Annotated in this window: 50 protein-coding genes and 3 pseudogenes (1 of these 53 running past the window's edge); 33 read left to right on the top strand and 20 right to left on the bottom strand. The window is 62.0% G+C overall.

Features of this window, described 5'->3' with window-relative positions:
- From QD208_RS05385 to QD208_RS05360, 6 genes are all read left to right on the top strand, one after another.
- Nucleotides 1-4, top strand: the end of a protein-coding gene (locus tag QD208_RS05385) for a riboflavin synthase (RefSeq protein WP_054557313.1). It extends 608 nt beyond the left edge of the window; only the last 4 of its 612 coding nucleotides appear in the window; the start codon falls outside the window, past its left edge; it ends in the stop codon at nucleotides 2-4.
- Between the two features lie 300 nt (nucleotides 5-304).
- Nucleotides 305-1606, top strand: a complete 1302-nt coding sequence (locus QD208_RS05380; RefSeq protein ID WP_279836051.1) for an NCS2 family permease — start codon at nucleotides 305-307, stop codon at nucleotides 1604-1606.
- Nucleotides 1606-2151: an adenine phosphoribosyltransferase gene (locus tag QD208_RS05375; protein ID WP_043335609.1), complete on the top strand. Its 546-nt coding sequence runs from the start codon at nucleotides 1606-1608 to the stop codon at nucleotides 2149-2151. The genes QD208_RS05380 and QD208_RS05375 overlap by 1 nt, the downstream gene beginning before the upstream one ends.
- Before the next feature lie 171 nt (nucleotides 2152-2322).
- Entirely contained in the window at nucleotides 2323-2820 is a 498-nt protein-coding gene (gene gpt, locus QD208_RS05370; protein WP_043335607.1) for a xanthine phosphoribosyltransferase, read from the top strand.
- Between the two features lies 1 nt (nucleotide 2821).
- Nucleotides 2822-3532, top strand: a complete 711-nt coding sequence (ung, locus tag QD208_RS05365) for a uracil-DNA glycosylase (RefSeq protein ID WP_279836049.1) — start codon at nucleotides 2822-2824, stop codon at nucleotides 3530-3532.
- A gap of 38 nt (nucleotides 3533-3570) precedes the next feature.
- Entirely contained in the window at nucleotides 3571-4242 is a 672-nt protein-coding gene (locus tag QD208_RS05360; protein WP_279836047.1) for a glycosyltransferase family 25 protein, read from the top strand.
- A gap of 86 nt (nucleotides 4243-4328) precedes the next feature.
- On the opposite strand, the gene QD208_RS05355 is transcribed toward QD208_RS05360, so the two are convergent.
- Together QD208_RS05355 and QD208_RS05350 are read right to left on the bottom strand one after the other, a co-directional pair.
- On the bottom strand, nucleotides 4329-5126 hold the full coding sequence (locus tag QD208_RS05355) for a sulfotransferase (RefSeq protein WP_279836204.1): 798 nt from the start codon (nucleotides 5124-5126) through the stop codon (nucleotides 4329-4331).
- 289 nt (nucleotides 5127-5415) lie between these two features.
- Nucleotides 5416-6348, bottom strand: a complete 933-nt coding sequence (locus QD208_RS05350) for a glycosyltransferase family 8 protein (protein WP_279836046.1) — start codon at nucleotides 6346-6348, stop codon at nucleotides 5416-5418.
- Between the two features lie 332 nt (nucleotides 6349-6680).
- Here QD208_RS05350 and upp point away from each other — a divergent pair, with 332 nt between their 5' ends.
- The 3 genes from upp (at nucleotide 6681) to QD208_RS05335 (ending at nucleotide 10132) form a co-directional block, all read left to right on the top strand.
- Nucleotides 6681-7310 (top strand): uracil phosphoribosyltransferase, encoded by a 630-nt coding sequence (gene upp / locus QD208_RS05345; protein ID WP_043335602.1) that lies wholly within the window; start codon nucleotides 6681-6683, stop codon nucleotides 7308-7310.
- A 121-nt stretch (nucleotides 7311-7431) separates the two neighbouring features.
- Nucleotides 7432-8718 carry a uracil-xanthine permease family protein gene (locus tag QD208_RS05340; protein WP_279836045.1) on the top strand — a complete coding sequence of 429 codons (1287 nt, stop codon included), beginning with the start codon at nucleotides 7432-7434 and terminating at the stop codon, nucleotides 8716-8718.
- A 190-nt stretch (nucleotides 8719-8908) separates the two neighbouring features.
- Nucleotides 8909-10132, top strand: coding sequence for a glycosyltransferase (locus tag QD208_RS05335; protein WP_279836043.1), 1224 nt, complete (start codon nucleotides 8909-8911; stop codon nucleotides 10130-10132).
- Nucleotides 10133-10673: 541 nt separating this feature from the next.
- On the opposite strand, the pseudogene QD208_RS17660 reads toward QD208_RS05335, so the two are convergent.
- The 3 genes and pseudogenes from QD208_RS17660 to QD208_RS05320 all read right to left on the bottom strand — a co-directional run.
- Nucleotides 10674-10880 (bottom strand): annotated as a pseudogene (locus QD208_RS17660) (helix-turn-helix domain-containing protein); the annotation flags it as partial.
- A 198-nt stretch (nucleotides 10881-11078) separates the two neighbouring features.
- Nucleotides 11079-13355: a cache domain-containing protein gene (locus QD208_RS05325; RefSeq protein ID WP_279836040.1), complete on the bottom strand. Its 2277-nt coding sequence runs from the start codon at nucleotides 13353-13355 to the stop codon at nucleotides 11079-11081.
- Complete coding sequence (locus tag QD208_RS05320; RefSeq protein ID WP_279836039.1) at nucleotides 13352-14953, bottom strand: sigma-54 dependent transcriptional regulator; 1602 nt, start codon at nucleotides 14951-14953, stop codon at nucleotides 13352-13354. Before QD208_RS05320 ends, QD208_RS05325 begins: the two co-directional genes overlap by 4 nt.
- Before the next feature lie 638 nt (nucleotides 14954-15591).
- Between QD208_RS05320 and QD208_RS05315 the strand changes: the two genes are divergently transcribed.
- From QD208_RS05315 to QD208_RS05270, 10 genes and pseudogenes are all read left to right on the top strand, one after another.
- Entirely contained in the window at nucleotides 15592-16515 is a 924-nt protein-coding gene (locus QD208_RS05315; RefSeq protein ID WP_279836036.1) for a substrate-binding domain-containing protein, read from the top strand.
- 26 nt (nucleotides 16516-16541) lie between these two features.
- On the top strand, nucleotides 16542-17216 hold the full coding sequence (locus QD208_RS05310; protein WP_199852303.1) for an ABC transporter permease: 675 nt from the start codon (nucleotides 16542-16544) through the stop codon (nucleotides 17214-17216).
- A 118-nt stretch (nucleotides 17217-17334) separates the two neighbouring features.
- Entirely contained in the window at nucleotides 17335-18147 is an 813-nt protein-coding gene (locus QD208_RS05305; RefSeq protein WP_279836034.1) for an ATP-binding cassette domain-containing protein, read from the top strand.
- A gap of 153 nt (nucleotides 18148-18300) precedes the next feature.
- Nucleotides 18301-19017 (top strand): molybdenum cofactor guanylyltransferase, encoded by a 717-nt coding sequence (gene mobA, locus QD208_RS05300; protein ID WP_279836032.1) that lies wholly within the window; start codon nucleotides 18301-18303, stop codon nucleotides 19015-19017.
- A gap of 516 nt (nucleotides 19018-19533) precedes the next feature.
- On the top strand, nucleotides 19534-20133 hold the full coding sequence (gene mobB / locus QD208_RS05295) for a molybdopterin-guanine dinucleotide biosynthesis protein B (protein ID WP_054556297.1): 600 nt from the start codon (nucleotides 19534-19536) through the stop codon (nucleotides 20131-20133).
- Complete coding sequence (gene glp, locus QD208_RS05290; protein WP_279836028.1) at nucleotides 20130-21569, top strand: gephyrin-like molybdotransferase Glp; 1440 nt, start codon at nucleotides 20130-20132, stop codon at nucleotides 21567-21569. Before mobB ends, glp begins: the two co-directional genes overlap by 4 nt.
- Before the next feature lie 163 nt (nucleotides 21570-21732).
- Nucleotides 21733-22581, top strand: coding sequence for a cyclic pyranopterin monophosphate synthase MoaC (gene moaC / locus QD208_RS05285; RefSeq protein ID WP_279836026.1), 849 nt, complete (start codon nucleotides 21733-21735; stop codon nucleotides 22579-22581).
- Nucleotide 22582: 1 nt separating this feature from the next.
- Nucleotides 22583-23044: pseudogene (locus QD208_RS05280) on the top strand (molybdenum cofactor biosynthesis protein MoaE); the annotation flags it as partial.
- Between the two features lie 155 nt (nucleotides 23045-23199).
- A complete protein-coding gene (gene moaA / locus QD208_RS05275; RefSeq protein WP_054556294.1) occupies nucleotides 23200-24189 on the top strand; it encodes a GTP 3',8-cyclase MoaA in 990 nt (329 codons plus the stop codon).
- A gap of 240 nt (nucleotides 24190-24429) precedes the next feature.
- Nucleotides 24430-24714 (top strand): hypothetical protein, encoded by a 285-nt coding sequence (locus tag QD208_RS05270; RefSeq protein WP_043336782.1) that lies wholly within the window; start codon nucleotides 24430-24432, stop codon nucleotides 24712-24714.
- 209 nt (nucleotides 24715-24923) lie between these two features.
- Here QD208_RS05270 and QD208_RS05265 read toward each other — a convergent pair whose 3' ends face one another.
- Nucleotides 24924-26504, bottom strand: a complete 1581-nt coding sequence (locus tag QD208_RS05265) for a ribonuclease J (protein WP_043336797.1) — start codon at nucleotides 26502-26504, stop codon at nucleotides 24924-24926.
- 414 nt (nucleotides 26505-26918) lie between these two features.
- Here QD208_RS05265 and purU point away from each other — a divergent pair, with 414 nt between their 5' ends.
- A complete protein-coding gene (purU, locus tag QD208_RS05260) occupies nucleotides 26919-27773 on the top strand; it encodes a formyltetrahydrofolate deformylase (protein WP_054556293.1) in 855 nt (284 codons plus the stop codon).
- A 118-nt stretch (nucleotides 27774-27891) separates the two neighbouring features.
- On the opposite strand, the gene dinB is transcribed toward purU, so the two are convergent.
- Together dinB and QD208_RS05250 are read right to left on the bottom strand one after the other, a co-directional pair.
- The gene (dinB, locus tag QD208_RS05255; RefSeq protein WP_279836023.1) at nucleotides 27892-28950 is read right to left on the bottom strand and encodes a DNA polymerase IV; all 1059 of its coding nucleotides are present in this window, start codon (nucleotides 28948-28950) and stop codon (nucleotides 27892-27894) included.
- Between the two features lie 164 nt (nucleotides 28951-29114).
- A complete protein-coding gene (locus QD208_RS05250; protein ID WP_279836022.1) occupies nucleotides 29115-30461 on the bottom strand; it encodes a Na+/H+ antiporter family protein in 1347 nt (448 codons plus the stop codon).
- Nucleotides 30462-30791: 330 nt separating this feature from the next.
- Here QD208_RS05250 and QD208_RS05245 point away from each other — a divergent pair, with 330 nt between their 5' ends.
- Entirely contained in the window at nucleotides 30792-31409 is a 618-nt protein-coding gene (locus QD208_RS05245; RefSeq protein ID WP_213114861.1) for a YrbL family protein, read from the top strand.
- A 145-nt stretch (nucleotides 31410-31554) separates the two neighbouring features.
- Here QD208_RS05245 and bioA read toward each other — a convergent pair whose 3' ends face one another.
- The gene (gene bioA, locus QD208_RS05240; protein WP_279836018.1) at nucleotides 31555-32865 is read right to left on the bottom strand and encodes an adenosylmethionine--8-amino-7-oxononanoate transaminase; all 1311 of its coding nucleotides are present in this window, start codon (nucleotides 32863-32865) and stop codon (nucleotides 31555-31557) included.
- A 75-nt stretch (nucleotides 32866-32940) separates the two neighbouring features.
- Entirely contained in the window at nucleotides 32941-33138 is a 198-nt protein-coding gene (locus QD208_RS05235; protein WP_279836017.1) for a hypothetical protein, read from the bottom strand.
- Nucleotides 33139-33582: 444 nt separating this feature from the next.
- On the opposite strand from QD208_RS05235, the gene QD208_RS05230 reads away from it, so the two are divergent.
- Nucleotides 33583-33966 carry a histone-like nucleoid-structuring protein, MvaT/MvaU family gene (locus QD208_RS05230; protein WP_043336770.1) on the top strand — a complete coding sequence of 128 codons (384 nt, stop codon included), beginning with the start codon at nucleotides 33583-33585 and terminating at the stop codon, nucleotides 33964-33966.
- A 252-nt stretch (nucleotides 33967-34218) separates the two neighbouring features.
- Here QD208_RS05230 and QD208_RS05225 read toward each other — a convergent pair whose 3' ends face one another.
- Complete coding sequence (locus QD208_RS05225; RefSeq protein WP_279836015.1) at nucleotides 34219-35043, bottom strand: anti-sigma factor; 825 nt, start codon at nucleotides 35041-35043, stop codon at nucleotides 34219-34221.
- The gene (locus tag QD208_RS05220; RefSeq protein ID WP_043334088.1) at nucleotides 35040-35618 is read right to left on the bottom strand and encodes a sigma-70 family RNA polymerase sigma factor; all 579 of its coding nucleotides are present in this window, start codon (nucleotides 35616-35618) and stop codon (nucleotides 35040-35042) included. The genes QD208_RS05225 and QD208_RS05220 overlap by 4 nt, the downstream gene beginning before the upstream one ends.
- 323 nt (nucleotides 35619-35941) lie before the next feature.
- Here QD208_RS05220 and QD208_RS05215 point away from each other — a divergent pair, with 323 nt between their 5' ends.
- From QD208_RS05215 to QD208_RS05195, 5 genes are all read left to right on the top strand, one after another.
- Nucleotides 35942-36826, top strand: coding sequence for an NAD(+) kinase (locus QD208_RS05215; protein ID WP_043334090.1), 885 nt, complete (start codon nucleotides 35942-35944; stop codon nucleotides 36824-36826).
- A gap of 16 nt (nucleotides 36827-36842) precedes the next feature.
- Nucleotides 36843-37919, top strand: a complete 1077-nt coding sequence (locus QD208_RS05210) for a metallophosphoesterase (protein WP_052384625.1) — start codon at nucleotides 36843-36845, stop codon at nucleotides 37917-37919.
- 340 nt (nucleotides 37920-38259) lie between these two features.
- Entirely contained in the window at nucleotides 38260-39165 is a 906-nt protein-coding gene (locus QD208_RS05205) for a rhomboid family intramembrane serine protease (RefSeq protein WP_279836013.1), read from the top strand.
- 138 nt (nucleotides 39166-39303) lie between these two features.
- Nucleotides 39304-39579, top strand: a complete 276-nt coding sequence (locus tag QD208_RS05200) for a DUF1315 family protein (protein ID WP_131432440.1) — start codon at nucleotides 39304-39306, stop codon at nucleotides 39577-39579.
- Nucleotides 39580-39743: 164 nt separating this feature from the next.
- A complete protein-coding gene (locus tag QD208_RS05195; RefSeq protein ID WP_279836198.1) occupies nucleotides 39744-40538 on the top strand; it encodes a DUF2797 domain-containing protein in 795 nt (264 codons plus the stop codon).
- A gap of 139 nt (nucleotides 40539-40677) precedes the next feature.
- Here QD208_RS05195 and QD208_RS05190 read toward each other — a convergent pair whose 3' ends face one another.
- On the bottom strand, nucleotides 40678-42273 hold the full coding sequence (locus QD208_RS05190; RefSeq protein ID WP_347881991.1) for a RimK family protein: 1596 nt from the start codon (nucleotides 42271-42273) through the stop codon (nucleotides 40678-40680).
- Between the two features lie 168 nt (nucleotides 42274-42441).
- Here QD208_RS05190 and QD208_RS05185 point away from each other — a divergent pair, with 168 nt between their 5' ends.
- The 6 genes from QD208_RS05185 (at nucleotide 42442) to pepN (ending at nucleotide 49565) form a co-directional block, all read left to right on the top strand.
- Nucleotides 42442-43083 (top strand): N-acetyltransferase, encoded by a 642-nt coding sequence (locus tag QD208_RS05185; protein WP_279836009.1) that lies wholly within the window; start codon nucleotides 42442-42444, stop codon nucleotides 43081-43083.
- A 78-nt stretch (nucleotides 43084-43161) separates the two neighbouring features.
- A complete protein-coding gene (locus QD208_RS05180) occupies nucleotides 43162-43650 on the top strand; it encodes a YajQ family cyclic di-GMP-binding protein (protein WP_279836007.1) in 489 nt (162 codons plus the stop codon).
- A gap of 301 nt (nucleotides 43651-43951) precedes the next feature.
- A complete protein-coding gene (locus QD208_RS05175; RefSeq protein WP_175089419.1) occupies nucleotides 43952-44794 on the top strand; it encodes a S1-like domain-containing RNA-binding protein in 843 nt (280 codons plus the stop codon).
- Nucleotides 44795-44961: 167 nt separating this feature from the next.
- Nucleotides 44962-46173 carry a glycerate kinase gene (locus QD208_RS05170; RefSeq protein ID WP_279836005.1) on the top strand — a complete coding sequence of 404 codons (1212 nt, stop codon included), beginning with the start codon at nucleotides 44962-44964 and terminating at the stop codon, nucleotides 46171-46173.
- Nucleotides 46174-46388: 215 nt separating this feature from the next.
- A complete protein-coding gene (locus QD208_RS05165; protein ID WP_225996323.1) occupies nucleotides 46389-46814 on the top strand; it encodes a YbaN family protein in 426 nt (141 codons plus the stop codon).
- A 99-nt stretch (nucleotides 46815-46913) separates the two neighbouring features.
- Nucleotides 46914-49565, top strand: a complete 2652-nt coding sequence (gene pepN, locus QD208_RS05160) for an aminopeptidase N (protein ID WP_279836003.1) — start codon at nucleotides 46914-46916, stop codon at nucleotides 49563-49565.
- A gap of 155 nt (nucleotides 49566-49720) precedes the next feature.
- On the opposite strand, the gene QD208_RS05155 is transcribed toward pepN, so the two are convergent.
- The 7 genes and pseudogenes from QD208_RS05155 to QD208_RS05125 form a co-directional block, all read right to left on the bottom strand.
- On the bottom strand, nucleotides 49721-50008 hold the full coding sequence (locus tag QD208_RS05155) for a hypothetical protein (RefSeq protein ID WP_279836001.1): 288 nt from the start codon (nucleotides 50006-50008) through the stop codon (nucleotides 49721-49723).
- 61 nt (nucleotides 50009-50069) lie between these two features.
- Nucleotides 50070-52277: an EAL domain-containing protein gene (locus QD208_RS05150; protein WP_279835999.1), complete on the bottom strand. Its 2208-nt coding sequence runs from the start codon at nucleotides 52275-52277 to the stop codon at nucleotides 50070-50072.
- 255 nt (nucleotides 52278-52532) lie between these two features.
- Complete coding sequence (gene nth, locus QD208_RS05145; protein ID WP_043334098.1) at nucleotides 52533-53168, bottom strand: endonuclease III; 636 nt, start codon at nucleotides 53166-53168, stop codon at nucleotides 52533-52535.
- Between the two features lie 90 nt (nucleotides 53169-53258).
- Nucleotides 53259-53969: an electron transport complex subunit E gene (locus QD208_RS05140; protein ID WP_175089428.1), complete on the bottom strand. Its 711-nt coding sequence runs from the start codon at nucleotides 53967-53969 to the stop codon at nucleotides 53259-53261.
- Nucleotides 53962-54741, bottom strand: coding sequence for an electron transport complex subunit RsxG (rsxG, locus tag QD208_RS05135; RefSeq protein WP_192837644.1), 780 nt, complete (start codon nucleotides 54739-54741; stop codon nucleotides 53962-53964). Before rsxG ends, QD208_RS05140 begins: the two co-directional genes overlap by 8 nt.
- On the bottom strand, nucleotides 54738-55778 hold the full coding sequence (gene rsxD, locus QD208_RS05130; RefSeq protein WP_279835997.1) for an electron transport complex subunit RsxD: 1041 nt from the start codon (nucleotides 55776-55778) through the stop codon (nucleotides 54738-54740). The genes rsxG and rsxD overlap by 4 nt, the downstream gene beginning before the upstream one ends.
- 91 nt (nucleotides 55779-55869) lie before the next feature.
- Nucleotides 55870-56882, bottom strand: a pseudogene (locus QD208_RS05125) (hypothetical protein); the annotation flags it as partial.

Raw genomic sequence — 56882 nt, 5'->3', positions numbered from 1 at the left:
ATGAGGCTTGCAGGTCTGCAGCGGATCAACTCACTGGCAGGACGCCAGAACTCGTCTGACTGGTCAGGAAATATGCCGGGAATGCTCGATTCGCTGCAGACCTTTGGGTACCATGTTGCGCCTTTCGATGCCCTGCCGCTGGCGGGGCATCGTGGTTCAGGCAGGCTGAACAGGGGAAAAGCTTCATCCGACGCCCTGTGCGGCACACCTGTCCGAGCGAGTTCGTCTTGATCTGCTGATTCTGACAATCACCGACCACTGCGCCTTGCCGGACAGGCACTGCTCAAGGATAGGGGCTACCTCAATGCTGGAACGTCTTTTCAAGCTCTCCGAGCACGGTACCAATGTGCGTACCGAAGTCATCGCAGGATTTACCTCCTTCCTCGCGATGGCCTATATCATCTTCGTGGCTCCCTCGATGCTGGCCTCCACCGGCATGGATCACGGCGCCGTGTTCGTCGCGACCTGTCTGGCGGCCGCCATCGGCTGTCTGATCATGGGCCTTTACGCCAACTACCCGATCGCGCTGGCACCGGGCATGGGACTGACGGCCTTCTTCACCTATACGGTCGCCGGTCAGATGGGCGTGCCCTGGCAGGTCGCGCTGGGCGCGGTCTTCCTGTCCGGGGTGAGCTTCTTCCTGCTCTCCGCCTTCAAGATTCGCGAGTGGATCATCAATGCCATTCCCACCTCGCTGAAGACCGGCATCGCCGCGGGCATCGGCCTGTTCATGGCGATCATCGCCCTGCAGGGCAGCGGCATCGTCGTCGACGCCCCCGGCACGCTGGTCACGCTGGGCGATCTATCCTCGCCGGCGGCCATGTATGCACTGCTCTCGTTCTTTTTGATCGTCGCGCTGTCGTATCGGAAGGTGATCGGTGCGGTGATGATCGGCATACTGCTCGTCACGCTGCTGGCGACCCTGACCGGCAACAACGACTTCCACGGCTTTGCCTCGATGCCGCCGAGCATGCTGCCGACATTGGCGGAGCTCGATATCGCCGGCGCCTTCAATCTGGGCATGGTGTCGATCATCTTCGCCTTCCTGTTCGTCGATCTGTTCGACACCTCGGGCACGCTGATCGCCGTCTCCCAGCAGGCTGGCCTGACCAATGAACGTGGCCATCTGCCGCGCCTGGGACGGGCCTTGATGGCAGACTCCAGTGCCACCATGGTCGGCTCTGTCATGGGCACCTCGAACGTGACCAGCTACATCGAATCCGCCACCGGCGTGGCCGCCGGCGGACGTACCGGCCTGACGGCCGTCGTCGTTGCCGGCCTGTTCCTCGTCAGCCTGTTCCTGTCGCCGCTGGCGACCTCGATTCCGGCCTTCGCCACTGCCGGTGCGCTGTTGTATGTCGCCTGCCTGATGACGGGCGGCCTGGCACGCATCGACTGGAACGACATTACTGAAGCGGCACCGGTGGTGATCGCCACCCTGGTGATGCCGCTGACCTACTCGATTGCCAACGGGATCGCGCTGGGCTTCATCAGCTACGCCGTGATCAAGCTGTTCTCCGGCCGTTATCGTGATCTGAGCCCGGGGCTGGTGATTCTCGCCATCCTGTTCGCCTGCAAATACCTGTTCCTCGACGGAGCCCTCTAATGAGCATCTACAGCGACTACATCAAGTCTGTCATCCGCACCGTGCCGGACTGGCCCCAGGAAGGCGTCAACTTCCGTGACATCACGCCGGTGCTGCAGAACTCCGCCGCGTTCCGCAAGCTGATCGACTCCTTCGTGCACCGCTATCAGGAGATGGAAATCGACGCCATCGCCGCCATCGATGCGCGTGGCTTCATCATCGGTGCTCCGCTGGCCTACGAGCTGGGCTGCAGCTTCGTGCCGGTGCGCAAGAAGGGCAAGCTGCCGTTCAAGACCATCAGCGAGACTTACTCGCTGGAATACGGTGAGTCCACCGTCGAGCTGCACTCCGATGCCTTCCGTGAAGGCGATCGCATCTTGGTGATGGATGACCTGATCGCCACTGGCGGCACCATGCTGGCGGCCTGCAAGCTGATCGAGCGCACCGGTGGTGTGGTCGTCGAGACGGCAGCCATCATCGATCTGCCGGAAATCGGCGGCTCCGCGCGCATTCGTGAAGAAGGCCACAGTGTCTTCGCGGCGTGCAGCTTCACCGAATCCGAGTAATGCCGGCTTGACGCGATGGCCCTGTCTTCTGGCAGGGCCATCGTCGTTGCTGCGGGCAGCGAATCTGAGGCCCTTGTCCGCGCTCTAGCGTGGCTGAGTGGATCTTCCCCTTGTGCGGTGGCGCGCCAGCCACCATGCTTTCCTTCTGTTTCGTCATTGCGAGTGACCCACATGTCTTCCGAACGCTACCACGACCACTTCATCGTCTCCTGGGACCAGCTGCACCGTGATGTGCGCGCGCTATGCCACGACCTCAGCGGTCGCGATTTCAAGGGCATCATCGCCATCACCCGCGGTGGCCTGATTCCGGCTGGCCTGATCGCCCGCGAGCTGGGTATCCGCCACATCGATACCGTGTGCATCAAGAGCTATCACGACCACATGGAGCAGGGTGGTCTGGAAGTGGTCAAGGGCGTCGACCACGACGGTGACGGCTGGCTGCTGGTCGATGATCTGGTCGACACCGGCAACACCGCACGTGCGGTGCGTGACATGCTGCCCAAGGCGCACTTCGTGACCGTCTATGCAAAGCCGGAAGGGCGTCCGCTGGTCGATGGTTTCATCACCGAAGTGCCGCAGAACTGCTGGATCCAGTTCCCGTGGGACATGGGTATCGCCTACGTCGAGCCGATCGCCGAGCAGCTCAAGAAGCAAGAGAGCGATAGCTGACATGCCGTTGGAGACTGCCGCGACTGGCCGCTCCGAGGTGTTGCCTGCCGATTGGCAGGCGCATCTTGGCCAAGAGTTTCAGGCTGACTACATGCAGCATCTGCGCGACTTTCTGCGCGCCGAGAAAGATGCCGGCAAGGTCATCTATCCGCACTCCGATGACTGGTTCCGTGCCTTCTGGCTGACGCCGCTCTCCAACGTCAAGGTCGTGATCCTCGGGCAGGACCCGTATCACGGCCCGGGCCAGGCGCATGGACTGTGCTTCTCGGTACGCCCCGGCGTACGCCCGCCGCCTTCGCTGAAGAACATCTACAAGGAACTGGCCACCGATGTCGGCGTCGAACCCGTCGATCACGGCTTCCTTGAAAGCTGGGCGAAGCAGGGCGTCTTGCTACTCAACAGCGTGCTGACCGTCGAGCAGGGCAAGGCCGCCTCGCATCAGAAGCAGGGGTGGGAGCAATTCACCGACCGCGCCATCGACGTGATCAATCAGCACTGTCAGGGTGTCGTCTTCCTGCTCTGGGGCAGTCATGCCCAGAAGAAGGCCCGCGCTGTGGACACCCGGAAGCACCTGGTGCTCCATGCGCCGCACCCGTCTCCCCTCGCAGCGCACCGCGGTTTCTTCGGCTCTCGCCACTTCTCTCAAGCTAACGCCTGGCTGGAAGCGCGTGGGAAAAAGCCGATCGACTGGCAGTTGCCTTCCAGTGAGTAAATAACATCCCTAGAACGTCATCACGGACGGAGCAGACCATGTCTACATTGGAAGTCGATGGAGTTTTCTGCATCAGTCTTGTCGAGCGAAAAGATCGACGTCAAATGCTGCTTGAAGAGTTTGCGCCATTAGGCCTTGATATAGAGTTCTACCTTGCTGAACGCGACTCTGAAGATCCTGAGCGAGGTTGCTATGAGTCACACCAAGCTTGTGCGGCCATGGCTATCGAGCGAGGTTATGAAAGAGTCTTGATTTTGGAAGATGATGCGACGTTACTAAACTTTAAACATGAAGTGATACGACGAGCTAATACTTTTTTAAAACTCAAGAAGCCTGAGATTTTATATCTCGGAGGCATGCTGGGGCGTATGTGGTTGATCCCCTTTCCTAATATTGTACGTGCGCGACTAACAGGCACTCACGCATATGTACTTTCACGACAAGGGTGCAAGAATTTGGTAAGACAAAAGTTTGCTGGCACTCCGATTGATACGCATTATTGTAATGTAGTGAAGTCTTATTCGGTTTATCCAATGCTTTCGGCTCAACAGCCAGAAGATGAGATGAAAAGCGATATCGTTGAGAATCGTGTCAAGAGGAAAGGAGGGGCTAGTGTTAAAGATAAGCGTTATTGGGATAATAATTTCTCGAAACAGCCTAGTGCAATAAAAAGAGACATCTGGCGTACCCTGTGTATGCGATGGCTGTAAATGTACGGTGATCTTTCTGTTTTATTATCCCGGATATAAGTCTATAGACTCTGATAATCCGGGGTAAATATATCGATTAATTGAGGTTATGCTGAGTATCCTAGTTTGCTTGAAACTTCTCTCACTCTTGACATGATGTAGGTAGATTGCTCTTTGTTGAATATTTTCTTCCATCCATCTTTATTTGGTTTGATCGATTGGCTTACTTGCTCTTCGCGCACTTTCATGTTTCTTTTTTGAGAGGTTTTACTGTATATAGTGTCTTTGGGTTCTAGAATGCTATTATCATAAATATAGCCCAAAAAGTTTAGCGCAGCCTTGAGTACTTTTTCTGGTTCCTCTGTGAGCTCCTCATATTTTACGAATAGCACATTTTTTTTATTTTGTAGCTCCAGAGCTTTGGAGTTATCATAATTCCATCTGTCGATGCAGTATTCTATATCTCCAAAGCGTTTATACAGAGAAGCTATCGTATCCAGAGGGTTTCGTGTCATGACAATGAATTTATTGTTTGTTAATACCTTTTGTACACGCTCATAAGAATATATGTGCTTTGGTGTTTTTTCCAAAACGCAGCTTTGGCCATATGATTCAGCAAAATAATTCCATTCACGTAGAATAGCCTTGATTGATGAAAGTGAATGACGTCCTTGAGATAATACGCCAGTTTCTCTACCAATCCCGAGGATATCTGTATGGTTGCTCAGCTTTGCGGCCATTAGCGTTGTTCCGCTATGGCCGCATCCGACAATGAAGGTGAATAATGTATCGGTTTCTAAGGGTTTCGAGAAATATGATGGCAATGCATTATAGCCTCTCTTTATATAATGCTCTACGTACTTGCTTCGTGTGACTTTATGTTTTACCAAGCTTTTTATGATCATCTTTTTCGACCGCGCATTCATATTAAGTGTTTGGTGCTGTGCTTTGGGCATCAGCATTTTAGTTGAGAATATACGACTTTGCCTGCAAAGTGATGAAATTACAATGCTCTATAAGTGGTTTCATGGTTTTTGCATAGAGTAGTTTTTAGTTGTGAGTATAGTGGGGTGGAAGTATGAGGTATAAGTGACGCCCCCAAATATACGTATTGTATATATTTTTATGATTGCGTATTGGTATATGTGTTAGGTTATAACCATGGTTGGCGCGTTAGTTTTGCGCCAACCAAGGTCAGGCGTTTTTGTGTATGTCGATCAATTGTTTGCTCATTCTTTTCCTCTTTTCGTAGAGAAAAATTTTCTGTACTGATGCATAGAATCTTATTCTTCTATGTAATGCAGTTTTCTGGGTTTTAACTGGCCATGGGGTTTTGCGACGATAAATAGTATATAATGCTTTTAATGGATGCAAGCTATGAGCATCCCATGGTTTACTGTTTTTTCCCATATAGTGAACCATGATCGGTTCCTGAATTGACTTCAAGAATTCATTTTTATCCCTATGCTGTTCGTTCATACGCTTTTCTAAAATTTTATAGGCAGGTCGTTGAGCATTCCATGTTAATGGAAGGCGATACCATTCCCCTTGGGCGACTTTGTTAATTGCGCATTGTTCATTATGTGCACACAATTCAGGGTGAGCTAATAAAAACTCCAGCCCTCTCTTTCCTATTTTTTCTTCTTTCCACTGCTTCATATTGATAAGCATTAATCCACAGTTGAAGTAATCACCTTTTTTCAAACCAAGGCGACTATATGGAGATCTACCGATATTTTCCACAGCAGCAATTGTGAAACTTTCCCCACTGGTTTCCCCATATATATCTAATAAATCGCCGACGACAACAGTGTCACAATCCAAACATAGAACTAGTTCTTCATCATCAAGCAATTCATCAAGGTAGAATCTGAAGTAAATTGACTTGCCGTAGCGCTTTATTTTTAGGCCACTAAATTTACTGTCGTCTAGATAAACAAATGCCACATGAGATCCATATTTTTCTATCATGGATGTCAATGTTGATCTTGTGTCTGCTTTGAGCCCAGCGTCACCAATGATAAATTTGAGCTTTTCAGGCTCTTTACAATTGATGATTGCCGATATGATAGTGGTAGCAAGATGTGCGGAGTAATTTTCATCGCATGATATAAATATAGGTAGCATTAATTTCTCTCGTGTAAAATACTTTTGATATTTACATATGATAATGTTTGTGTGCTTTCTAAGCAATGCTGTAAGGTTATCTCCATGAATAGTTACTGTTCGGTTACGAAAACAACTCTGGATACCTGCTCAGGGCGAGGATTGTGTTGCTGGCACGGAGGCTTAGCCCTTGTGGCTAAAGGTAAGGGGGGACAGGGTGGTGGTACTTAACTTGTAAGCCTGCTTCCGCTAGAATGCGCTCAATTTACCAGCCTCCCCGCTGCTATCGTCCGAGCCGGCGGGGGTAGTGCTGCGTATCGTTTGCACCATCTTCTGTCCCAAGAGGTATTTCCATGAGCGTCCATGCCATCAATCATCCACTGGTCCAGCACAAGCTTGGCCTGATGCGTGCAGCAGGCATCAGCACCAAGAGCTTCCGTGAGCTGGCCAGTGAGGTCGCCAAGCTGTTGACCTATGAGGCAACCCAGGACCTGGAGCTGGAAACTACCACCATTGATGCCTGGAGCGGCAACGAGCTGGATGTCCAGACCATCAAGGGCAAGAAAGTGACCATCGTCCCGATCCTGCGCGCCGGCCTGGGCATGCTGGATGGCGTGACGGACCTGATTCCCCCGGCACGCATCAGCGTCGTGGGTCTGTACCGTGATGAAGAGACGCTGGAGCCGGTACCGTATTTCGAGAAGTTCGTGTCAGATCTCGACGAGCGTCTGGCCATCGTGATCGACCCGATGCTGGCGACCGGCGGCTCCATGATCGCCACACTGGACATGCTCAAGGCCAAGGGCTGCCAGCAGATCAAGGTCATCGTGCTGGTCGCGGCGCCTGAGGGGATCGCCAAGGTGCAGGAATCCTACCCGGACATCGAGATCTACACCGCCTCCGTCGATGACCGCCTCGACGAGAACGGTTACATCGTGCCGGGTCTCGGCGATGCCGGCGACAAGATCTTCGGCACGCGCTAAGCGCCCGCCAGAGATGACAACGCCCTGCGCATCTGCGCGGGGCGTTTTTGTATCTGTCTGACCTGTCTGAGCAGTCAGGATCAGGCGGTTGACTCCTCCGCCCGTGAAAAGAAGTGCTGCCATGTCGTCTTCATCACCGTCCTCTGATACCTCCTCTCCCCATGCGTCGTCTGCCCATGTGCCCTTGCCGGAACAGGAAGGGTTCTCGCTGACGACTCTCGTCACCGGCGCGCAGATGCTGTTCGTCGCCTTTGGTGCGCTGGTGCTGGTCCCGCTGCTGACCGGGCTTGATCCCAACATCGCCCTGTTCACGGCCGGTGTCGGCACCCTGGTCTTCCAGTGCGTGACCAAGGCCAGCGTGCCGGTCTTCCTCGCCTCATCGTTTGCCTTCATTGCGCCCATCCAGAGCTCGGTCGCGAACTTCGGCATTCCTGCCACCATGGGCGGCTTGTTCGTCGCGGGCCTGGTCTATGTATTGCTGGCGCAATGCATTCGCCTCAAGGGTGTCGGCATCGTGCATCGCCTGCTGCCGGCCGTCGTGGTCGGTCCGGTGATCATGGTCATCGGTCTGGCGCTGGCACCGACGGCAGTGCAGATGGCCACCGGCGAATTCAGCGACAACATCTCGCATGCACAGGCGCTGACGTTGTCATTGGCCAGTCTTGGCGTAACGCTGGTGCTATCGATATTCGGGCGTGGCATGTTGCGCCTGGTGCCGATCCTCGGCGGTATCCTGACGGGGTATGGGCTGGGGCTGGTGATGGGGGTGATCGACCTCTCGCCGGTGCATGCCGCTGAGTGGCTGGCGCTGCCAAGCTTCACTGCGCCGACCTTCGAATTTTCCGCCATTCTGTTCATGATTCCCGTCGCCATCGCGCCTGCCGTCGAGCACATCGGCGACATGGTGGCGATCGGCTCGGTGACACGGCGCGACTACCTGAAGAAGCCGGGGCTGCATCGCACGCTGCTCGGTGACGGCCTGGCGACGTCGGCAGCGTCACTGTTCGGTGGTCCGCCCAATACCACCTATTCCGAAGTGACCGGTGCGGTGATGCTGACCCGCAATTTCAATCCGCGCGTAATGACGGTCGCGGCCTGTGTCGCGATCTCGCTGGCCTTCATCGGCAAGGTCGGCGCCGTGCTGCAGACGATCCCCACGCCGGTGATGGGCGGCATCATGTGCTTGCTGTTCGGTTCGATCGCGGTGGTCGGCATGAACACGCTGGTGCGCGCGGGGGATTCACTGACCGCACCGCGCAATCTGGTGATCGCCTCCTTGATCCTGGTGTTCGGGATCGGTGGCATGCAGGTCGGTGGTGGTCAATTCACGCTGCAGGGCGTGAGCCTGGCCGCCATTCTGGGCATCGTGCTCAACCTGATTCTGCCGCCGGCGAAAGAGGGAGAATGATTACCATTTGATGAGTGGTCGCAGGGAACATTTCCGCGAATGACGGTTCAGATAAATGCAACTCTCCTGTGCTGAGTGACTGGCACATGTGAGTTGCATTTTTCGTTTTCCCACCAGACGCCAGCTATCGTTTTCGCATGTCTTTCACGCGACACAAAGCGGTACTGGCGGACATTCGAAGGAGTGATGCTTGCGTACCCTGGTCGTAGTGAGAAGCCTGAAAATGGGCGGCATGGAGCGAGTGGCGGTCAATCTTGCCGACAGTCTGGCCGCGAATGACCACGAGACGCATATGGTCATCTGGCGCGGTCGTGATCAGGTGCTTGAACCGCAGGATGCCAGCGTCCAGCAGCACATCGTGCCGATTCAGCAGCGCGTCCAGCGTTCCGTCGGCGGCGCCCTGACGACACTGGCGTCACGTCTGGTGCTCAATCCCGTCATCCGCCGCTCCAATTTCGTGTGGGTCGGCAAGGCCGGTGGCGAGGAATTCGCCGTTTGGCTCAAGGAATTCGAGCAGAAATACGGCAAGGTTGACCGCATCATCTTCCGTGGCCTGGGAACCTTCGAGCAGGTGTGGGGCTTCAAGGATTCCCGTGCACGTTACGTGCTGGAAAATCGCGTCAACTTTACCGGCCCGCAGTGGAAGCAGCGCATGTTTGCCCGCTGTCTGCTGGAGGACAAGCATCTGGTGGCGGTGTCCGAGGATGTGGCGCAAGGGGCACGTGACATTGCTCGCCAGCATGGGGTGACGCCGGCGCATATCGAGACGATCGTCAATGCCTGTCCGATCACCCGGATCCGCGAGCAGGCCGCCATGGATGAGCCGGATATCCCCGCTGAGCCCTTCATTCTCAATGTGGCGCGTCTGGTGCCGCAGAAGGACCACGCCCTGTTGCTCGAGGCTTATGCCCTGGCCAATCCGAAGGAGCCGCTGGTGATCGTGGGGGCAGGCAATTGCCGTGAAGCCCTGGAAGCCCAGGCTGAAAGGCTTGGCATCGCCGAGCGGGTGATCTTCGCCGGTCAGCGCGACAACCCCTATGCCTGGATGCGTGCCGCCAGGCTGTTCGTGCTCAGCTCGCGTGTCGAGGGCATGGGTATCGTGCTGATGGAGGCGCTGGCCTGCGGCACACCGGTAGTCTCGGTGGATTGCCGTGGTGGAATACGCGAGATCCTCAAGGGCGAGCTGGAACACGCCATCGCGCCGCATTCCGCCGAAGGCCTCGCGCGACGCATGAACGAGTTGTTGGCAGAGGAGGGCTATCCGATTCGCGAGGAATGGTTGGCAGATTTCTGCCCGCACACCATGGTGGAGCGTTTCCTGGCCGAGCCGGCCACCAATGACCCCTGGGATGAGGCGCGCGAGCAGTCGCCTGATGCTGCGGGCCAGCCTCACTCCCGCGCTGCAAGAGGCTAGCGACGCGCTTTACGCCAACTTGACCGAGCTGGCCAGGGTTGAGCTGGCAGGGCCGAGCAGCTCTCGAGCGAATGCCTGACTAGCGACTCTGTGCGATGCATAGCCACTGGCAGTCTGGGGCCTCGGCAGCGCCGGAGGCCCCGTGGTGGGTGACTTCACTGTTTGCGAGTTCATGGCTTGCGGCTTCAGAGGGCACGAGCTCTCCGCTGGCGGCTTGTGACGCCTCAGGCTTGCGCCAGTGCAGTTGATAGCGCTCCCCGGCATGTAGGCGCGCAGCATCACCGCATTCGAGAAGTGCCTCCTGGCAGGCCGCCGTCGCGGGGAACTCGATACACAGTGCGCCGTGCGTCACCAGCACCAGGCTGTCATGCGCGGCCTGCAGATAGGCGCTGCACTCCGGTGCGAGGCTGCCCAGTTCGATCTGGGGCAGTGGCGATGTCTGCCGGGATTGGTCAATGCGCCGCAGCGTGAGACCCGGCCCACAGCCCGCAATCGGCTCATGCTCGCTGGCACGCAGGATGCGCGGCGGTGCGGTGGGCGCCTCGTCGCTGAAGAAATCGCTCAGCGAGATCGGGAATACCTCGAGAATCTTGTTGAGTGAGCTGACGGAGGGACTGACCGCGTCCTGCTCGACCTGCGAGATGGTCGAATTGGTCACCTGGGCGCGCTTGGCCAGCTCGCGCTGCGAGAGGCCATGACGCGTGCGCAGTTCGCGCAGCCGCTTGCCCAGCGTGCGAGACGCTGCCATTTCCTCGTCTGCCATTTCCTGGCCGTCAGTGGTCTGCGCTGCCTTGCCGGCAGTGAGAGGTTCGGGGGCAGTACGGGAGCTATCGTGCGACATCAGTGGTGCCTGATTGAGTGAGCATGCGCGCAGGCTAGCACGCGGGTGGGAGTGCGTGGCAGTGCGCCTCGCCGCGCCCAGATGAGCTCATTTGTTGCGTGTGGCTCAAGGCGAGCGACTGCTGCCCCCGGCGCTGAGCGTCTCGAGCAGATGGCGCCCTTGATCATCCTCGTGATGCCGGCGTGCGATGCACGGCAGCCACAGGCAGAAGGTGGCGCCGCCACCGGGGGTATCTTCCAGCCATAGCCTGCCCCCCAGCTGGGTGATCAACCCGGATGAGACCGACAGCCCGATGCCCGAGCCATTGGCGCGCGTGGTGAAGAAGGGCGTGAAGATGCGCGACTTGAGGTGCTCGGGCACGCCAGCGCCGTGATCGATGACGCGTATCTCGACTCCCGCCACGGGGGCGAGCTCCGTTGCCGACGTTGGCACTGAGGCTGGCGCTGGCATTGAGGCTGACGTATCCGGACGGCTGTTTGGCTTGCCGTTCATTACGGCCAGCGCCGCATCACGATCACGGCTGGTGATGCACAGCGTATCCGGCGCAGGCGCCATCTCGATGGCGTTGATCAGCAGATTGACCAGCACCTGGGTCAGTTGCGCGCGATCGGCCTCGATCAAGCGGGTCGCCGCCAGCTCATGCTGCAATTGATGGCCGTGATGATCCAGCGCGTGCCTGACCAGCACCTCGACACTGTGGATCGCCTCGTCGGGATGAATCTGGCTGAGGTGAGGCGCGCCGAGTGACGGCGTCAGTGAGTTGCCGTCGCCAATGTCGTTGGAGGCGAGCGGGTCGCGCGCGTACTGACGCAGGTTGTCGACCAGCGCGCGAATGCGCTCGACCTGATGGATGATGGTGGCGATTTCCTCGCGCACCGGCTCGGCCTGTTCACCGAGTATCACCTCGATCAACTCGACATGACCGAGAATCACCGCGGCGGGGTTGTTGATCTCGTGGCCGATACCCGCCGTCAGCTCGCCCAGCGCCGCCAGTTTCTCGCGGGTCAGCAGGCGCGCACGCGCTTCGCGCAGCAGGCGGACGTGCTCCTCCAGCGCCTGACTGCGTTCGCGCAGCGTGGCGGTCTGGGCGCTCAGATCGCGGGTGCGATCCTCCACCTGGGCTTCCAGCGTCTGGGCCGCGAGCTGTATCTCGTGGCGGTGCGCTTCCAGTCGCGCCAGCATGGCGTCGAATTCCTCGGCCAGTTCATCCAGCTCATCACCGTGCCGCTGCGCCGGCCCCAGAGAGGACAGCGGGCCTATGCGCAAGCCCTCCTGGGACGGGGTATCACGTACCGCATGCACCACACGGCGAATCTGTCGGATTGGCTGCATCAGACGCTCGATGCTGCTCCACACCAGCAGCACCCCCAACAGACTGACCGCGATCAGCACCAGGCTGATATGCGTCAGCGTCTCGCGATAGAGTCGCGCGTAGGGTGCCTGCGGGTAGCCTGCGTAGATCATGCCGATCCGCTGGCCATCCAGAGAATCCAGCGGGGCATAGGCGGCCACGAACCAGTCACGAACCACGAAGGCACGATTGATATAGCGCTCGCCATTGCCGATCACCTGACGCTTCACCTCCAGCGAGGCGCGCGTGCCCAGCGCGCGCTCGCCGCTGGCGTCGGTGACATTGGTGGCGATGCGGACATCATCGAGAAACAGGGTGATGGTGCCGGTGCCATCTTCCGGCAGGGTGCCGGGGCCGTAGAGCAGATCGCGGATCTCATCGACCAGACGCGGATCACGGTTGAGCAGGCGGCCCGCATCCAGCGCGCCCAGCAGCTTGCCCTCGCCATCGAGGATGGGCACCAGCGCCCGCAGCAGCATGCCGCGGTTTTCCTCGCGGCGGGCACTGGGTTGTGCGTACGGCGTCTGGCGCAGCGCAAGGCGCGCGCGTTCGGCAAGGGCTGGATCCAGCGTCGCCAGTGAGTCGCTGGACAGCATGTCGAGGCCATCCAGGCTTTCGCCGCGCGCCAGTTGCGGAATCAGCGCGGCGACGCCGGGCGTCTGGCGCAACTGCTCGGTGGGCAGCCAGCGCAGCCAGTCGGCATTGAGGGTGTCCCGCATGGTATCCAGGCGCGGCACCAGGCGTGGCAACAGCTGCGCGGTCTGCTCATCGGGCGCCACCAGCTGGCGCAGGTTACGACGCATCGCCTCCAGGCCATCACGCAGGCGCTGATGCTGGCTCTGCAGCGTGCGGCTGGCGACATCGAGGTCGCTGCGCACGTTCATGTACAGCTGGCGGTCGGTATAGGCCGTGGTCCAGTAGGCGGTCAGGCCGACCAGCGCCAGCATCAGCGCCAGCAGCGGCGCCAGTGTCAGCAGCAGCAGCCTGCGCCGCAGCGAACCGGCGAAGTAATGGCGCAGGCGCTTGATCATGCGCTGCCGTCGGCTCCGTAGGGAGCGGCAGACGCAGTGGAAGAGGCGGGTTGATCGCTCTCGGCGCCGCTCTCAGTACCAATCTCAGTACCAATCTCAGTGCCACTCTCAGTGGCATTCTCAGCGCCACAGTCCTCACTGATTTGCTGCTCGGCGCGCCAGGTGGTCAGTTTGCGATCCAGTGTCTTGCGCGAGATGCCCAGCTGGCGGGCGGCGGCGGACTTGTTGTTGGCATGTCGCTCCAGTACCGCGCACAGATGGGCCTTTTCCACCGCATCCAATGACCACTCGAGCGGATAGCCGCTGCTGGCGGCCTCTTCCTCGATGGAGGTGGTCGCGTCTCCGCTGTCATCCCATGCCGGGTGGCTTGATGCCTGTTCGGCCTGACTGTCGACCGGCAGGGTATCGCCGGGCAGGCGGCCGAGCAGCAAGGCGCGCTCGATGACGTTCTTGAGTTCCCGCACATTGCCGGGCCAGGAATAGTGGCACAGGCGAGTGAGATCAGAATGCTGCCAGGGCACGGCGGGGAGGTTGAGCTCACGCGACAGCTGCCGCGAGAAATGCTGCGCGAGCGCCGGGATGTCCTCCGGGCGCTCGCGCAGAGCCGGCAGTGTCAGGCTCAGCACGTTGAGGCGATAGTAGAGGTCTTCGCGGAAGCGGCCCGCGGCCACCTCCGTCTCCAGCGTGCGATGGGTGGCGGCCACGATACGCACGTCCACCGCCTGTTCCTGCTCACCGCCGACGGGGCGCACGCGGCGCGTTTCCAGCACTCGCAACAGCTTGGCCTGCATCGCCAGGGGCATCTCGCCGATTTCATCCAGGAACAGCGTGCCGCCATCGGCGAAGCTGAACAGGCCATCACGGCCACGGTGCGCGCCGGTGAAGGCCCCCTTGAGGTGGCCGAACAGCTCGCTCTCCAACAGCTCCGGGCTGATTGCACCGCAGTTGACCGGGACGAAGGCGCCGCGCCGACCGGACAGGCGATGCAGATCACGCGCCGCCAGCTCCTTGCCGGTGCCGGATTCCCCAAGAATCAGCACCGGCGAGGGCGCGGGAGCAACGCGCGCGATGATATGCGCCAGCTCCTGCATGGCAGGGCTCTCGCCCTTGAGGCTGGCTTCTTCCTGCTGATGGCGGGCATTGTCGCGACGGAGCAGGAAGTTTTCCCGCGTCAGCTGGCGGCGCTCAAGGCAGCGGTCCAGCGCGGCCTGCAACTGTTCGAGACGAAACGGCTTGATGATGAAATCACAGGCCCCGGCCCGCAGCGCGCGCACAGCGGTCTCGAGATCGGCGTAGGCGGTCATGAAGATGACATCGCTGACCGAAGAGGGCGCAAGCGCCTCATCCCAATCCAGGCCATCACGCCCCGGCAGGCGAATATCGAGCAGGATGAGGTCGAAATGCAGGCGCGAGCGCAGGGCTTCGGCCTGCTCGACACTGTCGGCGCATTCGATCAGCGCGAAGCGCGAGGACAGTGCCTTCTCCAGATAGCGGCGCATGCCGGGCTCGTCATCGACGATCAGTACCGAGGCGGTGGGGAGGGGGTCGCTGCCGCTACGCCGGGTCTCACGGGGTGTGGAGGGGGCGTGGGCAGTCATGGCGTTCCTCGGGTCAACAGGGCAGTAATGGTCGCAGGGGAGATCATCTCTATCATGCGGGCATTGTGGCGTGCTGCTCACTGGTAATCTAGCGCTGGATGCCACATTGCTGCCTCTTTCTGCTTACGCTTGCCACAGGCAGGGCCTTGCAGCCTTGTCAGCACGCGGCGCTGGCGCGCAGGGTTGGCAGGCTGCCCCGTTGCGCTACGCAAGGCCCGGCGATGAATCGTCAATCGGGTCGTCATGGGTCAGTGGTGGTCATGCCTGGAGTTATTGTCAGTATTTTCTCGGCCATTCCGGCAGTGCCATTTCAGCAGCGTCATTCGCCCCACTAGGATAGCGACGTCAGCAGGGCGAGAGGGCGAGAGGGGCGTCAGGGATGAGAGGGGCGTCAGGGACGATAGGGACGACAGGAGGCGGGAGCCGGCAAGTCTGCCCGCTGGAGAAGATTCCGGTATCATCGCCGGCTATCTTGCGTGCCAGTCCATGTATCAGCCCCGTCTGGCAAAGCCTTGAAAGCCTTTATTGGATCGTCCGTTTCGTTACCACAGCGCTTTCGGCATGTCGTTTGCAGAGTCAGCATTCACGTTGATGTCATCAAGACCGTCACGCCAGAAAAAATATTCAGGGAGCACCCCATGCCGCAACGCCATACCTTGTCTTCTCGTCGCCTGCTGGCCACCCTCGCAGGCCTGTCATTCGGTGCGCTGAGCATTCTGCCGGCCCAGGCAGCCGACGACATCATCCGTCTGGCCACCACGACCAGCACCTACAACTCAGGCCTGCTCGATCACCTGCTGCCGGAGTATGAACAGGCTCACGATGTCACCATTCAGGTCATCGCGGTCGGTACCGGCAAGGCATTGCGCATGGGCCAGGATGGCGATGTGGATCTGGTGATGACCCACGCCCCGGGCGCCGAGCGCAAGTTCGTCGATGCCGGCTACGGTGTCGAACCGCATGGCGTGATGTACAACGACTTCGTGCTGCTCGGCCCCGAGGCGGACCCGGCGGCCATCGACGGAATGCAGGATGTGGACGCGGCACTGGGCAAGATCGCCGGTGCCAATGCCGGCTTCATCTCGCGCGGCGATGATTCCGGCACCCACAAGAAGGAATTGGCCCTGTGGCAGAGTGCCGATGTCACCCCTGATTTCTCCGGCTACAAGGCCGTCGGCCAGGGCATGGGCAAGGTGCTGAGCATGGCCAGTGAACTGCAGGATTACACCTTGAGCGATCGCGGCACCTGGCTTGCGATGGAAGACAAGCTCGAGCTTGAGATTCTGGTCGAGGGCGATGCGCGCCTCTTCAACCCCTATCAGGTGATTCTGGTCAACCCGGCCAATCATGACGGGCTCAATACCCGTGGTGCGCGTGAGCTTGCCGAATGGCTGATCTCCAGCGAAGGGCAGCAGGCAATCGATGATTACCGTCTCAAGGGCAAGGCGCTGTTCCATGCCAGCCATGGCGAAACCGGCTTCGATGCTCGCCAGACAGCGGACCGCGCCTCTGAGCGCACGCCGGTGAAGGCGCAGGGCGCACAGGCTGAGCCGCGTACGTGAGCTTGTGGCAAACCACGCAGGAGGCCATGAGCCTCCTGCTGAGCATGGATGGCGCGCTGTGGGAGATCATCGGCGTGTCGTTTCGTGTCTCGTTGATGGCGATGTTGATCGCGGTGCCACCGGCACTGTTGATCGCCTTCGTGCTGGTTCGCTGTGCCTTCCCGGGGCGCTGGCTGCTGATCTCGCTGATCAATACCCTGATGGCCGTCCCCACCGTGGTGGTGGGGCTGCTGCTGTTCATCCTGCTGTCGCGCGCTGGTCCGCTGGGCGACTGGCATCTGCTGTTCACTCAGCCGGCGATGGTGATCGGGCAGATTCTGCTCGCCCTGCCGATTCTTGTAGTGATGCTGCATGCCGCGCTGGCGGGCGTCGACAAGCGTGCCTGGGAGACGGCCTTGCAGCTGGGGGCGTCGCGCCGGGCGGCGCTGTGGCGGCTGGTGATGGAGGCCCGGTTCGGCGTGATGGCGGCGTTGGTGGCCGCGTTTGGTAGAATCATCGCTGAAGTGGGTTGCGCCATGATGGTGGGTGGTAACATTGCCGGTTTCACGCGCAATATCACCACGGCCATCGCGCTGGAAACCCTCAAGGGCGAGTATGCCCAGGGGGTCGCCCTGGGCATGGTATTGCTGGTGTTGGCACTGGCGCTCAATCTGATGCTGGGGCTGTTGCGCGGTCGCGGTCAGCTGGTGGTGCAGGCGTGACCCGCGGCCTCGCCGCCAGTCACGTTCTGCTCCCGCAGCCTGCCAGCCGCCTGCCAGCCAGTTGAGACAAGCACACCAGCACTGATCGCGTCAGGCTGAATCGTCGTATGGAGTCATGATGTTCCCCCCTAGTTCTTCGTCCTCGTCTGTTCCCCCGGGCGACCCCTCCTGCCCGGTGGCGGGGACTGGCTTCGCGCAAGCCGCGCCGCCTGCTGCCCAGGCACTCGCTGCCGACGCAAGCGTTGCCCCTCTGTTGCGTGTGCGCGGCCTCGAATATCGCTTGCCGCCTGCGGCGCAGGCATCCGGCGAGGGCGTTGAGGCGCAAGGGCGCCTGTTGTGGCATGTGGCGGCGCTGGATTGGGCGCCGACCCCGACGTCCGGCTGGGTGCACCTCAAGGGTGACAACGGCAGCGGCAAGACCACGCTGCTGCGCGTGCTGGCCGGCATGCAGCCAGCGACTGGCGGCAAGCTTGAATGGCAGACCCGTGACGCTCATCCGGTGCGCTACCTGCACCAGCAGCCGTATCTGTTCGACACCAGTGTTGCCGGCAATCTGGTGCTGGCGGCTCGCTGGCAACCCGACAGCGGCTCTGCCGGCCAGCAACGTGATCAGGTCGAGGAGATGCTGCGCTGGAGCGGGCTGAGCGATCAGGCCCGTCAGCCCGCTCGCTCCCTGTCGGGTGGCGAGCGTGCCCGCCTGGCATTGGCGCGCACCTGGTTGTCGCGTCCGCCAGTGCTGTTGCTGGATGAGCCTGCCGCCAATCTGGATCAGGCCGCCGTCGAGCAGTTGGCGCTGCGACTGGAGCAGATGTGCCAGCAGGGATGTGCGGTGATCCTGTCCTCGCATCAGGACAATGCCTTGAGTCAGGGCTCGAGTGCGCGCTGGACGCTGAGCGCTGCCAGCCTGCACACTGAGCCCACAGCGGGCTGAGTCGTCTTCATGGGCTGAGCCTTCAGTGCAAGCACCTCAAGCTTCAGGGCTGAGAAAGCCCTGTTCATCAGCCGCTTGCACTGGATGCCCTGCCAGCGGCCCTGCTGCATGACATTACCTGCGCCTTTGCGCACTCGACCGGGATACGCCTTCATGCCGAGCTCCAATCACACCTCTGACGCCACGCCACTGCCGAGCGATGCCGAGCAGCTCAAGGCCTCGCTCACGCCCGCCAATATCACCGGGGTGGTGCTGGCCGGTGGCCAGGCGCGGCGCATGGGTGGTGTCGACAAGGGACTGGTCATGCTCAATGAGGTGCCGCTGGTGGCGCATGTGCTGGCGCGCCTGACCCCTCAGGTGGGCGAGCTGCTGATCAATGCCAACCGCTCGCACGCCGAATATGCCGCCTATGGGCATCCGCTGGTCAAAGACAGTGAGCAGGGTTACCACGGCCCCCTGATGGGCATGGCCAGTGCACTGGCGGCAGCGCGGACGCCCTGGGTGATGATGGTGGCCTGTGATGTGCCGCACCTGCCCAATGAACTGGTCGAGACGCTGAGTGTGGCGCTGATCGACCATGCCAACGGCGACCGGCTGGAAGGCTTCACTGTCGAAGGCGGTCACGCGGTTGATGCCGGGCCTGCGCTGCTGGCCGTGGCGGCAGACGAGTTCCGTTACCATCCGGTGATCTGTCTCATGCATCGTGGCTTGCTGCCCTCGCTGCAGGCGGCGCTGGCCGCTGGCGAGCGCAAGATCGACCGTTGGTTCGATCAGCACGTCTGGCTCAAGGTTCAGGCGGGCAGCGAGCAGGACTTCGCCAATCTCAATACCCTTGAAGAGTGCCGTGAGATGGAAGCCGGCTCGCGCTGAGCGTGCTTCTTTCCTGACGTCCTCTGCGTGTCATCCGTTCCCGCTTGCACGCCCAGAGTGTGTCATTGTGATGCAGGTCGTCATCGCCGGGAGCGTCTCTTCAGGAGTCTGGCGGGTTATTGTCTTTGCCTGCCCGGTATTGATGGCCTTGGCGTTGCACCTTGAAAGTGTCGTGTCTGGCGGTTCTGACGGGTGTCTTGCCACTCTGCGTGGTTGCCCCCATTGAGCCCTTGCTCATATCGAGCCGTTGCCCCATTGAAATGAGCGCCGTGCGTGTTCACCTTCATGGCATCCGCTCAGCCCGCATTGTCATCGTCATCTTTTCCCTTGCGGGCGCGGGAGCGCTGGGGTGAGCCCGTCGACAGGCCGCCATACGCCGGAATCATCAAGAGAACCTTCATGCCTGAGTCCTCCTCCACGACTGACCAGCGTGCTGATACCGCTGTCAGTGCTGAACATTCCCCCCCCCGCAGTGATGCTCCCACGGCGCGTGGTGATATTTCTCATGAGGTCGGGATGTCGCCCGCCTGGCAGGCACGGCTGGCGGCGTCAGCGTGTCCGCTGCTGGGCATCGCGGCCTGGAGCGGTACCGGCAAGACCACGCTGCTCGAGCAGCTGCTGCCCGAGTTGAGAGCGCGCGGCCTCCGTGTCGCCGTGATCAAGCATGCGCATCATGCCTTTGATGTCGATACGCCGGGCAAGGACAGTCATCGTCTGCGAACGGCCGGTGCCGTGCCGATGCTGGTGGCGTCTGCCAAGCGCTTTGCGCTGATGATGGAGACGCCGGACCAGGCGGAGGCCGATCTGGAGCAGCTGGTGGCGCAGCTCGAGGGGCTGGAGGTGGACCTGATTCTGGTCGAGGGCTTCAAGCAGTGGCCGCTGCCCAAGCTTGAGCTGTACCGCGAGGCCGTGGGCAAGCCGCTGCGAGCCCCAGAGGACCCCTGGATCCATGCGCTGGCGACACCGGCGGCGCAGCTGCCGCCTCGTGATGATGTCCCGCAGGACCTCAAGCGGCTGGACCTTGATGATCCTCAGGCGCTGGCCGCCTGGATCGCCGCCTGGCCGGTGCATTGGCGTCTGGAAGGCGGCAAGCCGCGTGGCGAGGTGGGCGCATGAGCCTGTCGTGTTTCGATCCGCGTTTCGGCGAGCGCATGCTGAGTGTCGATGAAGCCTTGAGCGTGCTGGGGGAGAGCCTGGCGGGCGTGATGCGCACGCCGCGCAGCGAGCGTGTCGCCCTGGCGCAGGCGCCCGGGCGTGTGCTCGCCGAGACGGTCATCTCGCCGCTGGATGTTCCGGCGCAGACCAACGCGGCGATGGACGGCATCGCGCTGGCGCGGGCTTCATTGCCAGACCCGGCGAGCGGCGAGCCCCTGAGCGATCGCGGCGAGTTGAGCGATCACTGCGAGCTGAGCGTGATCGGCAGCTCGCTGGCGGGCCATCCCTGGACGGGTCGGGCGCTGGCCGCGGGGGAGGCCATGCGCATCACGACCGGTGCGGCCTTGCCCGCAGGCGCCGACACCGTCGTCATGCAGGAGCAGCTCGAGTATCGCTCCGCGCAGGGCGAGGACCGAGCTGAGGGCGAAGCAGGCGAGCGGGTGGTGATCGAGGGCGTGACCAGCATTCGCCGTGGCCAGAATGTGCGTCAGGCCGGAGAGGACATCGCGCGCGGCAGCCAGGTGATGGTGCCGGGCCAGTGGCTGACGCCCGCCGCCGTGGGCGTGCTGGCGTCGCTCGGGCTCGCCGAGGTCGCTGTCTATCGGCCGCTGACGGTGGCGATCTTCTCCACCGGTGACGAGGTCACGGCCCCCGGCGAGACACTGCCGGCCGGCGGTATCTATGACGCCAATCGCTTCAGCCTCGTGGCGCTGCTGCGCGATCAGGGCATCGAGGTGCTGGATCTTGGCATCCTGAGCGATGACGAGGCGAGCGTGACTGCTGCCCTGCGTGATGCCGCGACGCGTGCCGACATGGTCATCACCTCCGGCGGCGTGTCGGTGGGCGAGGCCGATCATGTGCGCAGTGCCCTCGCTGCCTGTGGTGAGCTCGCGCTGTGGCGCATCGCCATGCGTCCGGGGCGCCCGCTGGCGTTCGGCATGTTGCGTGCCATTCCCGCCGACGACGCGTCGTCATCTGGGCAGGTGCCGTTCTTCGGCTTGCCGGGTAATCCGGTGGCGACCATGGTCACCTTCCTGCAGTTCGTGCTGCCCGCGCTGCGCCTGTTGTCGGGACAGCAGCGGTTGGCGAAGGCTGAGGCGAAGGATGAGGAGGGCGCCTCCGCGACGACGCTGGCGCAGTGGCAAGCCCCGCGCCTGCAGTTGATCGCCGGCGAGACGTTGCGCTCACGTGCCGAGCGTGTCGACTATCATCGCGGCCAGATCGTGCTGGATGACCGGGGGCGGCAGGTGGTGATGACCACGGGGCGGCAGGGCTCGGGTATTCTGACCTCGATGTTGCTGGCCGAATGCCTGATCGAGATTCCCGCCGGCTGCGCCACGCTTCACGCCGGCGAGCCGGTCATGGTGCAGTGGCTGGGCAGTCGCGGCATCGTCTAGGTGATGCCCTCGCAGTGGTCATGCCAGCTGATTCATGAAAAGATAGTCTGCTAATTTCTTGGCCAGTCCTGTCCATCAGGGCTTGCCTGCCTGCTTCTTCAGGCATTGGTATTTCAGAGATTGACGCCAGTCAGGCGCACCCGATACGGATACGAGACAGCTCATGAGCCTTACTCATCTCAACGCACGCGGCGAAGCCCATATGGTGGATGTTGCGGACAAGCAGGAAACCCGCCGCGAGGCGCGAGCCAGCGCACGCGTCAGCATGCTGCCTGCCACGCTCGCTCTGCTCGCCGAAGGTGGCCTGCCCAAAGGGGATGTGCTGGCGACGGCGCGTATTGCCGGCATCCAGGCGGCCAAGCGCACTCATGAGCTGATTCCGCTCTGTCATGCCTTGATGCTCTCCAAGGTGACGGTCGACTTCACGCTGGACAGCGCCAACAGCTGCGTGGAAATTCAGGTGCTGTGTCGCCTCAATGGGCGTACAGGTGTCGAGATGGAGGCGCTGACGGCGGCCTCGGTGGCGGCATTGACGCTCTATGACATGTGCAAGGCGGTCGACAAGGGTATCGTGATCGGCGATATCCAGCTCGAGACCAAGACCGGTGGCAAGAGTGGTGATTGGCAGCGCCCGGACGAAGCCGCCGCTGTCGAGCAGACGCCGGCTGAGCCAAGCCGGACTGGGCCAAGCCGTGCTGCGACAGCTGAGCCCATCGAAGCGACAGCGGGACAGGCCGCTCCGGCGGCACGCGGCGATGCCACCGTGCGGGTTCTCTTCCTGGCGGAGCTGCGGGAACGCCTGGATCTCGACAGCCTGGCGCTGAACCTGACGACGCTGTCCCAAGCGACGGTCGGGGGCCTGAAGCGCACCCTGGCGCTGCGTGACCCTCAGCTTGAAGCGCTCAATGACACTCGCGTGCTGTGCGCCGTCAATCAGGACATGGTGCGCGATGACCACCCACTGAATGCCGGTGATGAAGTCGCCTTCTTCCCACCGGTGACGGGGGGCTGACATGACCCAGGTCGCAAACGAAGCTTCGCAGGCCTTTTCGGTCAGCATTCAGGCCAGCGATTTTGATCTGCGTGTCGAGCAGGACATTTTGACGCGTGGGCGCGGCGACATCGGTGCCGTGGTGTCCTTCACGGGGCTGGTGCGGGATTTCAATCAGCGACCGGATGTCGTCGCGCTGACGCTGGAGCACTATCCCGGCATGACGGAGCGCAGCCTCGAACGCTTGATAACAGAGGCGCGCGAGCGCTTCCCGCTCACCGGGGTGCGCATCATTCACCGTGTCGGACGGCTCGAGCCCGGCGACAATATCGTGCTGGTGCTGGTCGCCAGTGCGCATCGTCAGGCGGCCTTTGCCGGCTGTGACTTCCTGATGGACCACCTCAAGTCGCGGGCGCCTTTCTGGAAAAAGGAGCACACCGCCACAGGAGATTATTGGGTGCGGGAACGTTCGAGCGATCGCGAGGCACTTGAGCGCTGGCATCCAGAGTCCACGGTGACGGCGGAGGGTGAAGCAGTATCCCCCTTTGTCGAGCAACACAAGGCTGATGACTCATTGGCCGAGGCCAGCGGCGAAGAGAGACAATCAGCGCTGGCAACACCCAAGTTTTCGGGAGAGTCATGATGGAAACCCTGGTCGATGACTTCGGTCGTCGCATCCGCTATGTTCGCCTGTCAGTGACGGACCGCTGTGACTTTCGCTGCGTCTATTGCATGAGCGAAGAGATGACCTTTCTGCCGCGCGACGAGGTGTTGAGCCTCGAAGAGATCGCGTTGCTGGCGCGCGCCTTCGTGGAATTGGGGGTCGAGAAGATTCGCCTGACCGGCGGGGAGCCGCTGGTGCGGCGTGATATCGGCAAGCTGGTCGATGAAATCGGTGCGCTCGAGGGGCTCAAGGACTTCTCGATGACCACCAACGGCGCGGGTCTTGCCAAGCACGCCGCGCAGTTGAAGGCCGCCGGCATGTCGCGGCTGAATATCAGCCTTGATTCTCTGGACCCGGAGCGCTTCAAGGCGCTGACGCGTACCGGCGACCTGAACAAGGTGATCGCCGGCATCCGTGCTGCGCGCGAGGAAGGCTTCCGCATCAAGCTCAATGCAGTGGTGCTGAAAGGGCGCAATGATCACGAAGTGGTGTCGCTGGTCGAATTCGCGCGTGAGGAAGGGTTGGACATCAGCTTCATCGAGGAGATGCCGCTGGGCCAGGTCTCGGACCACGGTCGTGACGAGACCTTCTGCTCCAGTGATGATGTCCAGGCGCGCATCGAGACGCGTTATCCGCTGATTCCCACGCTTGAAGACAGCCTGGGGCCGGCCCGTTATTTCCGCATGGCGGACAGCGAATCACGGGTGGGATTCATCTCACCGCACAGTCATAACTTCTGCTCGACCTGCAACCGCGTTCGCGTCACGGTAGAGGGGCGTCTGTTGCTGTGTCTTGGCAATGAGCACTCGCTTGACCTGCGTGACATCATGCGTCGCCACCCGGGTGACATCGAGCCGCTCAAGGCCGCGATCATCGATGCCATGCACCTCAAGCCCGAGCGTCATCACTTCACGACGGACGGTGATGTCCAGATCGTTCGCTTCATGAACATGACAGGAGGCTGAGTCCTTTTTCGTCATCAGTCGTGGCGCTCATGTGGATCGAGCTATCTCGGATAACTCACAGGCGCTCACAAGAACCCCGCTATCAAGCGGGGTTTTTGTTGGTCTATCCTGTGGAAACACTGCCTTGCTTTTGACAAGGCTTGTTAGTTCATATTTAGCGCTTATACTTTGCTGCATTATCACATCCAATGCGATGACTCGCAGGGATTCCAGCTCAGTGCATATGGTGGAGGTAGCGAAATGACAGCCGATTCTCTCGAAAAGATCGCTCGTAACAAGAATGTTGCTCGTGCAGCAGCGCGTCAGCTGTCCATGGAACAACTGCACAAGCTGTCCGAGGTCATCAATGAGGTGATCGAGCAGAAAGCCGAAGAAGACGAGCAGCGCCGCGAAGAAGAAATCGCCAAGGAGCGCAAGCTTGCCGAGATTCGTGATGCGATGATCGAAGCTGGCCTTTCCGTGGATGATCTGGTCAGTGATCAGCCCAAGCGTCGTGGCCGTCCGCCGAAGAACAAGTCCGTTTGAGACCTTCGGCCTGACGCCATGGAGGTGGCTGAAGCGCTTGAGATCGAGATTGCCAGCCGGCTAGTCGGCAATCTCGCCATCACCAGTCCCTGAGCGCCTCCCAGCAGCAGAAAAGCCCGCCCGGTATTTCCCGGGCGGGCTTTTTCATGCGTCGCTTTGAGCAGGGCAATGAGCTCAAGGCGGCCATCACTTCAATGATGGCGCGACACTCACTCCTGATTCATGGCCATGATATGCAGGAAGAGCACCGGCTCATGGCGCAGGTGGTTGCGCAGCCAGCGATTGATGCGGCCATCGAGTTGCTGCTTGAGTTCACGTTCATTGCTGGCATCCAGGCCTGCCAGGGTGTCATCCAGCCACTCGGCGAAGCTGTCTTCATCGAGGCTTGAAGTACCGCTGATATCCAGCATCAAGCGGCCGATGCGAACCCAGCCGGCCTCCTGCAGCGTGACGGGCAACGCCAGCGAGACGCTGCCATGCCGGCCGAGACGCGCGCGGGCACGGCGGTCCATGGAATCCAGCGGACGCACCTTGTCATGCTCGATGATGCGTTCGTGCAGTGTCAGGCGTTTCTCCACCGACAGCCCCTGAGCATCGAGGCGAATCACGTCACCATTGACGGGAATCAGTGGTGCCTCGATGCCCAGGGACTGTGCCACCTGGGTGTGAGCGAGCTGGTGGCGATATTCGCCATGCACCGGCAGCAGGCGTACCGGTTTCAGCCAGCCATAGAAGGTGCGCAATTCTTCCTGCGCCGGGTGCCCGGAGGCGTGCAGGTCCGGGAACTGCTTCTCTTCCATGATGCCGACGCCGAGGCGTGTCAGGGCGTTGTGCAACTTGCCGATGGCCAGCTCATTGCCGGGAATCGCCTTGGAAGAGAAGATCACGGTGTCGCCGGCAGCCAGCTCGAAGTCCGGATGGCGGGAATTGGCCAGGCGTGACAGCGCGGCGCGCGGCTCGCCCTGACTGCCGGTGGCGATCACCATGACCTCTTCCGGGGGCAGGTAGCCCAGGTCCTTCACCGGGACCAGCGGCGGGAAGTCTTCCAGATAGCCGAGACCGCGGGCGACGCGCACCATGCGCTCCATCGAGCGACCCAGCAGCGTGATGCGGCGACCATTGCGAGCGGCGGCGCGCCCCAGCGCCAGGATGCGGGCCAGGTTGCTGGCAAAGCAGGTCACGACGACGCGTCCACGACAGCCGGCCAGCGTCTTCTCCAGCGCACGGGCTACCTCGCCCTCGCTGCGCGAATGACCCGCCAGCGGCGCATTGGTGGAGTCGCCGACGACCAGATCGACCGGTGCCAGTGCCTGATAGCGCTCTGGATCGGTGGGCTCGCCGATCAGCGGCTCCGGGTCCAACTTCCAGTCGCCGGTATGCATCACGCGATATTCCGGCGTGACGATCAGCAACGAGCAGCTTTCCGGAATGGAGTGGGTCAGCGGCAACAATCGCAGCGCGAAGGGGCCGGATTCGAAGCCTTCATCCACCTCGATGATCTGCAGGCTCGAGGTTTCCAGCTCGCGCTCGGCGAACTTGGCGCGCAGCAGGCCAGCCGCCAAGGGCGTTGCAATGATCGGGCAGCGCCATTTCGGCCACAGCCAGGCGACCGCGCCGATGTGGTCTTCGTGGCCATGGGTGATCACCAGCATCTGCGGGCTGATGCCCAGGCTTGCCAGAGACTCGATATCCGGCACCTGCAGCGGACCTTCCGGCAGGTCCTGGCGAATCATCATGCCGCAATCCACGGCAATCCAGTGATCCTGATAACCATACAGCGTCAGATTCATGCCGATCTCGCCGCAGCCACCCAGCGGTAGCAGGTGCAGCGGCGGACGTTGTCTCTGACGGACTTGAACGCGGGGTTTCAACATGGATGTCATGCCATCTATAAAATGTGGCTCAACTATACGGGAATCCCGCGAAGCGCCACAAATGGCGCTGTTGTCCGGTCGAGTCGATTCGAGGGCGGCCCGGCCGTCCGCGTGACGCCTTGAGGTGGGCCGGCGTGATGGCCGCTGATCGCAATGTCGTATTGACCATATGGACAGAATCGGGGCGCAGCACTGTTTCAGGCCGCGTGATCAGCTACAATAGCCCACCTTTGCCGAGGGGCTGCTTACGGGCGGTGTCATGATTCCTCGCGCAGGCCGGCGCTTCGCCGGCTGAACATCATTCCCGCTATCACAATGGTTGAACTTACGATGTCTCACGCCTATCGCCTGGTGGTGTCCTGCCCTGATCAGGTCGGAATTGTTGCCCGAGTTTCCACTTTCATCGCCGAGCAGGGCGGGTGGATCACCGAAGCCAATCAGCATTCTGATCTTGGCGCCGGTCGTTTCTTCATGCGCTATGAGATCAACCCCGAAACCATCGGCCTGAGCGCCGCTGAGCTCGGCAAGCGCTTCGCCCCGATCGGTGAAGAGTTCGGCATGCAGTGGCGCGTGCATGACACCGCTGCCAAGAAGCGTGTCGTGTTGATGGTCTCCAAGGACTCCCATTGCCTGGTGGACCTGCTGCATCGCTGGCAGTCCGGTGATCTGGATTGCGAGATTCCCTGCGTCATTTCCAACCACGACGACATGCGTTCGCTGGTCGAATGGCACGGCATTCCGTTCCATCACGTGCCGGTCGACAAGAATGACAAGGCGCCGGCCTTTGCCGAAGTCGAGCGTCTGGTGGAAGAATCCCAAGCCGATTGCATCGTGCTGGCGCGCTACATGCAGATCATTCCGCCGAGTCTGTGTGAGCGCTATGCTGGTCGCCTGATCAACATCCACCACAGCTTCCTGCCTTCCTTCGTGGGCGCCAAGCCGTATCACCAGGCCTTCGGGCGTGGGGTCAAGCTGATCGGGGCGACTTGTCATTACGTGACCGAAGAACTGGATGCCGGCCCGATCATCGAGCAGGACATCCATCGCGTCACTCACTGCCATACCGCCGAGGAACTGGTGCGCATCGGTCGTGATGTCGAGCAGAAGGTCCTGGCGCGCGGCCTGCGTTGGCACCTGCAGGATCGCGTGCTGATCCACGGCAACAAGACCATCGTCTTCGCCTGAGCCTCGCTTGCTCAACGCATGAGTCTGTCATCGACCTGAGGTCGTGACGAAGAAGCCGGTACCTGTTTCAGGTGCCGGCTTTGTTGTTTGCGGGATGGGGGGGCGCGCCTGGCGCGAGCTAGAACAACCCCAGCTGCTGGGCGTCCTCGCGGGCCTTGAGGCGCACGCCGACGCCCAGCAGGCGGACAGGTCGATGGCCGCGTTGCCAGGCTTGCTCCATCAGCAGGGCGAAGCTGTTGGCGCTCGGCAGCGTGGTGGTCGAGGCGGGGAGCAGGCTTTCCAGCGTGGTGCTCTCGAAGTTGCTGAAGCGGATCTTGACGAACTGCTTGGCCAGTACCGGCCGGTCATGGCGGGCGTGACGGCTGGTCAGGCGTTCGAGCAGGGCAGGCATGCGCTCGAGACAGGCCGGCAGGTCGGGCAGGTCGTGATCGAAGGTGTGCTCGACACTGATCGACTTGCGCTCACGCTCGACACGCACCGGTCGCTCATCGATGCCGTGCGCCAGTTCGTGAAGGCGGGTGCCGAACTTGCCGAAGTGCTCGGCTAGGGTCGTCAACGGCGTGCTGCGCATGTCCTCGCAGGTGGTGATGCCCAGGCGTGTCAGACGTGCCAGCGTCGCCGGGCCGACCCCGTGCAGCTTGCCGACGGGCAGCTGGCGGATGAAGGCGTCGCTGGTCTCGGGAGTGATCACCGTCAGGCCGTCGGGCTTTTCCCAGTCGCTGGCGATCTTGGCCAGAAACTTGTTGGCGGCCACGCCAAGGGAGAGGGTGATGCCGGTGCGCTTGAGCGCCTCTTCCTTCAACCAGCGCCACATCCAGGTGGCGCTGCCCTGAAAGTCAGTCACGGCGCTGACATCCAGATAGGCCTCATCCAGCGAGAGGGGCTCCACTAGGGGCGTCAGCTCATGGAAGAGTGCCTGGATCTCGGCGGAAACGGCGCGGTAGCGCTCGAAGTCCGGGGGCACCAGAATCAGCTGAGGGCACAGGCGCAGCGCGCGGGCAGTCGACATCGCCGAGCGTACGCCGAAGGCACGCGCGGGATAGTTGCAGGTGGCGATGACACCGCGTTGCTCGGTGCGGCCACCGATGGCGATGGGTACGTCGCGCCACTCGGGATGGCGGAGCATCTCGACGGCGGCATAGAAGCAATCGCAGTCGGCGTGGAGGATCTTGCGCATGCGCGCATCATGCTAAAAGACTGGATGGCTGTCCAGTGGCGGCGCCCATTCATTGCGCCTGAGCAGGCTCAGCAACGACAACGCCCGACAGTGAGGAGAGTCCTCTCTGTCGGGCGTTGGCATGTCTGGCATCTCGCTTGGGCGCGAGACTGTCGCTCAGCGGATTACAGCGTCATCGCGGCCACCCAGCCGAACACGATCAGCGGGATGTTGTAGTGGATGAAGGTCGGCACCACGCTGTCCCAGATGTGGTCGTGCTGCTGATCGACATTCAGGCCGGCCGTCGGGCCGAGGGTCGAGTCAGAGGCGGGTGAGCCGGCATCTCCCAGCGCGGCGGCGGTGCCGATCAGCGCGACGGTGGCCAGCGGCGAGAAGCCGAATTGCAGCGCCAGCGGCACGTAGATGGCGGCAATGATCGGAATGGTCGAGAAGCTGGAGCCGATGCCGAGGGTGATGAACAGGCCGACCATCAGCATGACCAGCGCGGCCAGCGGCTTGTTGTCACCGATGATGTGGAAGGAGGCGTCGACCAGGGTCTGGATATCGCCGGTGGCCTTCATCACGGAAGCGAAACCTGCCGCCGAGATCATGATGAAGCCGATCAGCGCCATCATGCGCATGCCGGACGTGAAGAGGTCATCCGCTTCGTTCCACTTGAACAGACCACCCAGCGAGAGGATGGCGAAGCCGACCAGGCCGCCGAGAATCATCGAGCCGGAATACAGCTGAATGCCGAGGGCGGCGATGATGGCGACGCCTGCCATGATCAGGCCGCTCTTGGACGGCGTGTGCATGGGCGTGTGGTGCGGTACGTTGCTGGACTTGATCTCGTGGGTCGCGTAGTCACGCGGCTTGCGGTAGGAGACGAACAGTGCCGTCAGCAGGCCGAGGAACATGCCGCCGACCGGAATCGCCATCGCCATAGGCACCATGCCGCGAGTCACGTCGAGACCGAGCGACTGGCCGGCCTCATTGATATTGGCCAGCAGGATGTCGTTGAGGAAGATGGAGCCGAAACCGACCGGCAGCAGCATGTAGGGCGCGGTCAGGCCGAAGGTCAGTGCACAGGCCACGGCACGACGATCCAGGCGCAGGCGGTTCATGGCGACCAGCAGCGGCGGAATCAGGATCGGGATGAAGGCGATGTGGACCGGAATCAGGTTCTGGGAGGAAATCGCGACCAGGGTCACGCTGCCCAGCAGGCCGTACTTGATGGCCGTCTGGCGGCGCGGCGTGCTTTCGCCATTGAGCAGGCCGATCAGGCGTGCGGCGAGCAGGTCCGGCAAACCGGAGCGAGACAGGGCGACGGCGAAGGCACCGAGAGTGGCGTAGGCCAGCGCGACCTTGGCGCCGCCGCCGACACCGTCATTGAAGGCGCCGAGCGTGTCAGTCAGAGACAGGCCGCTGAACAGACCGCCGACCAGGGCGCCGGCGACCAGCGCGAAGACGACCGAGACGCGAGCCAACGACAGGCCGACCATGACCAGGACGGCCAGAATTACCGCATTCATGCGAGTACCTCTATGTGGGGTTGTGCCAGCTTTGGGAGTGTTGCGGACAGAGCGGGCGAACTGTGGGTGCGTGGCCACCCGATCCCGGGGCAATGCCTCGCATGACGTTTACATTCGTGACGAATGCCTTGCTGTCGCAGTGTTCCTGCGGCTTCCTCCTGAATGCCGTCAAAAACGGCGCATTATCTTACCAGAAGGGCAACGCAAGCTGAATGGCCGATGAACGTGGGCGCTGCCAACTGCCACAAGTTGGCGTGCCATGACGGCTTTTTGTAGAATGCCACGCTGCCCGGCGGCTGCAGTCGCAGGCGTTATTCAACAGGAGTGCGCATGCTGGAGCTGGAAAATGCCCGCGTCATCGGCATGGGAAATGATCGGCGTGTCTATCAGGACCCGAACGACCCCCATCGCTGCATCAAGGTCCCGCGTTACCCTGACAAGGGCAGCCGCCAGAATGAACGCGAGCAACGCTATTTCGAGGGCCTGGTCAGACGTGGCATGCGCGACTGGTCCTATGTGCCTGCCTACCACGGCAGTGTCGCCACCGCCGAGGGGCTCGGGCTGGTCTTCGATCTGATTCTCGACAGTGACGGCTCCACGTCACGCCGACTGCGCGAGGTGCATCTCGAGACCCCCGAGCGCCTGAGCACCGAGGTGCTGGTGAGCGAGCTGGCCAATCTCTATCGCTATCTCGAGAAACGCTGGTTGATTCCGTCTGATCTCAATGATCGCAATATCGTGGTCCAGTTCAGCGACGACCAGCCGCCCAGATTGTGGCTGATCGACGGTATCTCGAATCCTGACTTCATTCCGCTGGCGACCAGTGTCGCCTGGCTGGCGCGGCGCAAGGTCGCGCGTCGTTATCGTCACTTCCTCAAGAAGCTGGTCAAGGGCGGTCAGCTCTCGCCAGAGGATTATCAGGCACTCGAAGCCCGTCTGTGGGGGTGAATGCCTCTGATGGTGATGGCTCTCGAGACTGGTGGCGCTCGAGAGTGACTGCCCCTGATGGCGCTTGCCTTTGATGGCAATCGCCTTTGATGGACATCGCCTTTGATGAACATCGCCAGGAGCAGTCGTGTTGTGTATCAGTGCATCAGTGTTCCAGGGTCTCGAAGTAGCTGGTCATCGCATGGGTGATCTGGCGCAAGTCCTGCGGCGAGGTGATATAGGCCGGCATGGTATAGAGCCAGCGACCGAAGGGACGTAACCAGACACCCAGTTCACGGGCATGGGCCTGAGCGCCTGCCAGACTGCTGGCATCGTGCACTTCTATCACCGCCGTGGCACCCAATACGCGTATATCGCGAATGGCGGGGTGGGAGAAATTCAGCAGGGTGTCGCGCAACAATTGATTGAGCTCGGCAATCTTGCCCAGATAATTCTCTTCCTCGAATACCGCGAGACTTTCCAGTGCTACCCGACAGGCCAGCGGATTGCCCATGAAGGTCGGGCCGTGCATGAAGGCGCTATTGGCATCCTCGCCATCAAATGCATGGAAGATATGACTCTGGGCCAGGGTGGCGGCATGTCCCAGATATCCCCCCGTCAGTCCCTTGGAGAGCACCATGATGTCGGGAGAGACATTGGCGTGTTCACAGGCAAACATCTTGCCGGTCCGACCGAAACCGGTCGCGACTTCATCGAAGATCAATACGATTCCGAACTCATCACATAACTCGCGCGCCGCCTCGAGATAGTAGGGCGAGTACATGTTGAGGCCACCTGCCGCCTGCAAGAGAGGCTCCATCAACAATGCCGCTATCTCATGCTGGTGTGTTTCCAGACAGGCGCGCAATGCGCTGATATCGTCTGCTACCTCGTCACGACTGGCGCTGAAACCGGCAGTCGGCGCCGGTGCGAAATGATGTCTGGGCAGGAAATCGGCGAACAAGGAATGCATGCCTTCCTCGGGGTCACACACTGCCATGCAGCCCGACGTATCGCCGTGATAGGCCTTCATCAATGACAGCATGCGCGTCCGTCCCCGCGTGTCATCGCGGTCTTTGCGCTGTTGCTGATATTGTACTGCCATCTTCATGGCGACTTCCATGCCCACCGAGCCGCTATCCGAGAAGAAGACATGATTCAGGCCCTCGGGGGTGACGCGCACCAGCGCATCGGCAAGCTCCTTGGCCGGTCGATGGCGAATGCCGCCCAGCATCACATGGCAGAGTTCTGCCGCTTGCTGCTGAATGGCCGCGACGAGGCGCGGGTGTCCGTAGCCATGGATCATGCACCACCAGGAACATGTCGCATCCAGCAGTGTCTCACCTCCCGCCAGTGTCATGCGGGCTCCCGTGCCGCCGACCACCTCCAGTGGCGCTGGCATGTACTGCATCTGGGTATAAGGGTGCCAGAGAGAAAGTGAGTCCGTATCGCGGGTCGGCATCTGGGAGAATGGCATGGAGTGTCTCTGCGAGTGGCGGGAGAGTGGAATGGCGTGATGATGGCTCAATCTTTGTCAACTTTGACCATTCTATCAGGTTGACGGTGTTTTTGAAGTGACGCTTTCTGGAGAAAGTGTTGCATTTTGCACCACTATTAGTTCGCCACCTGCTTTAGTATGGACTTCTGTTGTTCGTTCAGGTGCATGCTTTTCGAGGTGCGCAGGCAATGACAGCTCTACATCGAAAGTCTGCAATCTGACGCCGCCACGCCAACGGGGAAGTGGTTGCATAATACTTCCTTGTGGGTTGTTGTCATGAATTGTGCATATCCCGTGAATATTGGAGGTCCAGTGATGGCGGGCCCTCAAGCCTGATATCAGGTCGTGGTAAAGACTTCTTCGTGTTGTTGCAGAGACACTTTTGGCAGGCCTGTCTTCAGTTGTGACAGGGGATAATGAAGTGCTTGGGCAGTGAGTACTGTTTTTTTGCTGGCTATTGCATTGATCGGAAAGATTGCATACTTTGGAAACATGTTATTTAAGACTTCACCTTGCAGTTGACTCGGTCTATAATCGCCCTTGATCTGGTGTGGGCGCTTAACTGTCCCGAGTGTCCTGCACAAGTCTTTATGAAAACGCGCTGTTAAACATGTACGGCAGATGAATATCGCCGGGCCTCTTTCAGCATCGTGTTTTCGTGACTCAACTGTCTGTCCCGACATCCTGGAGATACTCATGTCCCTGTTGACTGATTTCATGCAGAAAGAGCAAGAGCTCAAGAAACTTCAAGAGCAGCTGGAAAGCCTGCGCAATGATGACCGTCTGAAGAACGAACTCGAATTCAAGGACAAGCTGGACGCGCTGATGGGCGAGTACGGCAAGTCCACTCGTGATGTCATCACCCTGCTGGACCCGAAAGCGTCCCAGGCGCCGGCTGCTGCCGCACCGGAAAGCAAGACCGGTGGCGTGCGTCGCAAGCGCAAGCTGAAGGTCTACAAGAACCCGCACACCGGTGAAGTCATCGAGACGCGTGGTGGCAACCACAAGCAGCTGAAAGAGTGGAAGGAAGAGCACGGTGCGGAAACCGTCGAATCCTGGCTCGAGCGCACTGAAAGCTGAGCACTGGCTTTCCAGCCAGCTAGCTGACGCTGCCAGACATGAAAAAGCCCCGCAATCGCGGGGCTTTTTCATGTCTGGCGTTTGACTGACGCTAGACGACGGACTCCTTCTTTTGAGTAGTCCTAGAGCAGACCTTGAGCAGGTCTTGAGTAGACCGATAGGGCGCTTTCCCATGAGACTCGCTGTGAAATTACAGCGTCAGAAAGCGCCACTATCGGCAGCCGTCATGCCCGAGGGCTACCTCGAGGGCTATCAGCTGTCACGCTGATTGAGGTCCACCAGGCGACCGATGGCGAGAATCTTGCCTGTCGGTTTGCCGGTCGGCGAACCGCCTTCTGGCTCCAGTGTCATCTCCAGCAGCTGGCCCGGGCTCATGCTGCCGATCTGCTCGGCGCTGAGTTCGATGCCCGCAATCGGGTCGACCAGCCCCAGTGAGCGCGGCCCTTCTTGCGGGTCGGTCAGGGTCCACAGTTCGATGGCGCGATCCGTCGGGCGCTCGATGGAGACCTTCGGTGTCAGCTGCAGGCCACCGCTGGGCGTGACATTGGCCACCCAGGTCGGCGTGCCCGGATCTTCCAGTGTCTGCAGGATAGCGACCATACGTTGCGCGTCGCCGTCAGGGGTCTGGGTAGCCACCTCCGGTGATGTGCCCTCCAGCGGCGCGCTGGGAGAGAAGGGCCCCATCTGCATGACCAGTGCCAGGGCGAGACCTGCCCCCAGACCCAGTCCGAGGCCACCGCCGAGCCAGCGCAGCAGCCAGGGCGCCTTGGTTGAGGTGCTTTTCTGCTCTGCGTCATGTCGAGCGGCGTCATCGCGGGTGGCGGAGGACTGCTTGAGGCGCACCAGGCTGGCGTCGATGCGCTTCCATAATGAGTCGGAAGGCGGCTCCGGCGGCAGGCGATCACTCACGCTCAGCCAATGTTGCTGCCAGCGCAGGGCCATGCGTGCGGCATTGTCATCGCGCTCGATCCAGGCGCGCACTTCGGCCTCACGCTCAGGGTCCAGCAGCCCGAGGGCATGCTCACCTAGCAGCAGGTTCTGTTCTTCGGGAGATTCGGGAATCAGGGGGCTATTCATCGTGACAGGCACTCCTGCAGTAGCTTGAGACCGGCGCGGATGCGTCCCTTGATGGTGCCAAGCGGTGCGCTCAGCTTCTCGGCGATCTGTTCGTGTGTCAGTCCCTTGAAGAAGGCCAGCAGGATGGGTTCGCGGCGCGGCACTTCCAACTCACCCAGGCAGTCGCTCAACTGATGGGCCGTCTGGCTGTCATCGGCCGCGGTTTCCGGGTTGGCGAGCAGATCGGCCAGCGTGTCGAGCGCATCACTGTCGCCGCGTGGCGTCCGCCCCTGGGCGCGCAGTTGATCCAGGGCGCGATAGCGCAGGATGGTAAACAGCCAGGCGCGACCATTGCCGAGTTCACGGCGATACTGGCCCGCGTTGGACCACAGCTTGATGAAGGCGTCATGGACGGCATCTTCCGCCTGGTCGCGGCTGTTCAACAGGCGCATGGCGAGCGCCAGCATGCGGCCCGATTCAAGATCATAGAGGCTGCGGAACGCGGCCTCGTCTCCGCGTGCACAGGCTTCTATCGCACTGGCGTGGTCAAAGCTTTCCGCATCTGGCGGACTGACTGACGGCTTCTGTGCTGGCATGGGGCGGCCGGCTCCTTTGGCAGGGGGTCCATTGTTCAGATGACGGTATGTGCACCGCCGGGGAATGGCAAGTTGCATGATAGAGGCCTTCGTTCGGGAAAGAATCAACGCCCGTGACGGTCGGGATGGCGGTGCGTCAACTGCGGGGGATAGACAGGTAACGTCCCGCTTCCCGCCTTGGATGTTCGTGGCCGGTTTTCAGGCGTGTCTGGGCGTGGCGTCAGCCGGTCACCTCACATCCGATGGGGAAAGCGCGGCGCGGCTGCATTGCTGCTCGCGCGGTGAGTCCGCATAATGGCCGGCATGACAGCCTGGGAGGCGTGATGAAGCAGCAATTCAATACGATCGGCGTGATTGGCCGACTGGGCAGTGCCCAGGTGGTGGATACGCTCAAGCGCTTGATTCGCTTTCTGGATTCCCGTGGCCTGGCCATGGTGATCGAGGAACGCACTGCCACGCTGCTGCTGGACCACGGTCTGCAGGTGGCCAGTCGCCGTCAGATGGGCGAGCAGTGTGATCTGGTGATCGTGGTCGGCGGCGATGGCAGCCTGCTGGGCGCCGCGCGCGCGTTGTGCCGCAGCGGCACGCCCGTGCTCGGCGTCAATCGTGGGCGACTCGGCTTTCTGACCGACATTCGCCCCGATGAGCTCGAGGAGAAGGTGGCCGAGGTGCTGGGCGGTGACTATCTCAGCGAGCAACGCTTCCTGCTCGAGGCCGAGGTTTACCGCGAAGGCGAGCGCATCGGGGCGGCCGATGGCCTCAATGATGTGGTGCTGCACCCCGGCAAGGCGGCGCGCATGATCGAGTTCGAGCTGTTCATCGATGGCCAGTTCGTCTACTCCCAGCGCTCGGATGGCTTGATCGTCGCCACGCCGACCGGCTCGACCGCCTATGCGCTGTCCGGTGGCGGCCCCATCGTGCATCCGCGTCTCGAGGCGATCACCCTGGTGCCGATGTTCCCGCATACCCTTTCCAGTCGTCCGATCGTGATCGATGCGGCCAGCGAGATCATCCTGCATATCAGTGCCAGCAACTCGACCTACCCGCATATCAGCTGCGATGGCCAGACCCAGGTGGTGGCCAAGCCCGGGGATGTGCTCAAGATCCGGCGCAAGAGTGAGCGTCTGACGCTGATTCATCCGCTGGAGCACAACTATTTCGAGATCTGTCGCACCAAGCTCGGTTGGAGCAATCGCCTCGGCGAATGACCTCAAGGCTCACAGCATGCAAGCATTCGTGGCGCCACAGGATGGCTATGACCTTATCGGCGATGTACACGGCTGCGGCGCCACTCTGGCGACGTTGCTGGAGACGCTCGGCTATCACATCGTCGATGGCGTCTATCGCCACCCGACCCGCAAGGTCATCTTTCTCGGCGATATCATCGATCGTGGTCCGCGCATCCGCCTGGCGGTGCAGCTGGCCAGCAGTATGGTCAATGCCGGCGAAGCGCTGATCGTGATGGGCAATCACGAATACAACGCCCTGGCGTATTGTCGGCGCGCACGGCCGCGTGCAGGCGGCGAGCATCGTGATTTCCTGCGCTCGCATACCTCACGTCACAATCGCATCATCCGCGAGACGCTTGACCAATATCAGCATCATCCCGATGAGTGGGACGAGGCGCTGCGCTGGTTCATGCGCATGCCGCTGTGTCTGGAGCTGCCGCCGCTGGCCCCCGGCCAGAGCGGGCTGCGCGTGGTGCACGCCTGCTGGGACGAGCCACTGGTGCGTACCTTCCTGGAGCGCTACCCCGATGGCTGCATCGATGAAGACTTCCTGCATGAGTCCATCGAGCACGACAGCTTCGCCTATCGCGTGCTGGACCGCATGACGCGCGGCGCGAACCTGCGCTTGCCGGAAGGGGTCGAGATCCATTCCGGCGATGGTTTCACGCGCCGAAGCTTCCGCACGCACTTCTGGGCACGTGAGCCCCGCACCTACGGCGATGTGGTCTTCCAGCCCGACAACCTGCCCGGCGAGCTGGAATCGCGCTGGTTGAGCGAGCAGGAGCTGGCCAATCTGCCTTACTACGGGCCAGAGCAGCCGCCGCTGTTCCTCGGGCACTACTGGTGCGAGGGCTTGCCGGCGCTGCCGGCCCCCAACATTGCCTGCCTGGATTACAGTGCGGTCAAGTTCGGGCGCCTGGTGGCGTATCGCTTCAGTGGCGAAGCCACGCTGGATGCCGCCAACTTCGTGTGGGTGCCGGTACCGCGTGAGCCCTCCCGACGCCCCGTGCCGGAAGAGCTGTCCCGCGACACCCTGTCGAACCAGTCATTCGCCAATGGCGCCAGTCAATAGGACTGGCCATTAGTACCGGTCAATTGCACTGGCCATTGGCACTGCTCAATAGCACTGGTCATGGGTACTGACCAATAGCGTCAGTGATGCTGGTGGCGAATGACGATTGTTTTTTACAATCATGTGTCAGTGAACCAAAGCCCGATTGCGCACTCTGAGTAAGTGTTCCCTTGAATGATCCTTGCTCAGTCCGGTGCCCCCCACCGGGCTTTTTTTATGTCTGTCACAAAGTCCAGACGCCTGCGGCGCTGTGGTAGATTTTCACAGGTTGATCTGACTTCTCCTTGTTTATCAACGTGTACTGAGTCTGTTCAGTCGCGTGTCATCTTCAGAGGCATACATGTTCAAGGTTCTGACGCTGCCCGAATCCTTCGACAGCCGCCCCCTGCGTGAAGCCCTGTGGGCCGAGAAGATCGGTCACCAGATCACCCTGAGCCAGGCTCGCCCGACAGAGGCTGCGTCTGGCGGCGATGCCGAGAGCCACGAGGGCGGCCAGGAGCTGTGGCTGGCCGACCCCGAGCAACTGCCGCGCGTCATCGCGATGCTCGAGCGCCAGTCACGCGGTGAACCGTTGCGGGATGCCTCCGCAGGTGCCGCGACGCGTGGCACCGCCAGTTCTCAGTCTCTAATCGCCCTGATGCGCCAGACGCCGTTGACCTGGCTGGTCGGACTGGCCTGCTGCGTCACCGTGCTGTTCCAGTATGCGCTGGGTCAGGCGGCGGTATTCGAGTGGCTGGCCATCGTGCCCTTCGAGCTTGTCGGCAGTCAGTACATCGCGCCTGAGCCACTGTCCGTGACGCTGGCGGGGGAGTGGTGGCGGCTCTGGTCGCCGTCATTGATGCACTTCGGGGTACTGCACCTGGTGTTCAACCTGCTGTGGCTGTGGGTGTTCGGGCGCCAGATCGAGGCCATCGATGGCGGTTGGCGCTTCGCGCTGGTCGTGGTGCTGAGCGGCGTGGCGGCCAATCTGGCCCAATACGCCACCGGCAGCGTGCTGTTCGGAGGGCTGTCGGGGATCGACTTCGCCGTGATCGGCTATGTCTTCATCGCCGCACGCCGCCGCCCCGCGCTGGGCTATCAGATGCAGCGCTCGCTGATGATCTTCATGCTGATCTATCTGGTGCTGTGCATGACGCCGCTCGCGAGCGCCATCGGTCTGGGCGCCATCGCCAACGAGGCGCATCTTGGCGGCCTGCTGACCGGTCTGCTGCTGGGCTGGCTGCTCCCCAGGCGCAGCGCGGCCTGAGCCTTGGTGCTTCGGTCCAGGGGATGCCACCTCTGGAAATGACACTGCGCGAAACGACAATGCTAGAATGGCGGCCATCCCCAGTGACTCCGATGGTCCGCCTTCGGCAGTCGTGGACCCGTATCAGGAGAGTATGTGATGAGCAACATGTCCTTTGACGGCATGGTCGAGCAGATGACGCCGACCATCTACGAGAGCCTCAAGCAGTCCATGCAGCTGCGCAAATGGCCGGATGGCCGCGTGCTGACCCAGGAGCAGGTCGAGCTGTGCATGGAAGCCGTCATCAAGTACGAAGCGCACAACAACGTGCCGGCCGAGTCGCGTGTCGGCTTCATCGACAACGGCACCTGTGGGCCGCGTGATGACGACAGCACTGCAAGCGATGAGCCGGAGCAGATCAAGTGGGTCAACTGACGCTGGATGATGCCCTGAGTGCGGATGAAACCTCCGGCACGGCTCAGGAAGCCAGTGCTCAGGATGCGGCACCCATCACGCTGAGTGGCAACCTCCACAAGATGTCCATCGTGCCTGCCGGTGAGACGCTTGCGATCGATACCTCGTTTGATGCGCCGTCGGTCATGCGCGAGCCGCTGGCGGCCAACTATGGCCTGCGTCTGGGCGAGATCACCCAGCCGCTGAATGCCTATATCGGCCACAAGGTGCGATTGAGCTTCACCGGTCAGATCCACTGCAGCCATTGCGGTCGCAAGACCAAGAAGAGCTTCGCGCAGGGGCATTGCTATCCGTGCTTTCGCAAGCTGCCGCAGTGCGATGGCTGCATCATGAAGCCGGAGACCTGCCACTACGCCGAAGGCACCTGCCGTGATCCGCAGTGGGGTGAGGAGCACTGCTTCCAGCCGCATATCGTCTATCTGGCCAATTCCTCCGGCCTCAAGGTCGGCATCACGCGCAAGACCCAGATGCCGACGCGCTGGTTCGATCAGGGTGCCATCCAGGCGCTGCCCATCGTCGAGGTCTCCAATCGCCTGCAGTCGGGGCTGGTTGAGGTGCTGTTCAAGCAGGCGCTGAACGACCGCACCAACTGGCGGGCGATGCTCAAGGGCGATGTGGCCGAGCTGGATCTGGAAGCCGAGCGGGATGCCTTGCTGGCCCAGATGTCAGAGGGCCTGGCGGCGCTGCAGGCGCATTGCGGTGAAGGCGCCATCCGGGTGTTGGACACCACGGCGCTGGCCTTCGAGTTTCCGGTGCGCACCGCGCCGACCAAGGTCACCTCGTTCAACTTCGACAAGACGCCAGTGGTGGAAGGCGTACTCGAAGGGCTCAAGGGTCAGTATCTGATTCTCGACAGCGGCGTGATCAATCTGCGCAAGTTCACCGGCTATGAGATCGAGGCCCAGCTGGGCGGGGAATGAGCCACGGCTGAGCCATAGCCAAGAGCACAGCAAAGAGCTCAGCACCGTACACACGACAGCGCCCACGCTCCGTCACGGAGGGTGGGCGCTGTCGTTTCTTGCTTCTTGCTACAGGCTTGCAGACTCCGTTCGGGGCGTATCAGCCCAGCACGGGCTGGCGGCGCGCCTGCATGCGCGTCAGAAATACCTGCATCACGCGCCGGTAGAGCTCGCGTCCCAGCACCACATCCTCGACGCCGGCATCCAGATTCGGGTTGTCGTTGACCTCGATGACCACCACGCGGTCCTCCAGCTGCTTCAAGTCGACGCCATAGAGGCCGTCGCCGATCAGGCGGGTCGCCTTCAGGGCCGCCTTGATCACGGCCGCTGGCACCTCGCTCGGGTCGACCGTCGCGAAGCCGCCGGAGCGGGTACGCGCGCCGCTGTGGTCGTAGATCTGCCAATGGCCGCGCGCCATGTAGTAACGGCTGGCGAACAGCAGCTTGCCGTCGAGCACGCCGATGCGCCAGTCGAACTCGGTCGGTAGCCACTCCTGCAGCAGCAGCAGGGCGGAATCATGGAACAGCCGCTCGGCTTCGCGCACCAGTGTCTCGGGGCCATCGATCTTGACGATGCCGCGGGAGAAGGCGCCATCCGGCACCTTCATCACCAGCGGGTAGCGCATGTGCTGACCGCGCTCGGCCAGCTGGCGCAGTTCGCCCCGATGGATCAGGCGACCCTGCGGGGCACTCAGGCCGCGTGCCTTGAGAAGCTCATGCAGGAAGACCTTGTTGGTGCAGCGCAGAATCGACTGGCTGTCATCGATCACCACCAGCCCTTCGTGCTCGGCACGCTTGGCCATGCGATAGGTGTGGTGATCCAGACTGGTCGTCTCGCGGATGAACAGGCCATCGAACTCGGCCAGACGGCCTTCATCGCGCCGGGTGATCAGGCTGACATCGATGCCCAGGCGCCGCCCTTCGCGGATGAAATGCTTGAGCGCGGTACGGTTGGACGGCGGCAGCGCCTCGTCCGGGTCGACCAGCATGGCGAGATCGAAGCGATAATGGCGACGTGCCTTGGGCGTGCGCCACACCTTGCGCGAATGGCGATTGAGCGCCTGGGCGAAGCGGTCTTCATCCGCCGCTGCCAGGTGGTTCAGGGATTGTGGGCGCACTCGCTTGAGCACCCAATGATCGCCACGGCCTTCAAGACGCACCTCCAGCAGCGGGCAGGGCAGGCGCTCGAACAGCTTGCGTGCGAGACGCGCAAGCGCGGGGTCTGCGCTCTCGCCGAAGGTCAGCAGCAGGTCGAGTCGTGGCGGCTTGCCAGCCCCATGCGTCGCGTCTTGCGGGACGGGCAGGGCGCCCTTGCGTGTCAGTTCCTCGAGCAGCACGCGGATGCCGCCCAGTTCCATGTCGATCAGCGACTTGCGTGACAGTTGATTGAGGGTCTCCACTGACGGCAACGCCTTCTGACCGCGCGCCTGGGCCAGCAGCGAGACGTAATAGCCGATGCCCAGGTAATCCAGTCCGCCACACAGATTGATGACGTGGGTGGCGAGCTGCGGCGCATCGTCGGCGCGCTGGGCTGGCGCATCGCTTGAGAGTTCGGAAAGAAAGTCATGGGCGCTGATGACATCATCACTGGGATAGAAGGCGCGCCAGTCAGAAACACGGTCAACCACGATACGCAGGCGGGACATTGCGAAGCCTCGCAAGGCGGGCACCGAAGCGGTGCCGAATGCGCGCATCATGAGAAACAATCCCCGTCATCGCAATAGGCTGGAAAGTGAAATAATTTCATGCAAAGAGACCAAGACAAGACGCGCCTGCATGCCCAGAATGCAGCGCATTGCTACCGCCCCGCGACACGCTGATCCTCGGACGGCGTCAGGGCGCTGACAGGCGGGAGAGCCTGCACCATGACCCCCATTCTGCGCCCGGCCATCCGGGCCGATCTCGACGCTCTGGTAGAGCTCGAGGAAGTCAGTTTCGACAGCGACTGGTTCAGTCGTCGTCAGCTGTCCCATCTGATTCTGCGTGCCCATGCCCGTACCCTGGTGATCATCCAGCCCGATGACGATGTCATCCCGTCCGCACCGGCGGTGGACGATGTGATGGCCGCGCTATGGCCGGCCGGTAGCGTCGAGCGCGATGACGCCACGCCGCTGCGCAGCGTGCTCGGCTACGGCACCGTGCTGTTTCGGCGCAATTCACGCCGGGCGCGACTCTATTCCTTCTGCCTGCATCCGGAATCGCGTGGCCGCGGCCTTGCCCAGCGCATGCTGACATCGCTTGAGCAGCTGGCCATCGCGCAGGGCTGTACGCAGTTCGATCTTGAGGTGCACACCGGCAATGGCGCGGCGATCGCGCTCTACGAGCGACACGGCTTCGAGAAGTGTGGTCGCCTGCGCGATTACTATGCCGATGGGGCCGCCGCCTGGAAGATGCGCAAGGCATTGACGCTGGATTCACCGGCGCCGGTGGCTGAGGAACTCGTGGCCGGTGATGCCGGTGAAGCGCACCCGGGGCCGCCCTCGACGGTGAATGCCGGCGCCGCCTGAGCCAGGGGCATGGCGCGCGTGGCCCCCATGGGCTAGGATGCGCTGTTTATTCTTCATGGCTTCAAAGGAATCGCTCCCATGCCGTCATTCGATATTGTCTCCGAACTCGACAAGCACGAAGTTCAGAATGCCGTCGATCAGGCCAATCGCGAACTCGCGACGCGCTTCGATTTCAAGGGCGTGACTGCCAGCTTCGAACTCGAGAAGGAAGAGAACGTCAATCTGGAAGCCGACGCCGACTTCCAGCTGCGTCAGATGATCGAACTGCTCAAGGGCCGTCTGATCGCGCGCGGCATCGACGTGCGTTGCCTGGAAGAGAAGGACGCCGACACCGCTGGTGTGCGTGCCCGTCAGCAGCTGGTGCTGCGTCAGGGGCTGGACCAGCCGACCGCCAAGAAGATCGTCAAGGCGCTCAAGGATGCCAAGCTCAAGGTCCAGGCGCAGATCCAGGGCGAGAAGGTCCGCGTCACCGGCAAGAAGCGTGACGACCTGCAGGGCGCCATGGCGCTGCTCAAGGGCGATGAGAACCTCGAGCTGCCGCTGCAGTTCAACAACTTCCGCGATTGATCCAGCGCGCAAGTGCCTGGCGATCGCCATTCTCAGCACCGTTCGCTATCGGCGTGCGGTGCTGTCTTCGTTTGATTCGCTGATTTGCGGTGTCGTGAGAGTCACTGATTCGCTTGTTTTCTGGATCAACAGATTCGCTTTGAAAGCGTCATGTCTCGTCGCTGGCGCTGCGCTTGTCCAGCCCGGTGCTTCACTCGAGACGACCGGACGCGTCGCTTTCAAAGCGTTTCACCCTATTCGTACGTGATATCTGCGCCATGCGGGCCGCTTCGGCACCCGACAACGCGCAAAGAGAGGTTATATGTCTGCTCCGCTCGCTATCGGCCAGCGCAACACCCTGACGATCACCAAGCGGGTCGGCTTCGGCGTCTTCCTCGATGGTGGGGATCGCGGGGAAATCCTGCTGCCGACGCCCTTCATTCCGGCGGGGGCCGACATCGGTGACGAAGTCGAAGTCTTCGTCAGCCTGGATGATGAAGACCGCCTGCTGGCCACCACGCGCTATCCGCGTGCCATGGTCGGCGAATTCGCCGCGCTCAAGGTGGTCGAGGTCAATGACATCGGCACCTTCCTCGACAATGGCCTGGGCAAGGACCTGCTGCTGCCCTACGGCGAGCGCAAGCGTGAGCTCAAGGCCGGCCAGTTCGCCATGGTGCACGTCGGTCTCGACAAGCACAGTGACCGCATGGTCGCCTCGATGCGTCTGGATCGCTGGCTCGACAAGACTCCCGCCACCTACGCGGTGGGCCAGGAAGTCTCCGGTCTCGTTGCTGCGCGGACCGACCTGGGCATGAAGATCATCATCGACAACGCCCATTGGGGCCTGGTGCACCACGACCGTATCTTCACGCGTCTGCGCATCGGCAATCGTCTGCGTCTGTGGGTGTTGAAGAATGACGGCAACGGCAATGTCGATCTCACGCCGCAGGCACCGGGTCCGGCCGGCCATCAGCAGCTGGCGGACCGCATTCTGGCAGCGCTGGAAGCCAGTCAGGGCGTGCTGCCGCTGGGTGACAAGAGCGAACCGGAAGCCATCAGTGAAGCCTTCGGTGCCAGCAAGGCCAACTTCAAGCGCGCCATCGGTCACCTGAAGCGCGAAGGCAAGGTCACGCTGGCGCCCACCGAGACGCGTCTGGTCAAGTAAGCGCCACTGTCAGCTTGTACTGCCACTGCCACTGCCACCCTCGGGAGACCGACGGGTGGCAGTTTGCGTTTCAGGGTCCCGCATGGCACCAATGACAGCGTATCATGGGGGTATCTTGCGCTGAGTTGCCCCCATTCGCTCCTTCACCTTCGACAAGGAATGTCTGCATGACTGTCTCCGCTTCTGCTGCCTCCGCTTCTTGTGGTCCCTCAACGTCTGCTGGTTCGCCGCGTCTGTTGATTGCTCCTGACAGCTTCAAGGAAGCGCTGGCAGCCAGTGATGCCGCCGAGGCCATGGCGCGTGGTGTTCGCCGGGTACTGCCCGAGGCACAGATCGATCTCTGCCCGCTGGGGGATGGCGGTGAGGGCACGCTGGCGGCGTTGTTGGCGGCGGCCAGTGAAGCAGACCCCATCGAGGCGCGCAGCGCTCAGGTGCGTGATCCGCTCGGGCGTGACGTCACCGCCCAGTGGGGCTGGCAGCCGGGTAGCCGCACGGCCATCGTCGAGCTGGCCGAAGCCAGTGGTCTGCATCTGGTCAGCCCTGATGAGCGCGACGCGCGGGTCGCCGATACGCATGGCGTGGGCGAGCTGATCCTGGCGGCGCTGGACGCCGGTGCCGAGCGGCTGATCGTCACCCTGGGCGGCAGTGCCACCAACGATGGCGGCAGCGGCATGCTGCGTGCGCTCGGGCTGCGTCTGCTCGACGCTGACGGCAATGAGCTGGCCGCAGGCGGCGCGGCCCTCGCGCGTCTGGCGAGTCTGGACGTCAGTGCGCTGGATCCACGTCTGGCCGATCTCAAGGTGTCTGCCGCGGTCGATGTCGACAACCCTCTGTGTGGTCCGCGCGGCGCGAGCGCCGTGTTCGGCCCGCAGAAGGGCGCCGATGCCACGGTGGTCGAGGAACTGGATGCGGCGCTGGGCCACTTCGCGCGCCTGAGCGCTGAAGTGCTGGGCACAGACCAGCAGCAGTTGGCCGGTGCAGGGGCCGCAGGCGGCATGGGCTACGCGGTGGCGGCCTGGTTGAACGGCGAGTTGCGCCCGGGCATCGAGCTGGTGATGGAGCGCCTCAACGTGAGCGAACGTCTGGCGGGCTGTGATCTGCTGATCACCGGGGAAGGCGGTCTGGATGGCCAGAGCCTGGGCGGCAAGACCCCCATCGGTGCGGCGCGAGCCGCGCGAGCCGCCGGGGTGCCCGCCATCGTGTTGGCCGGTCGACTGGCCGAGGGCTGGCAAGCCGCCCATGATGAGGGGGTCAGTGCCGTCTTCACGCTGTGTGACAGCGCCATGCCGCTTGAGCAGGCGCTGGCGCGCACCTCGGAGCTGCTGGCTGACCGCTGCGAGGCCATCATGCGTCTCTGGCAGTTGGCGCAGCGCGGCTGAGCGCAGCCCGGCTGATCGCAGCCCGGCTGAGCGCCGCTAACCCACGGCCCCCATGGCGGGGGGGGCGTGGCCTTTCGCGATATCGGCAAGCCCGTTACCATGCACGCAGTTGCTATCAGGCGGATAGTCAGAAAGTACTTTTCCCATGAACGACTTGGCGTTTGACTGATAGCAGGAAGCACACGGTGTGTGACCGCAGGTGGTGAGGATTCGACATGATGATCTTTCGGCGCATGAAGCGTATCTGCTGGCTTGGCCTGGCCTGGTTGTTCTTCGGCATCGGCTTCGCTGGCATGTTTCTGCCGCTGCTGCCCACCACCGTCTTCATGCTGCTGGCGCTGGCCTGTGCCAGCCGAGGCTCACCGCGCTTTGCACGCTATATCCGTGAACATCCCCAGATCGGGCCGACGCTGGTGGCCTGGGAGCGCGAACGCGCCATTCCGCTGCGCGCGCGTATCATGGCGGTCAGCATGCTGGCCGTCTCGATGCTGATCATCCTGTTCACCGTCTCAGTGCTGGCCGTCAAGGTCTCGCTGCTGGTCTTCCTGTCGCTGCTGGCACTCTGGCTGGCCACGCGCCCGGAGCCCAAGGGCGAGGGGGCGAACCTTGCCGTCAGTGGCGAATCCCTTCCGCGCGAATGAGCGCTTCATCGCGGGCAGGTGAGGTGTCTGCTCCCTCGCTGTCCGCTGTCTTCCTGCCGTGAGGAGTCACCTCCCGCGGCGCTGATTGCGGAGTCTTTGATGTCACAACCTGCAGCGATTCATCTTGCCGATTATCAGGCACCCGCCTGGCGTGTGCTGGACACCCGCCTGACGTTTGATCTGGCACCGTCCGCGACCCGTGTGACGACCGTGCTGACCCTCGAGGCCAATCCCGATGCCGCCGTGGGCAGTGATGCCACGCCGCCGCTGGTGCTCAATGGCGAGCATCTGACGCTTGAGTCCGTGCGTGTCGATGGGCGAGCGCTGGCCAGTGATGAATACAAGCTCGACGAGACTCACCTGACCTTGGCCGGCCTGCCGGCCAACTGTGAGCTCGAGACGGTGGTGGTGATCGACCCGGCCGCGAATACCGCGCTGGAAGGCCTCTACGTGTCCTCAGGCATGTTCTGCACCCAGTGCGAGGCCGAAGGCTTCCGTCGCATCACCTACTACCCGGACCGCCCGGACGTGATGTCGGTGTTCACCACCACCATCATCGCCGACAAGGACAGCTACCCGATTCTGCTCTCCAACGGCAATCCCGTCGAGCGTGGCGAGCGCGAGGGTGGTCGTCACTTCGTCACCTGGCAGGACCCGCATCCCAAGCCGTGCTATCTGTTCGCGCTGGTGGCGGGGGACCTGGTCAAGCATGACGACAGCTTCACCACCATGAGTGGCCGTGACGTCGCTCTGGAAATCTGGGTCGAGCCGGAAAATCTCGACAAGACCCAGCACGCCATGAACTCCCTCAAGGCCTCCATGAAGTGGGACGAGGAAGTCTACGGTCGCGAATATGACCTCGACATCTTCATGATCGTCGCGGTCAACGACTTCAACATGGGCGCGATGGAGAACAAGGGCCTCAACATCTTCAACAGCGCCTGCGTGCTGGCCAACCCCGATACCACCACCGACGCCGCCTTCCAGCGCGTCGAAGGGGTGGTCGCACATGAGTACTTCCACAACTGGTCGGGCAACCGCGTCACCTGCCGGGACTGGTTCCAGCTGTCCCTGAAGGAAGGCTTCACCGTCTATCGCGACCAGACCTTCTCCGCCGACATGAACTCGGCGCCGGTCAAGCGTATCGAAGACGTCGCCATGCTGCGTACCGCGCAGTTCGCCGAAGATGCCGGCCCCACCGCACACCCGGTACGCCCGGCGTCCTATATCGAGATTTCCAACTTCTACACCCTGACCATCTACGAGAAGGGTTCCGAAGTGGTGCGCATGGTCGCCAATCTGCTCGGGGAAGAAGCCTTCCGCCGTGGCAGTGACCTCTACTTCGCGCGCAACGATGGCAGCGCCGCCACCATCGAGGACTTCATCAGCGCGATGAGCGAAGCCTCCGGTCGCGACTTCAGCCAGTTCATGCGCTGGTACTCCCAGGCCGGAACGCCGAACATCGCCGCCAGTGGCACCTTCGATGCCCAGGCAGGCACCTATTCCCTCACGCTGCGTCAGTCCACGCCGCCGTCACCGGGGCAGGCGGAGAAGCTGCCGCTGGTGATCCCGGTGCGCATGGGGCTGGTCGGGGCCGACGGCAGCGATCTGACGCTGACCCTCGACGGCGAAGCGCTGGGCACGGAAACCGTGCTGGAGCTGACCGAAGCCGAGCAGACCTTCGTCTTCACCGGCCTTGCCGGCGATGCCGAGCCGGTGCCGTCGCTGCTGCGTGGCTTCTCGGCGCCGGTCAAGCTGGCCTTTGACTACAGTCGCGAGCAACTGGCCTTCCTGATGCAGCACGACAGCGATGGCTTCAACCGCTGGGATGCCGGTCAGCGTCTGGCCATGGCAGCGCTTGAAGACCTGATGGCGGCCTGGCAGCGTGGCGAGCAGGAGGCCCAGCTGGATGAGCGCCTGCTGGCCGCCTATCGCTTCCTGCTCCAGAGCGAAGCTTCCGATCGTGCGGTGCTGGCCGAGATGCTGACGCTGCCCTCGGAGGCCTATATCGCCGAGCAGCAGAGTGTCGTCGATGTCGATGCCATCCACTGGGCGCGCAAGACCGCCAAGGCACAGCTGGCCAGTGCGCTGCGCGATGATTTCGTGGCGCTCTATCACGCCAATGCGCAGCAGGGCGACTACGCGCCGACCTTCGAGCAGATGGCGCGTCGCAGCCTCAAGAATGCCGCGCTCAGCTATCTGATGAGCATCGAGGACGAGGAGGGCGTGCGCCTGGCCCAGGCCCAGCTGGCGGCGGCCCACAACATGACCGACGTGCGTGCCGCGCTGACGATGCTGGTGCACTCTTCACGCACCGATCTGGGTGACCCGGCGCTCAAGTCCTTCGCCGAGCGCTGGTCGCATGATCCGCTGGTGATGGACCAGTGGTTCTCGATCCAGGTCACGCGTCCGCAGGCCGATGTGTTGGACCGCGTGCGCTTCCTGATGGAGCACCCGGCCTTCTCGTTGACCAACCCCAACAAGGTGCGTGCCTTGATCGGCGCCTTCGCCGGCCAGAACCGCGTCAACTTCCACCGTCTCGACGGCGAAGGCTATCGTCTGCTGGCGGATGTGGTCATCGAGCTCAATCGTCTGAATCCGGAAATCGCGGCGCGCATCATCACGCCGCTGACGCGTTACAAGCGTTTCGATGCCAAGCGTCAGGACTTGATGAAGGCAGAGCTTGAGCGTATCCGTGGCGAGCAGCTCTCGAACAACCTGTATGAAGTCGTGGAGAAGGCACTGGCCTGATCCTCTGAGCTGACCCTTGAAGACGGACGGCAGTCATCGCGCGATGCGGTGACTGCCGCCGACATGAAAAAGCCCCTGCCAATCGGCAGGGGCTTTTTCATGTCACGAGCCTGGCGCAAGTCCCGTCAGGGCATCGCCTGCACGGTCATCGCGCGTCAGGCAATCATCCAACCCAGGAAGGTCAGGCCGATGAAGGTCATCAATAGCCCGCCGATGATGGAGCCTCTCAACAGTGACGTGATGCCCTTGAAGAGCAGGTAAAGTCCCAGAATCAATCCCAGCAGGCTGAACAGCGAAGTGCCGAGCCCCAGCTCACCAGTGAGGCCATTGAAGAATCCCGATAGGGCATCATCGAAGTTGGCGAAGAAACCGCCCAGACCTTCGACGATGAAGCGAATGGCGGCACCCAGTTGCGTGCCGATCCAGTTGAAGAAGTCTTCCATAACGCATGATGTCCAGACAGAAAAGAGGCCCCAGTGTGCCATGAAAGACGCGGATGCGCTGTCATCCGAGCTGATACTTGGCGGTGAATGCCTCGACCGCCATCGGCTTGTCCATCAGATAGCCCTGCAGGGCATCACAACCCATCTCCAGCAGCAGTTCGCGCTGCCTGGGGGTCTCGACGCCTTCCGCCACCACGCACATGCCCAGCTCACGCCCCAGCTGCACCATGAAGTTCACCATGCGGCGGTTCATCTCGTCGTTCTCGAGATCATTGACGAAGCTGCGGTCGACCTTGAGCTCATCGAAGGGCAGGTGCTTGATGTAGGTCAGGGAGGAGAAGCCGGTGCCGAAATCATCCAGTGACAGACGCAGGCCCAGCGAGCGCAGTTCGTGCATGCGTGCCACCGTGGCGGGCATGTCGGTGGCGAAGACGTTTTCGGTCAGCTCCAGCTGCAGATATTGCGGGTCAAGCGTGTGCTGGCTGAGTGCCTTGGCGACATTGCCGACGTAGTGAGGGGAGTCCAGCTGCTTGACGCTGACATTGACCGACAGATAGATCCTGGCGAAGGCGGTGCCTTTCTGCCAGTCCTCCAGCAGCTTGCAGGCCTGCTCCAGCACCCAGTCGCCGAGGCTGTCGATCAGCTGGCTCTTCTCGGCCAGCGGAATGAATTCATAGGGCGAGATATTGCCGAGCTTGGCGTGTCGCCAGCGCAGCAGGCACTCGGCGCCGACCAGCTTGAGTCCCCGATCGAATTGCGGCTGCAGTTCCACGTAGAGCTCTTCATTCTCGATGGCGCAGCGCAGGTCATTTTCCAGCTGCACGGCGCGCTCAAGCTCCACGCGCATGCTGGGATCAAAGCGGACGGTCTGATTGCGCCCGGCCTCCTTGGCGCGATACATCGCGATATCCGCGCGCCGGATGAGCTCCTCCGCACTCAGATGGCGATCATGGAACATGATGCTGCCCAGGCTCGCCGAGCTGTGATGTTGCAGCGGCTGCGACTGTGGGCCCAAGAGCGAATACGGCTGGTTGAGCGCCTGCTGCAGGCGCTCCATCAGCTCATCCAGTTCGCGACAGGCAGTCTGTGGATCATGGCTCAGGGGCTGTACCAGGATGACGAACTCGTCCCCGCCGAAGCGCGCCACCAGGTCGCTGTCACGCACCGTGGAGCTCAGGCGATGGGCCACCTCGATCAACAGATGGTCGCCGGTGGTATGCCCCAGCAGGTCGTTGATCTTCTTGAAGTGGTCCAGATCGATGAAGATGAGCGCGCCGTGGGTGTCACGGGCGTCGGTGATGATGATCGCCTGCTGCAGGCTGTCGATCAGGGTGGCTCGGTTGGCCAGCTTGGTCAGTGAGTCGAAGCGACTGTGCTGGTGCAGCAGGGCCTCTGATTCGACGATACGCGTGATATCGGTGATCGAGCCGATCATGCGTAGCGGATTGCCTTCGCTGTCACGCTCGATGACATCGCCCTTGTCGATCACCCAGACCACGTCGCCACCGCGGGTCAGCATGCGGTGGCGGTGGTAGTAGGCCGTCTTGCCCGCCATGCAGTCCTGGATGGCGATCATCGTCTCGGGCTTGTCTTCGGGGTGCAGCAGGCTTGCGAATTCTTCCAGGCTGTTGCTGAGCTCGCTCTCCGGGATGCCCAGAATCTGTGACCAGCGGCGATTGTGCGTCACGGAACTGGTCAGGATGTTCCAGTCCCAGAAGCCTTCCAGCGAGGTGTCATAGATGTGGTCGATCTGGCGGGTCTTGCGCTCATGCTCACGGACTTCGGTGGTGATGTTGTGCGCCAGAACGGCGACCAGCGGCTGGCCGTGAATGTCATGGAAGGGCTGCTTGATGGAGCGGAAATGGTTGACCTCACCGGTGGTGCCGTCGGTGGCATCCTCGAAGACCGTCTCGCGCTCGAATCTGCTGAGCACCTGCTCCACGCTGCGCCTGAAGAAGTGGCTCTGCTCGGTATTGCCGGTGTAATGGCTGTCATCGCGCCCGATGATGTCTTCGCGCGAGGTGCCATAGAACTCGGTCAGAGAGCGATTGGCGTAGCGAAACAGCCCCTTGGCATCCTTGATGAACAGGATGTCGGGATGAGAGTCGACCAGGGTGCGCAGCAGGTGGTTCTCGGCTTCCAGTGCCTCGAGACGTGACGACATCTCCTGCAGGCGCGAGTGCAGGCAGCTGTCATCAGGCTGGCGGGAATCGTCGGAGCCTTCTGGGCGAGGAGAGCGGCGATCCCCGGCATCGGAAGGGGCGGTCATGGCAGGTTCCTGAGGCGACGGTCTGTGCGCTCAGTCTACGTGGCCGCTCGGTTGAATAGGCGGGGAGGCGGGGTTCATGCTCAATCAACGATCATGCATGCAGGCCACGCTGCAGGCCACGCTGCAGGCCACGCAAGCAGTTCACGCAGGAACGGGGCTTTCGCCAGGCGTCTGGTGATCAAATCCCAGTCATCAAGCCCCAGTCATCCAGCCCCTGATCATGAAGACGTCATCAAATCCTCGTGCCTTGTGGCGTTACAGGTCGACCTTGTCCTTGTACTCGCAGAGATCTTCGATGATGCAGCTGCCGCAGCGCGGCTTGCGTGCCACGCAGGTGTAGCGGCCATGCAGGATCAGCCAATGGTGGGCATCGACCAGAAACTCCTTGGGCACATGGCGCATCAGCTTGTGCTCGACTTCCAGCACGTTCTTGCCCGGGGCGATGCGGGTGCGGTTGGAGACGCGGAAGATATGCGTGTCCACCGCCATGGTCGGCTGACCGAAGGCGGTGTTGAGCACCACGTTGGCGGTCTTGCGGCCCACGCCGGGCAGCGCTTCCAGCGCCTCGCGGGTCTGCGGCACCTCGCCACCATGCCGTTCGATCAGCATGCGGCAGGTCTTGATGACGTTCTCGGCCTTGGTGTTGAACAGGCCGATCGTCTTGATGTACTCCTTCAGGCCCTCGACACCCAGCGCGAGGATGCTCTCCGGCGTATTGGCGACCGGATACAGCTTCGCCGTGGCCTTGTTGACGCCCACATCCGTCGCCTGTGCCGACAGCAGTACCGCGATCAAAAGCTCGAAGGGCGTTGACCAGGCAAGCTCGGTGCGTGGCTCAGGATTCTCGTTGCGCAGGCGGGTGAAGATCTCGAGGCGTTTCTGGGCGTTCATGATATCTCGGGTACGGCGGTAAGGGCTTGGGAGCAGGCGTCGTCGACCCAGGCTGTCAGACAGCGGGCTGACAGCCTGTGTGAGAGGGGCTCAGGAGATGGTGCCGGTCACGCGCACACGACGCGACACCTTGGGCGCATCGGCGTTGGCTGCCTTGCGGCGCTGCTCGAGACGCTCATCGATGGTCTTCTTGCCCGCGATGATCAGCCCCATGCAGAAGAAGGCGCCCGGCGGCAGCACCAGGAACAGGAAGGAGTAGTCCGGGAAGATCGTCAGCTGCCAGTCGGCGGCCATCGGCCCGACGAGCAGTTCCATGCCAGCAAACAGCGTGCCCTGGCCGAACAGCTCACGCATGGCGCCCAGCAGTACCAGCACGGCCATGAACCCCAGCCCCATCATCAGGCCATCGGTGGCCGCCGGCAGCACGGGATGCTTGGCAGCGAAGGCATCGGCACGCCCGAGAATCGCGCAGTTGGTGACGATCAGCGGAATGAAGATGCCGAGAATCTGATAGAGCTCATAGGTGTAGGCCTTCATCAGCAGCTCGGCACAGGTCACGAACGAGGCGATGATCATCACGAAGGCCGGCAGGCGCACTGCTGAAGGCACCAGATTGCGGATCAGCGACACCGCCACGTTGGAGCCGATCAACACCAGCAGCGTGGCAAGCCCCAGCCCGATAGCGTTGACGACGCTGGCGGTGACGGCCAGCAGCGGACACAGGCCCAGCAGCTGCACCAGCGCCGGGTTATTGTCCCACAGGCCGTCGCGGCTGATCTTGCCAAGCGAGATATCACTCATGAGGTTCGTCTCCGCCGTGTTCAGAAGGCGCTGATGGCGTGAGCGTGCCATCAGCGGTGGGAGCTTGCGTGTCTTGCTGGGCCTTGGCAGCGCGGCGGGTCGCGGTCAGCGTCTCGCTGTCGCCGGCCAGCAGCGCCGTGCGGTGCGCCATGAAGTAGATCAATGCCTGACGAACGGCACCCACCACGGCACGTGGGGTGATGGTTGCACCGGTGAACTGGTCGAAATCACCGCCATCCTTGTTCACCTTCCATTCCACCGAGCTGAGCGTCTGGTCATCGAATTCGTGAATCCAGTCGGACTTGCGCGCTTCGATCTTGTCGCCCAGCCCCGGGGTCTCGGCGTGCTTGACGGCGCGCACTCCTGCCACGCTGCCATCGGCACGGATACCGACCAGCAGGCGGATATCGCCACTGTAACCCTTGCCGGTCACTACCGGCAGCAGCACCGCGACAGTCTCGCCATTTCGGGTGGCGCGCCAGCCGGTATCGGCGCTCTCCAGACCCAGCACCTGGGAGGGCGGCAGGGCGAAGGCCGCGTCGAGCAGGTCATTGTCGTGCAGCGACGGCGGGATGATCTCGGCCAGCGCCGCGCTCTGGGCGGCACGCTCGTTGTCGGCGATGGTCTCGGCGGTGGTCATCTGGGTCACGGCGACGACGCCTGCGGTGACGACGGCGAAGACCGCCAGACCCAGCGCGGCCCGCGCGATGGTGTGCTTCAGACCCTGCGCGGCCTGGGCTTGCTGTTCGGGCTGATCAGGCGTCAGGCTCATGCCTTGTCCTCCAGCTTGATGCCGCGACGGGCCTTCTTGTGACCATAGCTGCGTGGCTGGGTGTAGTAATCGATGAACGGCACGCTGAAGTTCATCAGCAGCACCGCGAAGGCGATGGCGTCAGGATAGGCGCCGAAGGTGCGAATCAGGTAGATCAGCACGCCGATGCCGACGCCGTAATAGAGCTTGCCCTTGTTGGAGGTCGCCGCCGTGACGGGGTCTGTGGCGATGAAGAAGGCGCCGAAGATCGCCGCACCGCACAGCAGGTGAATCAGGGGGCTGGCGTGCTGCTCGCCATCCACGAAGGCGAAGATGGCGGAGATCGCCGCCAGGCTGCCCAGCATCGCCACCGGGATATGCCAGGTGATCAGGCGACGCGCCAGCAGCACCAGACCGCCGAGGCCCCAGGCGATGGCCGTCTGCTGCCAGGCCAGCAGGTTGGCGGCGGGCAGCAGGCTCGGGTCTGCCCAGAACTCGCTGCTGGAAAGCTCGCCCTTGTTGCGGAAGGCATCCAGCGGCGTGGCGCCGGTCAGGGCGTCTGGCGTGGCGATCACGCCGAAGAACTGCTGCAGGCTGTCAGTGAAGCCGAGTGCGAAGCCATCCGGGGATGACCAGCGCGACATCTCGACCGGGAAGGAGATCAGCAGCAGCGCGTAGGCGACCATCGCCGGGTTGAACGGATTCTGGCCCAGGCCACCGTAGAGCTGCTTGGCGACCACGATGGCCGCGATCACGCCGGTCAGTACCAGCCACCAGGGCGCCAGCGGCGGCAGCGACACCGCCAGCAGCACGCAGGTCACCAGCGCCGAATTGTCCTTGAGGAAGAAGCTGACCGGACGGCCACGCAGCTTGAGCAGCAGCGCCTCGAGGGCGACACCCGCCAGACAGGCAAAGACGAGGTTGAACAGCACACCCCAGCCATAGTGCCAGCACAGCACGGCGATACCCGGCAGCGTCGCGGCCAGCACCCAGGCCATCACGCGCGAGGTGGCGGTTGGCCCGTGGGCATGGGGGGAGCTTGCATGCATCAGGCTCATGAGACGGTCAGATCCTTGCGGTAAATGGGCAATGACACGAGGCGTGCTTCAGGATGAGTCGCCGTTGGCGCGGTAATTGGGCTCAGGTCACTCATTGGGCGTCCACCAGTGCCTGCACCTCGGCCAATGACTCGCGGGCGTGTTCCAGATTGCGGCGCGTGCGGTCGACCTTGGTCGCCAGGCGCTGACGGTTTTCGTCATCCGCTTCGCTCAATGCGGCCTCGGCCTTGCGGTGGGCCGCCTCAGCCGCCTTGACCGCGATGCTGACCTGCTTGTGACGCTTGGCGAGGTTCTCGGCGCGTGATGCCTCGATCTCGGCCTGTGAGAGCGTCACGTTGCTGGCCATGCTGCCGCGCCCGACTGAACCCGCGGCGGGCTTGGGCGCCTCGGGAATCAATTCGCCCGCGCCCTTGGCGGCAGGCGTCGCGTCAGTGCTGCCAGCTTGCGCGCTGTTGAGGCGCACTTCGGCGGCGCGCAGGTTTTCCTGGGCCGTGGCCAGCAGGGTCTGCAGGTCCTCGATATCGCCTTCGCCACTTTCGCTGGCGCGGGCCAGGGCCTTTTCGGCCTTCTTGACCGCGATATTGGCTGCGGCGCGTGCTGTCTTGAGTGCCTTGATATCGGCGCTGGGTGCCGCAGCTGCAGGCGCAGCAGCACCCGCAGAAGAGCCAGCCGCACCTGTATCAGTGGTTTGGGCAGAGCCAGCCGCAGCGCTTGCCACAGGGCCTTTATCAGTACCTTGAGCAGCGCCAGCGGCGTCGGTCGCTGCCTTGAGGTCGCCCTCAGCCTTGGCAAGGCGTGCCTTGGCCTCGGTGACGCTGGTCTCGAGGGCGGAGATGTCGCCCTCACCGCTGTCCTGGGCGGTCTTGAGGGCCTTCTCGGCCTTCTTGACGGCGATATTGGCCGCGGCACGTGCCGTCTTGAGCGCCTTGAGGTCGGCTGCCGGGGCAGCTGACTCGCTGGCCTCGCTGGCAGCCTTGAGATCGCCTTCGGCCTTGGCCAGTCGCGCCTTGGCCTCTGCCACGCTGGTCTCGAGGGCGGGAATATCGCCTTCACCGCTGTCCTGGGCGGTCTTGAGGGCCTTCTCGGCCTTCTTGACGGCGATAT

Source organism: Cobetia sp. 29-18-1, assembly GCF_029846405.1.
Taxonomy (GTDB): Bacteria; Pseudomonadota; Gammaproteobacteria; order Pseudomonadales; family Halomonadaceae; genus Cobetia; species Cobetia amphilecti.
This window is presented reverse-complemented; position numbering and strand designations above follow the sequence as displayed.

Excerpts from the sequence above, each read along its gene's own strand:
- QD208_RS05210 (WP_052384625.1), top strand. The coding sequence starts at position 36,843 with ATGCAAGCATTCGTGGCGCCACAGGATGGCTATGACCTTATCGGCGAT.
- QD208_RS05305 (WP_279836034.1), top strand. The coding sequence starts at position 17,335 with ATGTTCCCCCCTAGTTCTTCGTCCTCGTCTGTTCCCCCGGGCGACCCC.
- QD208_RS05155 (WP_279836001.1), bottom strand. The coding sequence starts at position 50,008 with ATGGAAGACTTCTTCAACTGGATCGGCACGCAACTGGGTGCCGCCATT.
- QD208_RS05265 (WP_043336797.1), bottom strand. The coding sequence starts at position 26,504 with ATGAATCTGACGCTGTATGGTTATCAGGATCACTGGATTGCCGTGGAT.
- glp (WP_279836028.1), top strand. The coding sequence starts at position 20,130 with ATGAGCCTGTCGTGTTTCGATCCGCGTTTCGGCGAGCGCATGCTGAGT.
- QD208_RS05190 (WP_347881991.1), bottom strand. The coding sequence starts at position 42,273 with ATGATGCGCGCATTCGGCACCGCTTCGGTGCCCGCCTTGCGAGGCTTC.
- upp (WP_043335602.1), top strand. The coding sequence starts at position 6,681 with ATGAGCGTCCATGCCATCAATCATCCACTGGTCCAGCACAAGCTTGGC.
- QD208_RS05245 (WP_213114861.1), top strand. The coding sequence starts at position 30,792 with ATGCTGGAGCTGGAAAATGCCCGCGTCATCGGCATGGGAAATGATCGG.
- nth (WP_043334098.1), bottom strand. The coding sequence starts at position 53,168 with ATGAACGCCCAGAAACGCCTCGAGATCTTCACCCGCCTGCGCAACGAG.
- bioA (WP_279836018.1), bottom strand. The coding sequence starts at position 32,865 with ATGCCATTCTCCCAGATGCCGACCCGCGATACGGACTCACTTTCTCTC.
- QD208_RS05350 (WP_279836046.1), bottom strand. The coding sequence starts at position 6,348 with ATGCTACCTATATTTATATCATGCGATGAAAATTACTCCGCACATCTT.
- QD208_RS05225 (WP_279836015.1), bottom strand. The coding sequence starts at position 35,043 with ATGAATAGCCCCCTGATTCCCGAATCTCCCGAAGAACAGAACCTGCTG.
- moaA (WP_054556294.1), top strand. The coding sequence starts at position 23,200 with ATGATGGAAACCCTGGTCGATGACTTCGGTCGTCGCATCCGCTATGTT.
- QD208_RS05375 (WP_043335609.1), top strand. The coding sequence starts at position 1,606 with ATGAGCATCTACAGCGACTACATCAAGTCTGTCATCCGCACCGTGCCG.
- ung (WP_279836049.1), top strand. The coding sequence starts at position 2,822 with ATGCCGTTGGAGACTGCCGCGACTGGCCGCTCCGAGGTGTTGCCTGCC.
- QD208_RS05195 (WP_279836198.1), top strand. The coding sequence starts at position 39,744 with ATGCGCGAGCCGCTGGCGGCCAACTATGGCCTGCGTCTGGGCGAGATC.
- QD208_RS05320 (WP_279836039.1), bottom strand. The coding sequence starts at position 14,953 with ATGACTGCCCACGCCCCCTCCACACCCCGTGAGACCCGGCGTAGCGGC.
- QD208_RS05170 (WP_279836005.1), top strand. The coding sequence starts at position 44,962 with ATGACTGTCTCCGCTTCTGCTGCCTCCGCTTCTTGTGGTCCCTCAACG.
- QD208_RS05165 (WP_225996323.1), top strand. The coding sequence starts at position 46,389 with ATGATGATCTTTCGGCGCATGAAGCGTATCTGCTGGCTTGGCCTGGCC.
- QD208_RS05215 (WP_043334090.1), top strand. The coding sequence starts at position 35,942 with ATGAAGCAGCAATTCAATACGATCGGCGTGATTGGCCGACTGGGCAGT.
- QD208_RS05235 (WP_279836017.1), bottom strand. The coding sequence starts at position 33,138 with ATGCAACCACTTCCCCGTTGGCGTGGCGGCGTCAGATTGCAGACTTTC.
- QD208_RS05140 (WP_175089428.1), bottom strand. The coding sequence starts at position 53,969 with ATGAGTGATATCTCGCTTGGCAAGATCAGCCGCGACGGCCTGTGGGAC.
- QD208_RS05180 (WP_279836007.1), top strand. The coding sequence starts at position 43,162 with ATGCCGTCATTCGATATTGTCTCCGAACTCGACAAGCACGAAGTTCAG.
- dinB (WP_279836023.1), bottom strand. The coding sequence starts at position 28,950 with ATGCGCAAGATCCTCCACGCCGACTGCGATTGCTTCTATGCCGCCGTC.
- QD208_RS05315 (WP_279836036.1), top strand. The coding sequence starts at position 15,592 with ATGCCGCAACGCCATACCTTGTCTTCTCGTCGCCTGCTGGCCACCCTC.
- QD208_RS05200 (WP_131432440.1), top strand. The coding sequence starts at position 39,304 with ATGAGCAACATGTCCTTTGACGGCATGGTCGAGCAGATGACGCCGACC.
- QD208_RS05185 (WP_279836009.1), top strand. The coding sequence starts at position 42,442 with ATGACCCCCATTCTGCGCCCGGCCATCCGGGCCGATCTCGACGCTCTG.
- QD208_RS05310 (WP_199852303.1), top strand. The coding sequence starts at position 16,542 with ATGAGCCTCCTGCTGAGCATGGATGGCGCGCTGTGGGAGATCATCGGC.
- QD208_RS05230 (WP_043336770.1), top strand. The coding sequence starts at position 33,583 with ATGTCCCTGTTGACTGATTTCATGCAGAAAGAGCAAGAGCTCAAGAAA.
- QD208_RS05340 (WP_279836045.1), top strand. The coding sequence starts at position 7,432 with ATGTCGTCTTCATCACCGTCCTCTGATACCTCCTCTCCCCATGCGTCG.
- QD208_RS05250 (WP_279836022.1), bottom strand. The coding sequence starts at position 30,461 with ATGAATGCGGTAATTCTGGCCGTCCTGGTCATGGTCGGCCTGTCGTTG.
- QD208_RS05325 (WP_279836040.1), bottom strand. The coding sequence starts at position 13,355 with ATGATCAAGCGCCTGCGCCATTACTTCGCCGGTTCGCTGCGGCGCAGG.
- QD208_RS05270 (WP_043336782.1), top strand. The coding sequence starts at position 24,430 with ATGACAGCCGATTCTCTCGAAAAGATCGCTCGTAACAAGAATGTTGCT.
- QD208_RS05205 (WP_279836013.1), top strand. The coding sequence starts at position 38,260 with ATGTTCAAGGTTCTGACGCTGCCCGAATCCTTCGACAGCCGCCCCCTG.
- QD208_RS05175 (WP_175089419.1), top strand. The coding sequence starts at position 43,952 with ATGTCTGCTCCGCTCGCTATCGGCCAGCGCAACACCCTGACGATCACC.
- QD208_RS05355 (WP_279836204.1), bottom strand. The coding sequence starts at position 5,126 with ATGATCATAAAAAGCTTGGTAAAACATAAAGTCACACGAAGCAAGTAC.
- rsxG (WP_192837644.1), bottom strand. The coding sequence starts at position 54,741 with ATGAGCCTGACGCCTGATCAGCCCGAACAGCAAGCCCAGGCCGCGCAG.
- mobA (WP_279836032.1), top strand. The coding sequence starts at position 18,301 with ATGCCGAGCTCCAATCACACCTCTGACGCCACGCCACTGCCGAGCGAT.
- QD208_RS05360 (WP_279836047.1), top strand. The coding sequence starts at position 3,571 with ATGTCTACATTGGAAGTCGATGGAGTTTTCTGCATCAGTCTTGTCGAG.
- QD208_RS05380 (WP_279836051.1), top strand. The coding sequence starts at position 305 with ATGCTGGAACGTCTTTTCAAGCTCTCCGAGCACGGTACCAATGTGCGT.
- pepN (WP_279836003.1), top strand. The coding sequence starts at position 46,914 with ATGTCACAACCTGCAGCGATTCATCTTGCCGATTATCAGGCACCCGCC.
- QD208_RS05150 (WP_279835999.1), bottom strand. The coding sequence starts at position 52,277 with ATGACCGCCCCTTCCGATGCCGGGGATCGCCGCTCTCCTCGCCCAGAA.
- gpt (WP_043335607.1), top strand. The coding sequence starts at position 2,323 with ATGTCTTCCGAACGCTACCACGACCACTTCATCGTCTCCTGGGACCAG.
- mobB (WP_054556297.1), top strand. The coding sequence starts at position 19,534 with ATGTCGCCCGCCTGGCAGGCACGGCTGGCGGCGTCAGCGTGTCCGCTG.
- moaC (WP_279836026.1), top strand. The coding sequence starts at position 21,733 with ATGAGCCTTACTCATCTCAACGCACGCGGCGAAGCCCATATGGTGGAT.
- purU (WP_054556293.1), top strand. The coding sequence starts at position 26,919 with ATGTCTCACGCCTATCGCCTGGTGGTGTCCTGCCCTGATCAGGTCGGA.
- rsxD (WP_279835997.1), bottom strand. The coding sequence starts at position 55,778 with ATGAGCCTGATGCATGCAAGCTCCCCCCATGCCCACGGGCCAACCGCC.
- QD208_RS05220 (WP_043334088.1), bottom strand. The coding sequence starts at position 35,618 with ATGCCAGCACAGAAGCCGTCAGTCAGTCCGCCAGATGCGGAAAGCTTT.